The organism is Sphingobium sp. MI1205 (genome assembly GCF_001563285.1).
Lineage (GTDB): Bacteria > Pseudomonadota > Alphaproteobacteria > Sphingomonadales > Sphingomonadaceae > Sphingobium.
Genome location: NZ_CP005188.1, coordinates 2,302,167 through 2,356,570, shown reverse-complemented (window position 1 = coordinate 2,356,570; position 54,404 = coordinate 2,302,167). Strand labels below are relative to the sequence as shown.

At 63.5% G+C, this 54,404-nt stretch carries 62 protein-coding genes (2 of these 62 cut by a window edge); 44 read left to right on the top strand and 18 right to left on the bottom strand.

The genetic code is table 11. The annotated features are described in order from the left end of the window. The 4 genes from K663_RS11420 to K663_RS11405 all read left to right on the top strand — a co-directional run. On the top strand, positions 1-218 hold the 3' portion of the coding sequence (locus tag K663_RS11420; RefSeq protein WP_062117524.1) for a hypothetical protein. The gene continues 25 nt to the left of window position 1, outside the view; only the last 218 of its 243 coding nucleotides appear in the window; its start codon lies beyond the left edge, outside the window; its stop codon occupies positions 216-218. Between the two features lie 104 nt (positions 219-322). Further along, complete coding sequence (locus K663_RS11415; RefSeq protein WP_235589433.1) at positions 323-1,045, top strand: hypothetical protein; 723 nt, start codon at positions 323-325, stop codon at positions 1,043-1,045. A 64-nt stretch (positions 1,046-1,109) separates the two neighbouring features. Then, the gene (locus K663_RS11410) at positions 1,110-1,763 is read left to right on the top strand and encodes a glutathione S-transferase family protein (protein WP_062117519.1); all 654 of its coding nucleotides are present in this window, start codon (positions 1,110-1,112) and stop codon (positions 1,761-1,763) included. A 150-nt stretch (positions 1,764-1,913) separates the two neighbouring features. After that, positions 1,914-2,489: a hypothetical protein gene (locus tag K663_RS11405; protein ID WP_062117517.1), complete on the top strand. Its 576-nt coding sequence runs from the start codon at positions 1,914-1,916 to the stop codon at positions 2,487-2,489. Positions 2,490-2,627: 138 nt separating this feature from the next. Here K663_RS11405 and K663_RS11400 read toward each other — a convergent pair whose 3' ends face one another. Next, a complete protein-coding gene (locus K663_RS11400; protein ID WP_062117515.1) occupies positions 2,628-3,077 on the bottom strand; it encodes an acetyltransferase in 450 nt (149 codons plus the stop codon). A gap of 84 nt (positions 3,078-3,161) precedes the next feature. Here K663_RS11400 and K663_RS11395 point away from each other — a divergent pair, with 84 nt between their 5' ends. The 9 genes from K663_RS11395 to K663_RS11355 all read left to right on the top strand — a co-directional run bounded on the left by K663_RS11395 (position 3,162) and on the right by K663_RS11355 (position 9,353). Beyond that, positions 3,162-4,496 carry a DNA-packaging protein gene (locus tag K663_RS11395; RefSeq protein ID WP_062117512.1) on the top strand — a complete coding sequence of 445 codons (1,335 nt, stop codon included), beginning with the start codon at positions 3,162-3,164 and terminating at the stop codon, positions 4,494-4,496. A gap of 59 nt (positions 4,497-4,555) precedes the next feature. Next, positions 4,556-4,894: a hypothetical protein gene (locus K663_RS11390; RefSeq protein ID WP_062117509.1), complete on the top strand. Its 339-nt coding sequence runs from the start codon at positions 4,556-4,558 to the stop codon at positions 4,892-4,894. A 109-nt stretch (positions 4,895-5,003) separates the two neighbouring features. Further along, the gene (locus K663_RS11385) at positions 5,004-6,131 is read left to right on the top strand and encodes a phage portal protein (RefSeq protein ID WP_062117507.1); all 1,128 of its coding nucleotides are present in this window, start codon (positions 5,004-5,006) and stop codon (positions 6,129-6,131) included. A gap of 21 nt (positions 6,132-6,152) precedes the next feature. Continuing rightward, a complete protein-coding gene (locus K663_RS11380) occupies positions 6,153-6,473 on the top strand; it encodes a DUF6127 family protein (protein ID WP_062117503.1) in 321 nt (106 codons plus the stop codon). Between the two features lie 59 nt (positions 6,474-6,532). Continuing rightward, positions 6,533-6,883 (top strand): HK97 family phage prohead protease, encoded by a 351-nt coding sequence (locus tag K663_RS11375; protein ID WP_235589568.1) that lies wholly within the window; start codon positions 6,533-6,535, stop codon positions 6,881-6,883. 135 nt (positions 6,884-7,018) lie between these two features. Next, entirely contained in the window at positions 7,019-8,134 is a 1,116-nt protein-coding gene (locus K663_RS11370) for a phage major capsid protein (RefSeq protein WP_062117499.1), read from the top strand. A 96-nt stretch (positions 8,135-8,230) separates the two neighbouring features. After that, positions 8,231-8,767 carry a head-tail connector protein gene (locus tag K663_RS11365; RefSeq protein ID WP_083535885.1) on the top strand — a complete coding sequence of 179 codons (537 nt, stop codon included), beginning with the start codon at positions 8,231-8,233 and terminating at the stop codon, positions 8,765-8,767. Continuing rightward, a complete protein-coding gene (locus K663_RS11360) occupies positions 8,743-8,958 on the top strand; it encodes a hypothetical protein (protein ID WP_062117494.1) in 216 nt (71 codons plus the stop codon). Before K663_RS11365 ends, K663_RS11360 begins: the two co-directional genes overlap by 25 nt. Continuing rightward, on the top strand, positions 8,955-9,353 hold the full coding sequence (locus K663_RS11355) for a DUF3168 domain-containing protein (RefSeq protein ID WP_062117492.1): 399 nt from the start codon (positions 8,955-8,957) through the stop codon (positions 9,351-9,353). Before K663_RS11360 ends, K663_RS11355 begins: the two co-directional genes overlap by 4 nt. Positions 9,354-9,481: 128 nt before the next feature. On the opposite strand, the gene K663_RS11350 is transcribed toward K663_RS11355, so the two are convergent. Next, entirely contained in the window at positions 9,482-9,799 is a 318-nt protein-coding gene (locus K663_RS11350; RefSeq protein ID WP_062117490.1) for a hypothetical protein, read from the bottom strand. A 55-nt stretch (positions 9,800-9,854) separates the two neighbouring features. On the opposite strand from K663_RS11350, the gene K663_RS11345 reads away from it, so the two are divergent. The 11 genes from K663_RS11345 (at position 9,855) to K663_RS11295 (ending at position 19,774) form a co-directional block, all read left to right on the top strand. After that, positions 9,855-10,262: a phage tail tube protein gene (locus K663_RS11345; RefSeq protein WP_062117488.1), complete on the top strand. Its 408-nt coding sequence runs from the start codon at positions 9,855-9,857 to the stop codon at positions 10,260-10,262. Continuing rightward, entirely contained in the window at positions 10,259-10,570 is a 312-nt protein-coding gene (locus K663_RS11340; RefSeq protein ID WP_062117484.1) for a gene transfer agent family protein, read from the top strand. Before K663_RS11345 ends, K663_RS11340 begins: the two co-directional genes overlap by 4 nt. Next, positions 10,567-10,761, top strand: a complete 195-nt coding sequence (locus tag K663_RS11335; RefSeq protein ID WP_037467282.1) for a phage tail assembly chaperone — start codon at positions 10,567-10,569, stop codon at positions 10,759-10,761. Before K663_RS11340 ends, K663_RS11335 begins: the two co-directional genes overlap by 4 nt. Positions 10,762-10,797: 36 nt before the next feature. After that, entirely contained in the window at positions 10,798-11,349 is a 552-nt protein-coding gene (locus K663_RS11330) for a hypothetical protein (protein WP_062117482.1), read from the top strand. After that, a complete protein-coding gene (locus K663_RS11325) occupies positions 11,346-13,676 on the top strand; it encodes a DUF2460 domain-containing protein (RefSeq protein ID WP_062117479.1) in 2,331 nt (776 codons plus the stop codon). Before K663_RS11330 ends, K663_RS11325 begins: the two co-directional genes overlap by 4 nt. After that, on the top strand, positions 13,673-14,488 hold the full coding sequence (locus tag K663_RS11320; protein WP_062117476.1) for a DUF2163 domain-containing protein: 816 nt from the start codon (positions 13,673-13,675) through the stop codon (positions 14,486-14,488). The genes K663_RS11325 and K663_RS11320 overlap by 4 nt, the downstream gene beginning before the upstream one ends. An 8-nt stretch (positions 14,489-14,496) precedes the next feature. After that, positions 14,497-14,907: a peptidoglycan endopeptidase gene (locus tag K663_RS11315; protein WP_145902264.1), complete on the top strand. Its 411-nt coding sequence runs from the start codon at positions 14,497-14,499 to the stop codon at positions 14,905-14,907. Beyond that, positions 14,895-17,090 (top strand): phage tail protein, encoded by a 2,196-nt coding sequence (locus K663_RS11310; protein WP_062117470.1) that lies wholly within the window; start codon positions 14,895-14,897, stop codon positions 17,088-17,090. Before K663_RS11315 ends, K663_RS11310 begins: the two co-directional genes overlap by 13 nt. 30 nt (positions 17,091-17,120) lie before the next feature. Further along, the gene (locus K663_RS11305; protein ID WP_062117467.1) at positions 17,121-17,624 is read left to right on the top strand and encodes a DUF2793 domain-containing protein; all 504 of its coding nucleotides are present in this window, start codon (positions 17,121-17,123) and stop codon (positions 17,622-17,624) included. A gap of 177 nt (positions 17,625-17,801) precedes the next feature. After that, positions 17,802-18,890, top strand: coding sequence for an OmpA family protein (locus K663_RS11300; protein ID WP_062117464.1), 1,089 nt, complete (start codon positions 17,802-17,804; stop codon positions 18,888-18,890). 332 nt (positions 18,891-19,222) lie between these two features. After that, complete coding sequence (locus K663_RS11295) at positions 19,223-19,774, top strand: superoxide dismutase family protein (RefSeq protein WP_062117461.1); 552 nt, start codon at positions 19,223-19,225, stop codon at positions 19,772-19,774. 22 nt (positions 19,775-19,796) lie between these two features. Here the strand turns inward: K663_RS11295 and thpR are convergent, their stop codons facing one another. Then, the gene (thpR, locus tag K663_RS11290) at positions 19,797-20,342 is read right to left on the bottom strand and encodes an RNA 2',3'-cyclic phosphodiesterase (RefSeq protein WP_062120791.1); all 546 of its coding nucleotides are present in this window, start codon (positions 20,340-20,342) and stop codon (positions 19,797-19,799) included. Between the two features lie 118 nt (positions 20,343-20,460). Between thpR and K663_RS11285 the strand changes: the two genes are divergently transcribed. Continuing rightward, the gene (locus tag K663_RS11285) at positions 20,461-21,195 is read left to right on the top strand and encodes a Bax inhibitor-1/YccA family protein (protein WP_062117458.1); all 735 of its coding nucleotides are present in this window, start codon (positions 20,461-20,463) and stop codon (positions 21,193-21,195) included. 60 nt (positions 21,196-21,255) lie between these two features. Here K663_RS11285 and K663_RS11280 read toward each other — a convergent pair whose 3' ends face one another. The 3 genes from K663_RS11280 to K663_RS11270 all read right to left on the bottom strand — a co-directional run bounded on the left by K663_RS11280 (position 21,256) and on the right by K663_RS11270 (position 24,909). Further along, a complete protein-coding gene (locus tag K663_RS11280) occupies positions 21,256-21,885 on the bottom strand; it encodes a glutathione S-transferase family protein (RefSeq protein WP_062117454.1) in 630 nt (209 codons plus the stop codon). A 351-nt stretch (positions 21,886-22,236) separates the two neighbouring features. Then, entirely contained in the window at positions 22,237-24,555 is a 2,319-nt protein-coding gene (clpA, locus tag K663_RS11275; protein WP_062117452.1) for an ATP-dependent Clp protease ATP-binding subunit ClpA, read from the bottom strand. Positions 24,556-24,711: 156 nt separating this feature from the next. Further along, entirely contained in the window at positions 24,712-24,909 is a 198-nt protein-coding gene (locus K663_RS11270; RefSeq protein ID WP_062117449.1) for a DUF1192 domain-containing protein, read from the bottom strand. A gap of 101 nt (positions 24,910-25,010) precedes the next feature. On the opposite strand from K663_RS11270, the gene K663_RS11265 reads away from it, so the two are divergent. The 7 genes from K663_RS11265 (at position 25,011) to K663_RS11235 (ending at position 31,587) form a co-directional block, all read left to right on the top strand. Then, on the top strand, positions 25,011-26,015 hold the full coding sequence (locus tag K663_RS11265; RefSeq protein WP_062117447.1) for an NAD(P)H-quinone oxidoreductase: 1,005 nt from the start codon (positions 25,011-25,013) through the stop codon (positions 26,013-26,015). 100 nt (positions 26,016-26,115) lie between these two features. Next, entirely contained in the window at positions 26,116-26,976 is an 861-nt protein-coding gene (locus K663_RS11260) for a UDP-2,3-diacylglucosamine diphosphatase (RefSeq protein ID WP_062117444.1), read from the top strand. Then, complete coding sequence (locus tag K663_RS11255; RefSeq protein ID WP_062117441.1) at positions 26,976-28,004, top strand: glycosyltransferase family 4 protein; 1,029 nt, start codon at positions 26,976-26,978, stop codon at positions 28,002-28,004. The genes K663_RS11260 and K663_RS11255 overlap by 1 nt, the downstream gene beginning before the upstream one ends. Before the next feature lie 114 nt (positions 28,005-28,118). Then, positions 28,119-28,802, top strand: a complete 684-nt coding sequence (locus tag K663_RS11250) for a DUF1013 domain-containing protein (RefSeq protein WP_062117438.1) — start codon at positions 28,119-28,121, stop codon at positions 28,800-28,802. Between the two features lie 126 nt (positions 28,803-28,928). Beyond that, positions 28,929-30,635, top strand: coding sequence for a long-chain-fatty-acid--CoA ligase (locus K663_RS11245; protein ID WP_062117424.1), 1,707 nt, complete (start codon positions 28,929-28,931; stop codon positions 30,633-30,635). Positions 30,636-30,677: 42 nt separating this feature from the next. Further along, the gene (gene msrA / locus K663_RS11240; RefSeq protein ID WP_062117421.1) at positions 30,678-31,211 is read left to right on the top strand and encodes a peptide-methionine (S)-S-oxide reductase MsrA; all 534 of its coding nucleotides are present in this window, start codon (positions 30,678-30,680) and stop codon (positions 31,209-31,211) included. Positions 31,212-31,356: 145 nt separating this feature from the next. Continuing rightward, complete coding sequence (locus K663_RS11235) at positions 31,357-31,587, top strand: hypothetical protein (RefSeq protein ID WP_062117419.1); 231 nt, start codon at positions 31,357-31,359, stop codon at positions 31,585-31,587. A gap of 6 nt (positions 31,588-31,593) precedes the next feature. Here K663_RS11235 and K663_RS11230 read toward each other — a convergent pair whose 3' ends face one another. Further along, positions 31,594-32,553, bottom strand: coding sequence for an L-threonylcarbamoyladenylate synthase (locus tag K663_RS11230; protein ID WP_062117417.1), 960 nt, complete (start codon positions 32,551-32,553; stop codon positions 31,594-31,596). A 110-nt stretch (positions 32,554-32,663) separates the two neighbouring features. Here K663_RS11230 and K663_RS11225 point away from each other — a divergent pair, with 110 nt between their 5' ends. Further along, positions 32,664-33,482, top strand: a complete 819-nt coding sequence (locus K663_RS11225) for an ATP-binding protein (protein ID WP_062117415.1) — start codon at positions 32,664-32,666, stop codon at positions 33,480-33,482. Here the strand turns inward: K663_RS11225 and K663_RS11220 are convergent, their stop codons facing one another. Both K663_RS11220 and K663_RS24330 read right to left on the bottom strand, forming a co-directional pair. Next, positions 33,483-34,811 (bottom strand): PQQ-dependent sugar dehydrogenase, encoded by a 1,329-nt coding sequence (locus K663_RS11220; RefSeq protein ID WP_062117414.1) that lies wholly within the window; start codon positions 34,809-34,811, stop codon positions 33,483-33,485. 42 nt (positions 34,812-34,853) lie between these two features. After that, complete coding sequence (locus tag K663_RS24330; RefSeq protein ID WP_235589432.1) at positions 34,854-35,027, bottom strand: hypothetical protein; 174 nt, start codon at positions 35,025-35,027, stop codon at positions 34,854-34,856. 215 nt (positions 35,028-35,242) lie between these two features. Between K663_RS24330 and K663_RS11210 the strand changes: the two genes are divergently transcribed. Continuing rightward, on the top strand, positions 35,243-35,452 hold the full coding sequence (locus K663_RS11210) for a hypothetical protein (RefSeq protein WP_201026629.1): 210 nt from the start codon (positions 35,243-35,245) through the stop codon (positions 35,450-35,452). A 33-nt stretch (positions 35,453-35,485) separates the two neighbouring features. On the opposite strand, the gene argC is transcribed toward K663_RS11210, so the two are convergent. From argC to K663_RS11190, 4 genes are read right to left on the bottom strand one after another with little or no spacing between them, the layout of a single operon-like run. Next, on the bottom strand, positions 35,486-36,430 hold the full coding sequence (gene argC, locus K663_RS11205) for an N-acetyl-gamma-glutamyl-phosphate reductase (protein WP_062117409.1): 945 nt from the start codon (positions 36,428-36,430) through the stop codon (positions 35,486-35,488). Continuing rightward, a complete protein-coding gene (locus K663_RS11200; protein ID WP_062117407.1) occupies positions 36,427-37,335 on the bottom strand; it encodes a C40 family peptidase in 909 nt (302 codons plus the stop codon). Before K663_RS11200 ends, argC begins: the two co-directional genes overlap by 4 nt. Further along, on the bottom strand, positions 37,295-37,702 hold the full coding sequence (locus K663_RS11195) for a MarR family winged helix-turn-helix transcriptional regulator (protein ID WP_062117404.1): 408 nt from the start codon (positions 37,700-37,702) through the stop codon (positions 37,295-37,297). The genes K663_RS11200 and K663_RS11195 overlap by 41 nt, the downstream gene beginning before the upstream one ends. Before the next feature lie 55 nt (positions 37,703-37,757). Further along, the gene (locus K663_RS11190; RefSeq protein ID WP_062117402.1) at positions 37,758-39,161 is read right to left on the bottom strand and encodes a leucyl aminopeptidase family protein; all 1,404 of its coding nucleotides are present in this window, start codon (positions 39,159-39,161) and stop codon (positions 37,758-37,760) included. Positions 39,162-39,300: 139 nt separating this feature from the next. Between K663_RS11190 and K663_RS11185 the strand changes: the two genes are divergently transcribed. Both K663_RS11185 and K663_RS11180 read left to right on the top strand, forming a co-directional pair. Next, positions 39,301-39,501, top strand: a complete 201-nt coding sequence (locus K663_RS11185; RefSeq protein WP_062120785.1) for a hypothetical protein — start codon at positions 39,301-39,303, stop codon at positions 39,499-39,501. A 254-nt stretch (positions 39,502-39,755) separates the two neighbouring features. After that, positions 39,756-40,349, top strand: coding sequence for a DUF4163 domain-containing protein (locus K663_RS11180; protein WP_235589431.1), 594 nt, complete (start codon positions 39,756-39,758; stop codon positions 40,347-40,349). A 44-nt stretch (positions 40,350-40,393) separates the two neighbouring features. On the opposite strand, the gene rimO is transcribed toward K663_RS11180, so the two are convergent. From rimO to serS, 4 genes are all read right to left on the bottom strand, one after another. Beyond that, positions 40,394-41,776: a 30S ribosomal protein S12 methylthiotransferase RimO gene (gene rimO / locus K663_RS11175; RefSeq protein ID WP_201026628.1), complete on the bottom strand. Its 1,383-nt coding sequence runs from the start codon at positions 41,774-41,776 to the stop codon at positions 40,394-40,396. Positions 41,777-41,830: 54 nt separating this feature from the next. Further along, positions 41,831-42,874, bottom strand: coding sequence for a potassium channel family protein (locus K663_RS11170; RefSeq protein ID WP_062117396.1), 1,044 nt, complete (start codon positions 42,872-42,874; stop codon positions 41,831-41,833). Between the two features lie 19 nt (positions 42,875-42,893). Beyond that, entirely contained in the window at positions 42,894-43,658 is a 765-nt protein-coding gene (surE, locus tag K663_RS11165; protein WP_062117392.1) for a 5'/3'-nucleotidase SurE, read from the bottom strand. Between the two features lie 95 nt (positions 43,659-43,753). After that, positions 43,754-45,031: a serine--tRNA ligase gene (gene serS / locus K663_RS11160; protein WP_062117387.1), complete on the bottom strand. Its 1,278-nt coding sequence runs from the start codon at positions 45,029-45,031 to the stop codon at positions 43,754-43,756. 90 nt (positions 45,032-45,121) lie between these two features. Between serS and K663_RS11155 the strand changes: the two genes are divergently transcribed. The 4 genes from K663_RS11155 to K663_RS11140 all read left to right on the top strand — a co-directional run bounded on the left by K663_RS11155 (position 45,122) and on the right by K663_RS11140 (position 47,809). Beyond that, positions 45,122-45,562, top strand: a complete 441-nt coding sequence (locus tag K663_RS11155) for a host attachment family protein (RefSeq protein WP_062117384.1) — start codon at positions 45,122-45,124, stop codon at positions 45,560-45,562. 132 nt (positions 45,563-45,694) lie between these two features. After that, complete coding sequence (locus K663_RS11150; protein ID WP_235589430.1) at positions 45,695-46,345, top strand: hypothetical protein; 651 nt, start codon at positions 45,695-45,697, stop codon at positions 46,343-46,345. A 573-nt stretch (positions 46,346-46,918) separates the two neighbouring features. Further along, entirely contained in the window at positions 46,919-47,383 is a 465-nt protein-coding gene (gene dksA / locus K663_RS11145; RefSeq protein ID WP_062117381.1) for an RNA polymerase-binding protein DksA, read from the top strand. 63 nt (positions 47,384-47,446) lie between these two features. After that, on the top strand, positions 47,447-47,809 hold the full coding sequence (locus K663_RS11140) for a PilZ domain-containing protein (protein ID WP_062117378.1): 363 nt from the start codon (positions 47,447-47,449) through the stop codon (positions 47,807-47,809). Between the two features lie 108 nt (positions 47,810-47,917). Here K663_RS11140 and K663_RS11135 read toward each other — a convergent pair whose 3' ends face one another. Further along, a complete protein-coding gene (locus tag K663_RS11135) occupies positions 47,918-48,073 on the bottom strand; it encodes a YdcH family protein (RefSeq protein ID WP_081570468.1) in 156 nt (51 codons plus the stop codon). A 187-nt stretch (positions 48,074-48,260) separates the two neighbouring features. Between K663_RS11135 and K663_RS11130 the strand changes: the two genes are divergently transcribed. From K663_RS11130 to K663_RS11115, 4 genes are all read left to right on the top strand, one after another. After that, complete coding sequence (locus tag K663_RS11130; RefSeq protein ID WP_037463399.1) at positions 48,261-48,440, top strand: YdcH family protein; 180 nt, start codon at positions 48,261-48,263, stop codon at positions 48,438-48,440. A gap of 118 nt (positions 48,441-48,558) precedes the next feature. Further along, positions 48,559-49,038: a DUF1465 family protein gene (locus tag K663_RS11125; RefSeq protein ID WP_062117372.1), complete on the top strand. Its 480-nt coding sequence runs from the start codon at positions 48,559-48,561 to the stop codon at positions 49,036-49,038. Positions 49,039-49,152: 114 nt separating this feature from the next. After that, positions 49,153-51,159 carry an autotransporter assembly complex protein TamA gene (locus tag K663_RS11120; protein ID WP_443018927.1) on the top strand — a complete coding sequence of 669 codons (2,007 nt, stop codon included), beginning with the start codon at positions 49,153-49,155 and terminating at the stop codon, positions 51,157-51,159. Continuing rightward, a protein-coding gene (locus tag K663_RS11115; RefSeq protein ID WP_062117367.1) for a translocation/assembly module TamB domain-containing protein crosses the window boundary here: on the top strand, positions 51,159-54,404 show its 5' portion. 933 nt of this gene lie beyond the right edge of the window; 3,246 of the gene's 4,179 nt are visible here — the first part of the coding sequence; its start codon is at positions 51,159-51,161; the stop codon falls past the right edge of the window. Before K663_RS11120 ends, K663_RS11115 begins: the two co-directional genes overlap by 1 nt.

Here is a 54,404-nt window from a genome sequence, read left to right as displayed (position 1 = left end):
GCCCGTTTGAATTCAACACCGATCCCGCGACGTTCAAGGTAGGCGACACGGTCAGTTACCGCGTGACGGGGAGCTTGGAGGGCATGCCCTTTGTCGGCACGCTGCTGGAGGTGCATGAGGATCATGTCATATTGACGTCCGACCCCGACGATCAGGCAAGCCGGATGCGGGCGACGCGGGAAAGCCGCCCGGTCGTGCGCGAGGAAGATATATGCTGACGCGACGGCGTTGACGCGCGGGCGGCGTCTGGGCAAGACCCCATTTCCGCACCAGCAGCCCGGCCGATAATATCGTGACACTGACTTCCCCATCATGGTCCAGGGTGCGCGAGCGCGGTGGCGGCCTGCTGTTTGCGCTGGGGCTGAACGGTTTGCTGCTGCTGGCGTTGCTGACGCTGGCGCCGCAGCCTGAACCGCGGATCGAGGATCCTCGTCAGCCGGTGACTTTCGAAATGGCTGCTGCGCCTGAAGCCAAGGCGGAGAAGAGCGAGCAGCGGCAGGAGAAGCGGGCCGAGGCGGCGGAGGCGCGGAAACCCGCCGTCATCCAGCCGCCCAAGCCGGTAGAGGCCCCCACGGAAGAACGGCCGACGCAGTTGCCCTTCCTGCAACTCGACAGCGCGCAGATGGCGTCGGCGGACATCGGCAAGATGCCGCGCAAGGATGCGGGCGAGGGCGCTTCGGGCCAGGGGAATAGCCGCATGGCGGCCGGGCCGGGCGAGGGGCCGGGCGGAGTGCAACTGTTCGAGGCGGAATGGTATCGGCGGCCAAGCCATGCGGAACTGTCCACCTATCTGCCCGCGAGTGCTCCGGGCGACGGCTGGGGGCTGGTGGCGTGCAAGACGATCGAGAATTTCCGTGTCGAAAATTGCCAGGCGCTGGGCGAATCGCCGCAGGGGTCGGGCTTTGCGCGGGCGGTGCGGCTGGCCGCGTGGCAGTTCATGGTGCGGCCGCCGCGTGTGAACGGCAAGCCGATGATCGGTAGCTGGGTGCGCATCAGGATCGATTACAGCCGCAAGGTGGTGGATGGCGGCGCGGCTGGCATGTGATTTAGGTTGCATTTCGATACTTATTTGGCATGATCCGCCGGTTGACCGGTCCGGGAGGAATATCATGATCATCTATGGCGCGCGGCCATCGCCCTTTGTCCGCAAGGTTATCGTCTTCGCCGCGGAAAAGGGTCTGGCGGTAGAGGTGAAGCCGGGCGGGTTCGGGCAAGGCGGCGAGATTTTCGCGCAGGCATCCCCCTTTGGCAAGATACCGGCGTTTCAGGATGGCGATTTCCTGATCAGCGACAGTAGCGCGATCATAACCTATATGGACGCTATCCAGCCTGAGCCGAACCTGATCCCGCTGGAACCGAGAGCGCGGGCGCGGACGATATGGTATGAGGAATTTGGCGATACTATCATGCAGGCGGCGGGCGCGGCGATATTCTTCAATCGTGTAGTCGCGCCGGTGATGGGCATGCTGCAGGATCTGGCGGCGGCGGAAAAGGCGGAGGCGGAAAGTCTGCCGCGCGCGCTGGATTATCTTAAGAAGGTCTTGCCGGACAGCGGTTTTCTGGTGGAGGATCGGTTCACTTTAGCCGACATTGCGGTCGTGTGTCCGCTGATCAATGCCGGCTATTGCGATACGGTGCCAATCGCGGATCGATGGCCAAGGATCGGACAATGGATGGAGCGGATGCGCGCGCGCCCCAGCTTTGCCGCTGCCCTGGAGATCGAGATTCCCCAGATCGAGAAGATGAAAGCTAGGTTGAAATAACCTATTTGGAACATTCTGCTTGACATCGTCACGCTGTTCTGGCAGGAATGTCGATATTGGGAATTGTGAGTCGCCAGAGCGGTGACGGGGCAAGGGCTGGTCCGGATGGGCCGGCCCTTTTTGCTTGGGGATGAGCAGGGGGCAGCTGACATGGCAAAACAGGAGGAGGGAGCCGGGGCGAGGCGTTTTTCCGGGAAGGCGAGCGATGGCCCGGACCGCGTCCTGACTGTGCAGCGCAGCCAGCGCGGTGCGGCGGGAAGCGGAGCGCAGGTCCGGGCCGTGCGCAAGGATGGCTGGACGGAGGCGCGGCGCAAGAGCTTCATGGAAACGCTGGCCGCGACCTGCAATGTCAGCGAGGCGGCGCGGGTAGCGGGCAAGAACCTGTCGAGCGCCTATTATCAGAAGCGGCGAGATCCGGGCTTTGCGCGTGAATGGGCGCAGGCGCTGAGCATCGGCTATGCCGAGCTGGAAGCGCTGCTGCTGCGGCAGGCGCTGTTTGGCACGGAACAGGAAGAAGTGGTGCTGGACGCCGAGGGACAAGTGAAGAGCCGCAAGCTGAAGCGCGGGCATCCCAATGCCGTGGCCGTGCGATTGCTGGTGCAGCATCAGCGTGAGGCGGCGGGCCGGATCGCGGCGGATGCGGTCGACAGGCCCGATGGCGAGGATGCCGTCGATCGGTTGCGCAAGGCGCTGGAGGAGGTGCGGCGGAAGCGGGGGATTGACTAGGATTGTTGTTTCGCGTCGTCGCCCTGCGTCTGGCGGGTGGGTTCGTTGCGGGGCACACCCTCATCCAACTTCGCCTAGCCAGCAATGCTGGCCAGGCTCCGCCTGACGGGAGAAGGAGTCAGGGGTGACTGTGAACCTTCAGCCTCTTGTTTCCGGTGCGTAGCGCAGGTGGAGAAGGGGATAGGGGCGACCCTGCCCATCGCGGTCGGATCGGCCCGTGCGGGCGAAGCCCATGCGTTCGTAGAAGGTCAGCGCGCCTTCATTCTGTTCATTGACGTCCGTCGTCATGGCTGGGTTGAGGGTGAGGCCATGTTCGACGAGCGAGCGGCCGACGCCCTGGCCGTGCCAGTCAGGATCGATGAAGAGCGCATCCATATGCGCGCCATTCATCAGCATGAAGCCCACAGCGCAGTCATCGGCATCGGTGGCGAGCCATGCGGACGCCTGGGGCAGGAAGGCGGACACTTCCTCATCAATGACATGCCGGTCAGCGGGCTGAAGAAAGTGATGGGTCGCATCGACGGCGCGCCGCCAGATGTCGATGAGGCGGGCGCCATCGGCGGCGCGAGCGGGACGGATGGAGATCATGGGCACACATATAGGCAGTAAGCGGCGCAAACGAAGTGACTGTCGATTGACCGGAGGTTGAGGGCGGCGAGGGAGCAGGGCTGGATGGGGGGCATTTCGGATTTCGAGCGGCTGGCGGCGCTGCCCGATGAGGCGCGCGAGCGGGTGCTGGCGGGGCTGAACGGGGCGGCGGCGCAGGCTTTGGCGCATGATTGGGAATGGCTGGCGCGGCCAGAACAATTGGCGCCTGAGGGCGATTGGCGCATCTGGCTGATGATGGCGGGGCGCGGATTTGGCAAGACGCGGGCCGGGGCCGAGTGGGTGCGCGCCATTGCCGAACGGGACGGGCGGGCGCGGATCGCGCTGGTCGGCGCGACGCTGGGCGAGGCGCGCAGCGTGATGGTGGAGGGGCCATCGGGGCTGCTGGCGGTTGCGCCATGGTGGAACCGGCCAGCCTTTTCACCTGCACTGCGGCGGCTGATCTGGCCCAATGGCGCGATGGCGTTGCTGTTCGGCGCGGCGGATGCGGAATCGCTGCGTGGTCCGCAGTTCAGCCATGGCTGGGCGGATGAGATCGCCAAATGGCCGGGCGGCGAGGCGGCGTGGGACAATCTGATGATGGGGATGCGGCTGGGCGAGCGGCCGCGCGTGCTGGCGACGACGACGCCGCGACCGGTGCCGCTGGTGCGGAGATTGGTGGCGGGGAAGGACAATGGCGTCGTCGTCACGCGCGGGCGCACGGCGGACAATCTGGCGAACCTGGCGGACGGCTTCGTGGCGGCGATGGAGCAGAGCTATGGCGCGACGCGGCTGGGGCGGCAGGAATTGGAAGGCGAGCTGATCAACGACGTCGAGGGCGCGCTGTGGAGTCGCGACCTGCTGGAGCGGTGCCGGGTGGCGCATGTGCCGGAGCGGGAGGATGGCGGCGCGCTGCTGTCGCGCGTGGTGGTGGGGGTCGATCCGCCAGCGTCTGCGCATGGCGATGCGTGCGGGATCATCGTCGCGGGACTGGGCGGCGACGGGCGAGCCTATGTGATCGCCGACGCAAGCGTCGAGAAGGCGACGCCGGAGGGCTGGGCCCGCGCGGCGGCGCAGGCGGCGGCGCAGCATGGCGCGGACCGGGTGATTGCGGAGGCCAATAATGGCGGCGCGATGGTGGAAAGCGTGCTGCGCGCGGCGGAGGCGGCGCTGCCGGTGCGGCTGGTGCATGCAAGCCGGGGGAAGGCGGCGCGGGCCGAGCCAGTGGCGGCGCTGTATGAAGCCGGACGGGTGCGGCATCGCGGTGCGTTCTGGGCGCTGGAGGATGAGATGTGCGGGCTGGTTGCCGGGGGCGGCTATGTGGGGCCGGGCCGATCGCCGGATCGTGCCGACGCGCTGGTATGGGCGCTGACCGAACTGATGCTGGGGCGGCGAGGGCAGGCGCGGGTGCGCCCGGTGTGAGGAACCGCGCCGGCTTGCCCTGCGTACTATCACAGAGAATTTTTCGAGGAGTGAAGGTCATGAAACTGGCCAGGATCATGATGATAGCCGCTGGCGCTACACTGGTTGCGACGCCGGTGATGGCTGCGTCGCTCAGCAGCAAGGAGCGGGCGCGGGTGGCGCGTGCGGCGCCACGGGACAGGGATGATGTCCGCTGCTGCCTGTTGCAGGCGAAGAAGGGACGGGATCGCGGGACGGTGATCGGCGCGGCGGGCGGTGCCGGCGTGGGTGCGCTGGCTGGCGGAAACCTTGGCGAATCCCTGCTGGCCGGTGCGGCTGGCGCTGTGGCCGGGCGCGTGATCGGCAAGAGCGAGGGCACCAATGCGGCGTGCGACCGGGTGCTGGCGCGGAATCCTTGAATAGAGGAGGGGGGCATTCCCCTCTCCAGCTTTCGCTAGGCGGCGAGCCGTCAAGCTTCACCATCCTCTCCCCCACAAGGGAGAGGATTTTTGTTTTTCGGGGGCTTTCATGAAATTGTTCGGGGCGAAGGCGGCGCGATCTGGCGCGCGGCCGGTGTTGGCGCGTGCCTGGGGATCGGGCGCGGTGGCGCTGGGGGAATGGCCCGCATCCTACGAGGCGCAGGTGCGCAGCGGCGCGATCGGCAATCCGGTCGCGCAGCGGGCGTTGCGGCTGGTGTCGGAAGGCGCGGGCGCGACGACGCTGATGGTGCATGGGGTGGATGAGGCGGAACGTGGACCTGTTCTGTCCCTGCTGACCCGTCATTCGGCGGGGCAGGGATTGATCGAGACGCTGGCGAGCCATTTGCTGCTGCATGGCAATGGCTATGTTCAGATCATGGCCGGCGCGGAGGGCAAGCCTGCCGAGCTTTATGCGCTGCGTCCGGAACGGGTGAGCGTGGAGGCGGATGCGCGGGGGTGGCCCGCCGCCTATCTGTATCGTGTTGGCGACAGCGTGACGCGCCTGTTGCCCGAGGATGGCGCGGGGCGAACGTCGATCCTGCATCTGAAGGCGCTGCATCCGTTGGACGACCATTATGGGCTGGGCTGCGTGGGCGCGGCGGCGGGAGCGGTGGCGATCCACAATGCGGCGACGGTGTGGAACAAGGCGCTGCTGGACAATGCGGCGCGGCCTTCCGGGGCGATGGTATACGATCCGGGCGACGGGTCGGTGATGTCGCCGGAGCAGTTCGAGCGGGTCAAGCGCGAGATGGAGGTCGCCTTTTCCGGTGCGGCCAATGCGGGGCGGCCGATGCTGCTGGAAGGCGGGCTGGACTGGAAGGCGATGAGCCTGACGCCCGCCGAGATGGATTTCGTGGGCCTGAAGGCGGCGGCGGCGCGGGAGATCGCGCTGGCGTTCGGCGTGCCGCCGATGCTGATGGGTCTGCCGGGGGACAATGCCTACGCCAATTATCGCGAGGCGAACAAGGCGTTGTGGCGGCAGACGATCCTGCCGCTGGTCGCGAAGATCTGCTGCGGGCTGGCGCAGGGGTTGCAGGGGTGGTGGCCGGGCCTGTCGCTTTGCGCGGACCTGGATGCGGTGCCTGCGCTGGCGGACGAGCGGGCGATCCTGTGGGAGCGGGTGGCTTCGGCGGATTTCCTGTCGGCGGATGAGAAGAAGGCGATGTTGGGGATTTGATCGAACGCGGGGGCGGGTGTCATGAAATATGATGGCGAGATGCTGGCGCGGCTGGTGGCGCAGGCCGAAGGCGCGCCGGGGCAAATGGACATGGTGATGATCCGCGCGCTGATCGAGGAAGCGAGCGAGCTGGGCGCGGGGCGGGCGCTGGAGCGGCTGGGGCTGTCCGACCGCAGCGCGGAGGGGGACGTGCGGGAGTTGCGCGAGCTGCTGTCGGCCTGGCGCGACGCGAAGAAGGCGGCGCGCGGCGCGGTGGTCGGTTGGGCCGTGCGGATCGTGATGGCGCTGATCCTGCTGGGCATCGCGGTGAAGGCGGGACTGATCGGGATGGTGCGCGGGTGAGCGTGTCCGATTTGGGCGAAGGCGTGCGCTTCGCGGGCTATGCGGCGGTGTTCGACCGGATGGATCATGGCGGCGATGTGGTGCGTCCGGGGGCCTTTGCGGGCGTGGCGGCGGGGGTGCCGCTGCTGTGGCAGCATTCGCCCGGCGACGCGATAGGAACCGTCGAGCGGGTCGAGGAGGATGCGCGTGGATTGCGGGTGATTGGGCGCGTTTCGGGGCGGACGAGCGCCGGACGGGCGGCGGCCCGCGCGCTGAAGGACCGGACGGTGGACGGCCTGTCCTTTGGCTACCGGGTGCGTGAGGCGCGGGGGGCTTCTCCGCGCGAGCTGCTGTCGCTGGAGCTGGTGGAGGTGAGCGTGGTCACGCATCCGATGCAGCCATTGGCGCGGGTGATTGCGGTGGAGGGGTAGGGGGCTCTCCCCCCTCTTCCAACTTCGCCTAGCCAGCGGGCTGGCAAGGCTTCGTATCCTTCTCCCCCTAGGGGAGAAGGTTTGATTGGCGGTCCTGCGGGGCCGCCCTTTTTGTTTCTAAGCGAGGAGTGGTGAATGACGGACCAGTTGGAAGCGAGCTTTGATGCTGTGGTGCAGGGTGAGCGTATCGAGGCGCTCGAGGGCGAGATCGCGGCGCTGAAAGGCGTGTTGGTCCAGCAGCAGCGGCCTGCGCTGGATGGGGTGAAGGGTGGCGCGTTCGACCCCAAGAGGGCGGCCTTTGTCGACCGCTATTTGCGGCAAGGGCTTGAGGCGGGCGTGGAGCTGAAAAGCTTTTCGGGGGCCAGCGGCGGGGCAGGCGGCTATGCGGTGCCGCGTGAGATCGACCAGATTATCGACGCGACGCTGAAGAGCATTTCGCCGATCAGGTCCATCGCCAATGTCGTGCGGACGGGAACGGCTGGCTATCGCAAGCTGGTGACGTCGGGCGGCATCGTGTCCGGCTGGGCCAGCGAGACGGGTGCGCGGGCCGAGACGGCAACGCCCAGCTTCAACGAGATCGTGCCGCCTTCGGGTGAGCTATATGCCAATCCGGCGGCGAGCCAGGCGATGCTGGACGACGCGCAGTTCGATGTTGAAGGCTGGCTGGCCGGGGAGATCGCTCGCGAGTTCGCCGCAGCGGAGGGCGCGGCCTTCGTCAACGGCAATGGCACGGACAAGCCCAAGGGTTTCCTGACCTACACGACCACCAATGAAGCCGACAGCGTGCGCGCTTTCGGATCGTTGCAATATGTGGCGTCGGGCGCGTCGGCGGGCTTTGCGGCGACCAGCCCGCAGGACAAGCTGATCGACCTGGTGCAGAGCCTGCGCGCGCCATATCGTCAGGGGGCCGTGTTCGTCATGAATTCGGCGACACTGGCGGTTATCCGCAAGATGAAGACGACCGATGGGGCATTCATCTGGCAGCCTTCGCTGGCCGCCGGGCAGCCCGCGACGCTGCTGGGCTATCCGGTGATCGAGGCCGAGGATATGCCCGACATCGCGGCGGGATCGCTGTCCATCGCCTTTGGTAATTTCCAGGCGGGCTATGTGATTTCCGAACGCAGCGAGACGAGCATCCTGCGCGATCCATTCAGCAACAAGCCGTTCGTGCATTTCTATGCGGTCAAGCGGATCGGCGGCGCGGTCGCCAATTCCGAGGCGATCAAGCTGATGAAGTTTTCCGCTTCGTAACCGGCCCCTCAACCAACTTCGCCTGGCCAGCACGCTGGTGAGGCTTCGGACCCTTCTCCCCTGTGGGAGGAGGGTCTTTTTCTACGGGAGGGGCTGGTGCTGGTGCGGGACGAAGCGGGGACGCCGGGCGCGTCGCTGGAGGAATTAAAACAGTATCTGCGGATCAGCGGGAGCGCGGAGGATGGGCTGCTCGACAGGCTGCTCAAGAGCGCGACGGCACTGTGCGAGCAGTTTGTCGGGCAGTGGCTGATCATCGGCGAGGCACGGGAAACGGTGCGCGCGGATGGCAGCTGGCAGCGGCTGTCGGCTCGGCCGGTGGTGGTGATACTGGGTGGCGAGGCGGCCGGGCCGGATGGCGGCGTGGAGGCGTTGCCCGCCGATGCCTATGCGATCGACATCGACGCGGCGGGCGATGGATGGGTGCGGGCGCGGCCGATGGATGGGCGGCGGGTGCTCGCCGTGCGCTATCGGGCGGGCATGGCCGAGAATGCGGACGGGCTGCCTGACCCGATCCGCCATGGAATCGTGCGGCTGGCGGCGGAGAATTTCGCCGCGCGGGATGGCGAGGTAGCGACGCCGCCTGCCGTGGTGGGGGCGCTTTGGCGGCCATGGCGGCGGATGCGGCTGGCGTGAAGCTGGCGGCGCTGGTGCGGCTGGTGGAGGCGCGGGCGGAGCGGCGGCGGCGGGAAGTGGCTGACGCGATGCTGGCGGCTGGGGTGGAGGCGCAGGTCGAGGGGGAGGCGGTGCGGCTGTCGGGGCGGGGGCTGCTCCGGCGCTGGACCGGCGACCTTGCCCTGCGCGAAGCGGGGAGGGGCAGGGGATGAGTGCGGAAGTGACGGTACGGGCGGCGGTGATCGCGGCGCTGCGGGCAGACACCACGCTGATGAACGGACTGAATGGCCTGTTCGACGGGCAGCCGGTGCGGGCGAGCGTGCCTTATGCGGTGGTGGGCGAGTGCCTTGCGAGCGACTGGGGCGGGAAGGGGCTGGACGGACGCGAGTTGCGGCTGTCGATCAGTCTGCATGATGCGGGGGAGACGCCGGGGCGATTGGCGGTGCTGCTCGGTCGGATCGAGCCGGTGGTGCAGGCGGCGGACGGGGGCGAGGGCTGGCGCATCGTCGGCGCGCGGCTGATCCGGTCGCGGGTGATGAAGGCACGAGACAAGGACGGGTGGCAGGCGGTGGTGGATTACCGGATGCGGGTGGTGAGGGAAGGGTAGATTGCTGGCCCTTTGACAGGCTCAGGGCGAGCGGAGTCAAGGGCGAGCGCGATTAAGCGGTAAGCTTGGCTCGCCTATATCATGGTTGCGATCATGGCGTCCGCAGAGGCGGCCACGGTTCAGCCGCCTTATCTCGAATAATCCTCAAACTCGCTGGTGATCTTGTCGACATATTCGGCGATCTGGTCGTCCGCGTCGGCCTGGGCATCCTTTTCAGACATGCCGGTAGATTTGTTGTCAGCGACGACGGCCGCGTGGAACGCGGCTTCCTTCGCGCTGCACTTCGATTTCAACTCGGACTGGAACGCGGAGACCGAAAGCTTTTTGTCCAGCGCCGGGCTGACCTCTTTCGACAGGCATTCCGAAAAAGCCTTTCGCCCTGCACCGACGGCGTCGCCGCTTTGAGGGGCCGCAGCCAGCATCATCATGAGGGAAGCAACTAGCATTCCAACCTCTCCAGATCCCGATTCATACACGGTTTAACTTACAGGAGAATGCTCCATGAGCGTGGAAAAAGGAAGCGCATTTCTATTGAAAGTGGGCGATGGCGGGTCGCCGGTGGCCTATGCGACGGTCGCTGGCATGCGCACGACGCAGCTGTCGGTAAATGGCGAGGCGGTGAACGTCACGTCCAAGGATTCCGGGGGCTGGCGAGAACTGCTTTCGGGCGCGGGCGTGCGGTCGGTCAGCGTGTCGGCGGCGGGCATATTCACCGGGTCGGCGGCGGAGGTCAGCATCCGCAATCATGCGCTGGCCGGGACGATCGAGCAGTTCGAGTTGAGCTTTGAAAGCGGCGAGCGGATGCGCGGGCGCTTCCTGGTGACGCGGCTGGACTATGCCGGGGACTATAATGGCGAGCGCAACTATGCGCTGAGCCTGGAAAGCTCCGGTCCGGTGGTGTCCGAATGAGCGGGGCGAATGGTGCGAGGGGCGAGGCCGCGCTGGACGTGGGCGGCGAGACGCTGCGGTTGCGGCCAAGCTTTGCGGCGCTGGTCGCGGCTGAGGATGAGCTGGGGCCGCTGTTCGATCTGGTGGACCGGGCGGCGGACGGGAAATTGTCGCTGGCCGATATCGCCGCGCTGTTCTGGCACTGCCTGGTCGATCCGCCGAGCGGGCTGACGCGCGACGCGCTGGGCGAGGCGATCGTCGAAGCAGGGCTGGCGAAGCTGTCGCCGGTGCTGCGCGGCATACTCAAGCAGATATTGGGGGGACGATGAGCTTCTTCAAAGCGGCGGCGCGGCTGGCTGGCGTCGCGGGGTGGTTGCTGGGCTGGCGGCCGGACGAGTTCTGGCGATCGACGCCGGTCGAGCTGGAAGCGGTGCTGCGCGCCGCGCGTGGCGACGATGAACCGGACGCAGGGATGGATGCGGGGGAGCTGGAGCGGCTGCGGGCGGTGATGCCGGATTGAGGCCGGTGTGCTTTTTGTTGGCTGCGGGAGGGGCGGATGGACGAGGAAATCGAGACGCTGGTGGTGCGGGTTCGGGCCGATACGCAGGGCCTTTCGCGCGATGTGGAGGCGATGCGCGGAGAATTGGAAGGGCCGTTGGCTTCGGGGGCGGAGCGGGCGGGGCGACGGATCGAGCAGGGGCTGTTGCGGGCCGTTCGGAGCGGGCGGTTCGGCTTTGAGGAGTTGAAGCAGGTCGCCCTGTCCGTGCTGGAGGAGATTGCCGCGGGCGCTGTGCGGTCGGGCGCGAGCAGTGTCGGGGGCGTGGGTGGTTCCTTGCTGACGTTGGGGGCGGCGGCGCTGGGCCTGCCTGGGCGGGCGACGGGTGGGCCGGTCACGCCGGGACGCGCCTATGTCGTCGGTGAGCGGGGGCCGGAGCTGTTCGTGCCGACAGCGAGCGGCCAGGTGGTGGCCAATGGCGGCGGCGGGGCGCGGGATGTGCGGGTGAACATAGCCGTGCAGGGGCGCGGCGAGGGCTGGGACAATGCCCGGCTGCTGGCGCGGAGCGCGCGGCAGGTGGCGCGAGCGGTCAAGGGGGCGCTGAACGGATGAGTGGTCTGGGCTATTGGCTGGCGGACGCGCGGCGGGGGCAGGAGGCGCGGTTCATGAAGCGGTTTGCGCCGACGCATTGGACCGTCAATTTCCCCCGGCCGATGATGGCGAGCGTCGTGACGACTGCGCCGGACGCACTGCGGGTGGACGCGGTGTTTTACGGATCTGGCGATCTGGCGGGGCTGATCTGGGAAGCGGAGGATCTGTGGAGCCATAAGCTGCTCGCCTATGAGACGTCGCGGGATTTTCGGGGCTGCGTGCTCCGGTTTCGCTGGCGCAGCGGGGGCTTAAAGCCGCTGGACGAGGTGCATGGGCCGACGCTGACTATCGAGGGGCGGGATGCGGGGGGCAGTCCGCGATCCTGGTATGTGCGGTTGTGGAACTATGCCAGCGGGTCGGCGGAAGACGCTGAAATAACAATGGACTTTGCCGATCTGGCTGGCGGGTTCCTGCTGCCGGACCAGGCCGATACGGTATGGGCGGGTGATGTGGACCGGATGTTCATTTCGCTGGCGCCGCCGGGATATGATGCCGGTAGCACCCCGTTCGCGGCGGGGGTGGAGGGATGGGCCGAGCTGTCGAATATAAGATGCGACGGGGCGGGATCGGTATTGAGCGTCGGTGATGTGATGGTGCCGGAACATGGCCTGTCCATGGCGACGGGCTATGACGACTGTTTCAATCAGACGCCCGAGCGGGTCGTCGCCGCCATCCATGCGCTGGGCTATCGCGGCGACATCAATCATTATGTGGGCATGAGCCATTATTTCCGGCTCGGGCCGCTGGGTGGAGGCTTCTACATCAGTCTGGCGGGTGGTGTGCTGAATGCGCCTTGCGCCGCCTGGCATGACGACTTCGCGCGGCGGGCGAAGGCGCTGGGGCTGGGGGTGATCTGGTCGCTTTCCTATGAGCTGCTGGACGCGCATTGCTGGAACGACTGGAAACAACGGGCGGAAAATGGCGACCCGGCGCTGACAGGCTGGTCGCCGCCTTCCACCCTGCTGTCGCCCGCGCATGACGGGGCGATGAGCTATTTGCGGCTGGTGGCCGGGGCCTTTGTTTACATTGGTTTGGCGGCGGAGATTCCGATCAGGTTTCAGGTCGGCGAGCCATGGTGGTGGGTGATGCCCGCCGATGGGCGCATCTGCATCTATGACGACGCGGCGCGGACGGCCTTTGGCGGGAGTCCGGTGTCGATCCCGGATGTGCGGGGCGCGTTGAGCGGCGCGCAGACGGCGTTGCTGGACCAGGCGGGGGCGATGCTGGCGGCATCGACGGCGGCGCTGTGCGCCTGGGTGAAAGGCGTCGCGCCGGGGGCGGTGACGCATCTGCTCGCCTATCTGCCGACCGTGCTCGATCCGCTGGCCCCGGAGGCGAAGCGGGCGAACATGCCTGTGGGCTGGGCTTCGCCTGCGTTCGATGTGCTGCAACTGGAAGATTATGACTGGGTGACGGAGGGGCGGCCAAGCCGCACGGCGCGCGGCATCGAGCTGGCGACGACGCGGCTCGGCTATCCGGTCGAGGGGCAGCATTATTTTTCCGGCTTCGTGCTGATGGCGGAGCAGGCCGCACAGTGGGGGCGCATCGCTGACGCGGCAGAGGCTGCGGTGCAGAGGGGGACGGCGGCGACCTTCATCTGGGCGCTGCCGCAGGTGGCGCGGGATGGCTTCACCTGCTTCAGACTTCAGGGGGACGACGACATGCAAGCCTTTGACGATGTGGCTTTTCCGCTGGCCATCGGGCGGGAAGCGAGCCTTGCTCCCGCCTTTTCCACGCAGATTGTGGAGAGCCCCTCGGGCCATGAGCGGCGCAGCAGCGACTGGGCGGATGCGCGGCTCTCCTTCGATGCGGGGCCGGGGGTAAGATCGGAAGCGGACATCGGCGCGCTGATCGCCTTCTTTCGCGCGCGGCGGGGCGCGGCGCGGGGGTTCCGCTTTACCGATCCCTTTGACGATCGCAGTTGCGGCATGGGGGAGGTTCCCGGACCGCTGGACCAGCGGCTGGGGATTGGCGACGGCGTTCGGACGGAGTTCGGGCTGCAACGCTTTTACGGGCAAGGGGAGGACGCGCAGGTGCGGCGTATTACCCGGCCGGTGGCGGGGAGCATCCGCGTCGCGGTGGATGGCGTCGAGATGACCGAAGGGTGGAGCCACGCGGGGCTGGGCGTCATCGCCTTTGATGACGCGCCGGGGGCAGGCGCGGTGCTGACGGCGGGGTTCCGCTTCGATGTGCCGGTTCGGTTTGCGGAGGATCGGCTGGACATCAACCGCGCGACCTTCGCGGCGGGCGAAGCGCCTTCGGTCCCGTTGGTGGAGATACGGGAATGAGCGGGCTGGAGGCTTTGGAGCAGCCGCTGACGACGCTGGCATTCTGCTGGCGGCTGGAGCGGCGGGATGGCGTGACGATTGGGTTGACCAGCCATGATCGCGACCTGGAGATAGGGCAGGTCCGTTATCGCGCGGCTCCTGGCGTCATGCCGTCGGCCGTCCGCAGCGGGATCACGGCGGATGGGAGCGATACGGATCTGCAAGGCGCGCTGGTCGCCGACGCCATTAGCGCGACCGACCTGATGGCCGGGCGGTGGGACGGCGCGGCGCTGGAACTGCGGCTGACCGAGTGGGAAGCACCCGGCGAAATGTGGCTGCTGCTGGCGAAGGGCGAGATCGGCAGCGTAGCGCGGAAGGCGGGCGCTTTCACGGCGGAACTGGTGGGAGCGATGGCGGCGTTGAAAGCCCCGGTCGCGCCGTCCACTTCGCCCGATTGCCGCGCAAGGCTGGGCGACAGACAGTGCCGGGTCGATCTTGAGCCGAGGCGGCGGATCGTTGCGGTAACCAGCGTGGTGGGGGGCGAGGTCGGCGTCTCCGGGATGGCGGCGGGGGCTTATGCTTTTGGCACGCTGCGATGGATGACTGGTCCCAATACCGGGATGGCGCAGGCGGTGGTGGATAATGGCGAGACTATCGTCACGCTTGCCGACCCGCCTTCTTTTGCGGTGGCTGCGGGGACTTTGGCGCTGCTGACGGAAGGGTGCGACCGGCAGTTGGAGACGTGCCGGACGCGCTTTGCCAATGTCGTGAATTTCCGGGGCGAGCCTTATCTGCCGGGGACCGACCTGCTGACCCGCTATCCCGGCGCATGAGGGGCAAGATGGCGGACCGGATCGTCGCGGCGGCGCGCGATCTGGTGGGGGTGCGCTTTCGGTTGCAAGGGCGGTGTCGGGCAAGTGGGCTGGATTGCATTGGGCTGGCGGCGCTGGCGCTGGCGGAAGCGGGGCACCGATGCGCTCTGCCGAGAGGTTATGGGCTGCGGTCGGGCGATGAACTGATCGCACGCCGCTGGCTGGAGTTGGCGGGATTGCGGGCCGTGGAACAGGCGAGGCCGGGCGATATGGCGCTGGTGCGGCCGGGGCCGTTGCAACTGCATCTGATGATCGTGACGCCGGGCGGGCATGTGCATGCCCATGCGGGACTGGGGCGCGTGGTCGAGACGCCGGGGCAATCGCCCTGGCCGGTGATCGGCCATTGGCGGACGAGGGAGGACGAGACATGGCGACTTTAGTGCTGACCGCGCTGGGCACCGCGATCGGCGGGCCGCTGGGCGGGGCGATCGGCGGGCTGATCGGCGGGAGTTTCGATCAGGCCGTGCTGTTCAAGCCGAAGGGGCGCGAAGGGCGGCGGCTGACCGACCTGCAATTGCAGACATCGACCTATGGCGCGCAGATCCCGAAGCTGTTCGGCAGGATGCGCGCGGCGGGATCGGTCATCTGGGCGACGGACCTGAAGGAAAAGCGGAACAAGAGCGGCGGCGGCAAGGGGCGGCCGAGCGTCACGAGCTATAGTTATTCGGCAAGTTTCGCCGTCGCCTTGTCCGCGCGCAAGGTGCGGGCGGTGCGGCGGATCTGGGCCGATGGCAACCTGTTGCGCGGGACGGCGGGGGATTTCAAGACGGGGCTGAATGCGTTTCGGTTGCATTTGGGGGATGAGGATCAGGCTGCGGACCCGCTGATCGCTTCGGCGATGGGGGTTCAGTTGACGCCTGCGCATCGCGGGGTCGCCTATGCGGTGTTCGAGGATCTGCAACTTGCAGACTATGGCAACCGCATTCCGTCGCTGACGTTCGAGGTCGAGGCGGATGAGGGGGCGGTGACGATCGGGGCGGTGGCTTCGGATGTTAGCGGAGGCTTGCTTTACGCGGCGGTCCCCGGATCTGTCGATGGCTTTGCTGCGGGTGGAACGGATGTAAGCGACGCCATCGCACCGCTGGCTGAGGCGTGGGATCTTGCGTTCGTCGCTGACGGGGACGGGCTGCGGCTGACGGACACGAACATCGAGGGGACGCCGCCCGACATCGCCGCGGCCGTGCTGTGCAGGCGGATCAACGGGCGCGCCATCGATCCTGTCGAACAATCCAGCGATGGTGCGGAAACCGTGCCGCTGTCCCTGTCGCTGCGCCATTATGACCCGTCGCGCGATTATCAGGCTGGGGTCCAGCGCGTGAGCCGCCCCGGCGCGGGCCGCGTGGAGCAGGGCATCGACCTGCCCGTCACCATGTCCGGCAGCGCCGCACGGCAACTGGCGGCAAGGCGGCTGGGCCATGGCTGGGCCGGTCGTTCGACGATGACGCTGCGCTGTGGCTGGGACGCGCTGCGCCATGAGCCGGGGGAGATCGTGACGGCAGAAGGGCTGCCGGGGCTTTGGCGGATCGAAGAACGCGAATGGGAGGCGATGGCCGTGCGGCTGGCGCTGCGCCGGGTGCCGGGAGGGAGAGGCATGCTGCCGCTGGGCGCGTCTTCCGGTGCGATCGTGCGGCAGGCGGATGCGCCCCATGGGCCGACGACGTTGATGCTGATCGACCTGCCGCCGTTGCGGGAGGCGGCGGCCGTCGCGCCGTTGATCGTTGCGGCGGCGAGCGGTGGGGAGGGGTGGAGGAACGCCGCTCTGTTCGCGATGAGCGAGACGGGCGAGGCGGTTCCTGTGGGTTATGCCGCACCCCGCGCCGTGATGGGGCAGGCGGACGAGGCGCTGGGCGAAGGCAGTTGCACGCTGATCGACGCGGTCAACAGCCTGCAAGTGACCCTGATTGCCGATGACATGGAACTGGGCGATGCGGATGAAGCGGCCCTGGCGCAGGGGCGCAACCTTTGTCTTGTGGGCAGGGAGTTGCTGCAATTTTCCCGCGCGGTGCAGACTGGCGCGGCAAGCTATCGGCTTGAGGGGCTGCGGCGGGGGTTGTGTGGCACCGAATGGGCGATGACGGCGCATGCGGCTGGTGAACGGTTCCTGCTGATAGAGGAAGACCGGCTGGCTGAGCCCTATGCGGGGCAAGGGCGCAGTGAGATCGGGGGCATGCTGCGACTGGCGGCAATCGGCATTGGCGACGCAGAGCCGGCGGAGGCGATGCTGACCGTCAGCGGTGAGGCCGTGACGCCCGTTTCGCCGGTCCACCTTCGCGCCGTGCCCGATGGGACAGGCGGCTGGAACGTGAACTGGACGAGGCGGAGCCGGAACGGGTGGCGCTGGGCCAGCGGCGCTGATGTGCCGCTGGGCGAGGAAAGCGAGCGTTACGAACTGCGCGTGCTGAATGGCGGTAGCCTGCTTCGACGGGTCGAAACGCTATCCCCGGACTGGGCATATGACGCTGCGGCGGTAGCCGCCGATGGCGCGGGCGTCGTGACGATCGAAGTGCGGCAGATCGGCGCATTCGCCCTTGGGCGGCCTGCGCGGATCGCCCTGACCCTTTGATAGCCGAACAACTCGGAAAGGAAATTGGCCATGACCATGGATGCGACCCCTCGCTGGACGCTGCCGCAGCTTTTCGCCGGACAGGCGCAGAAGGAGGTTTTTCACAATGAGGCGTTGGTGCGGATCGACATGCTGCTGCACGGGCAGGCCGAGAGTGCGGACGAGGCTGCGCCGCCTTCATCGCCCATAGTGGGGCAGTGCTGGATCGTCGCGGCGGGAGCGACAGGCGACTGGGCAGGGCAGGATGGAGCCGTCGCCTGCTGGACAGAGGGCGGATGGCGCTTCGTCACGCCGCGCGCGGGGCTGGCGCTCTGGGTCGCGGACAGGGGATATTCAATGTCCCACAATGATGGCGCATGGCGAAATTCGCCGGTCCGCGCCGACGGCTTTCACGTTGATGGCGTGCGTGTCGTGGGTGCGCGGGAAGGCGCGATCCCGGCCCCTGCCGGGGGCAGTTCCATCGACAGTGAGGCAAGGGCTGCGATTGGTTCCATTCTATCCGCAATGCGGAGCCATGGTTTGATCGAACCATGACTTGCGGATGTCCGGTTATTACAATGCGTGGCCACAGAAATGCTTAATCTACGGGGTCATAGGTCCGTCATGATGTATTTGTGCAACAGTTTCACCAAATGTGGACTTGCCATGAAACTTTCTTGCCGATACATGGTTTCAGCAGTCCTTCGTGACACTTTTGAAAGGGGAATTCAGATGCGGAAGCTTGCCCTCGCGGCTGCTCTTGCGACCACCGCCATGGCCACACCGGCCTTGGCGCGTGATAACAGCTGGTACATTGGTATCGACTCTGGCGTCGTTCTTGTCGAAGACCAGGACATCACCTTCACCCCCGGCCGCGATCCCGCTACCGGCCTTCCTACCACCAGCAGCACTCTGACTGATGTGGATTACCACAAGGGTTGGGACGGCGACGCCGTCATTGGTTACGACTTCGGCGGCTTCCGTCTGGAAGCCGAAGCCGGCTACAAGCGCGCCGAGGTCGATCTCGACAAGAGCGGCTTCGGCGGTTCGGCATCGGCTCTGTCGTTCATGCTGAACGGCCTGCTTGACTTCGGTGCGGACGATGGCCTGCAGGGCTTCGTCGGCGGCGGTGTCGGCGTTTCGCGCGCCAAGCTGGCCAACGACCTGGTCAATGACACCGACACCGGCTTCGCCTGGCAGGCTCTTGCTGGCGTTCGCTACCCGCTGACCAACAACCTCGACGTGTCGTTGAAGTATCGCTTCTTCAACCAGGACGACATCAACCTCGTCCCGGCATACACCACCTCTGTTGGCGTTGCTGGCGGTGACGTCGAAACCAAGCTGCGCACGCACAGCCTGCTGCTGGGTCTGACCTACAACTTCGGTGGTGAACCGGCTGCTCCGCCGCCGCCCCCGCCGCCGCCCCCGCCGCCGCCCCCGCCCCCGCCGCCGCCTCCGCCGGTTGCTGAGTGCAGCCCTGGGCCGTACATCGTGTTCTTCGAATGGGACAAGTCGGACGTCACGCCTGACGCCGCCACCATTCTGGACAACGCGGTTTCTGCCTACAGCAACTGCGGCAGCGCCCAAGTCATGCTGGCAGGCTATGCGGACCGTTCGGGTTCGGCCTCGTACAACGTCGGCCTGTCGCAGCGCCGTGCTGACGCAGTCAAGGCCTACATGGCGTCGAAGGGTATCCCTGACGGCGTGATGACGACCCAGGCGTTCGGTGAATCGAACCCCCGCGTCGAAACCGCCGACGGTGTTCGCGAACTGCAGAACCGTCGCGTGGAAATCACCTACGGTCCGGGTTCGGGTCAGTAATCAGATTTCCATCCTCACGGGTGGGAACAAGGTCGAGGGGCTGGTCGAAAGACCGGCCCCTTTTCCTTTGCCGCTATGGGGATGGGGCAGCTTTTCTCTCGGGGTGTGCTAGCGCATGATCCGATCATGCTGAACCGGATCATGCTCCATATATCTTCGGTTTTCGCGTTTCCGGGGCCAGCAGCTGATGGCACCAGCTTCGAAAATGCTCCAGCCGGTCGGCGAATGAGCCGGGCAAAGCATCAAGCTCGCTTGGCAATGGCAATTATATCCGCAACAAACCGCTTTTCATCGCGTTCGTTACCCATGCTTTGCCGGGAGTTGAATTGATCATGAAAAATGTCCCCTTCATCTTTGCATTGTCGATGGCGGTCGGCCTTTCCGCTTGTGCAAGTGCGGATAGCGGCGCCGTAAATAGCGGATCTGGCGCTACGGCTAGCGCGCGGGCCGCCCTGCTGGCGGCGGATGGATCATCCCGTGGTGAAGCGACGGTCACTGAAATGGCCGACGGCCTGCATGTGGCGGTGCGGGCGACCGGCGTGTCTCCTGGCGTCCATGCGGTTCATGTGCATATGACCGGGACTTGCACGCCCCCCGATTTCACCAGCGCTGGCGGTCATTGGAATCCAACGGGGCGGCAGCATGGCAAGGACAATCCGGCTGGCATGCACATGGGCGACATGCCCAACATGACCGCTGGGGCGGATGGTACAGGCGCGATGGAATATGTCATTCCGGGCGGTACGCTGCGCGCGGGTGCCCATCCCTTGTTGGATGCAGATGGGGCTGCGGTCGTGATTCATGCGCAGGCGGATGACAACAAGAGCGACCCTGCCGGGAATGCGGGTGGCCGCATCGCATGCGGGATATTGTCGGCGGGCTGATCGTCTTCGCTTCTGCGGGTGCCTAAAGCCGCTGCGGGTCTGCCGGGTAGAGAGCGGCAACATCATAACGCGCTCCCGCCTGCGTTAGATGGCTTTCGAAGAGAATGAAGCTGTCGACCAGGAAGGGAGGGCTGGAGAGCGCGGCGTTGTGGGACAGGAAGCTGTCAATAACGCCGCCGGATCGGCTGAATCGGGCGAGCGTGATGTGGGGCAGATAGGCACGTTGATCCGCCGGAAATCCGACATCGACGCAGGCGCGGTCGATCTTGCGGTGGAGTTGGGTGAGGACATCGCGCGGTTGCACGCCGGCCCACAGGGCGTCGATCCGTCCCCTCCGGTCGAATTGGCCGACACCTGACAGCGAGATCGGGAACGGGGCGAAGCGGATCGTCGCCAGCGCGGCGGCCAGATCGTCAGCCCGACGCGGGTCGGCTTCACCCACAAAGCGCAGCGTGAGGTGCAGCTGATCATTGTCTTGCCACCGTGCGCCCGGAACGCCACCCATGACCGACAAAAGCCTGGCCCGAATGTCCGCAGGCGGACGGATAGCTATGAAGAGACGGTGCATATTGGCGATATAGGAATGCCAGTGCCATTGACTATGGCGGGTGGTCACTTGAATTGATCGCAAGATAGGGCGATAATAGGCGAACCGGTGGATATGTGCCGGCGAAGGAGATTATCTCATGGCCAATTGGTCTGATCCCCGCTCGGGCGTAGCCGGCTTCGGCGGGACGACGGTAGCGCGTGGTGAGGCGTTCGACGCCGGTCTGCGCAGCTATATGCTGTCGGTTTACAATTATATGGCGAGCGGCGTGCTTCTGACCGGCATCGTCGCGATGCTGTTTGCCTCCAGTGGGCTGGCCGCTCAAATATTGATGGGGCCCGGCATCCTGAAATATGTCATCATGTTCTCGCCGCTGGCCTTTGTCATGGTGCTGAGCTTTGGCATCAACCGGCTGTCTACGGTGACTGCGCAGGCGCTTTATTGGGCTTACGCGGCGGTGATGGGGCTTTCGCTCTCATCCATCCTGCTGGTTTATACCGGGACGTCTGTCGCGCAGACCTTCTTTGCAACGGCGGCGGCCTTCGCTGGCCTCAGCCTGTGGGGATACACCACGAAGAAGGATCTGTCGGGCTTTGGCACGTTCCTGATCATGGGTGTAGTTGGCCTGCTGGTGGCCTCGCTCATCAACCTGTTCATGCGTTCCAGCGCCATGGATATGGTGATCAGCTTCATCGGCGTATTGCTGTTCGCGGGCTTGACCGCCTATGACACGCAGAAGATCAAGAGCATCTATGTCCATGTCGCGGGCACGGAGATGGTTGGCAAGTCGGTGGTGATGGGGGCGCTGAACCTCTATCTCGACTTCATCAACATGTTCCTGTTCCTGCTGCGCTTCATGGGCAATCGCGACTGAGCGCGACAGCATAGCGACCTTTGGAAAAGGCCCGGCGAACCAATCCGCCGGGCCTTTTGTTTATTCGGACTTCTCCATCTGGGCGATCAGCGCGCCATCCAGTTCCTTTTGCCGTTTGTAGGCCGGGCGTTCGCGCAGGCGGCTGGCATATGCCTCGAAAGCCGGTCGCGATGGCATGGTGCCGAAGGCCAGGCCCCAATCCACCTGGGCGCCCACATACACATCGGCCGCCGTGAACTGATCGCCGCAAATCCATGCCGGTACTGAAACCGCGCGTTCCAGTGCATCGACGGTATGATCGAATGTCCCATAGCCCGCCATGCGGTCGCGCCCCTCGGGCACGACGAAACCGAGCGCCCTGTTGGTGACGGCTGCTTCCACCGGGCCCGCGGCGAAAAAGAGCCAGCGGTAGTAATCGGCTCTTTTGGCGGGAGGTGGTGCAAGTCCGGCCTCCGGAAAAGCGTCCGCCAGATAGGCGCAGATGGCCGCCGCTTCGGTAACAACCGCGCCACGATGGACGATAGCAGGAACCTTGCCCATCGGATTGATTGCCAGATAGTCGGCGGATTTCATGCCGTCGCTGTAATCCAGCACTACCGTTTCATAGGGCTGACCGACTTCCTCCAGCATCCAGCGGGCGATCTGTCCGCGCGACATGGGGTTGGTGTAAAGAGAGATGTCTGCTGGCATGAGGAGGCTCCTTCGACGGGGGCGGGTGATGTGATCCTGCTGCCGATAATAGGGTGAGGTCAAGGCGGCTGCTGGGGCCGGTTATTCGCGGGAGGCGCGGCGATGCTGACGGATCGTCTTTGCCGTCGCTTCCTCCAGCTCAGTGGGGGGGTAAGTTTATTCGCGCAAAGGACGCAGATTTGGCGGCATTTCTGCTCTGCGCCTCTGGGCGAGCCGCTAAAGGATGATCGGTTGGCCTGTAATTGCCGTATTCTACGGCGGCCGGGATAATCATTGGGTCAGGCGATTTGGCAATGAAAAGGGCGGCCCGTGAGAGCCGCCCTTCCTCGTTTCACGATCGGTTTGCGAGGGCTATTTCGCTGATTCTGCGGGCTTCGCCTTGCCACCCTTCTTGCCCTTCTTCGGGGCTGCGGGGGTGATTTCGAAGGCGAGGGCCTCGTCCTTCAGCCGGACATGGACTTCGCCGCCATGCACCAGCTTGCCGAACAGCAGTTCCTCGGCCAGCGGTTGCTTGATCTTTTCCTGCATCAGGCGGCCCATCGGGCGCGCGCCATACAGCTTGTCATAGCCCTTCTTGGTCAGCCAGGTCTTGGCCTCGTCGTCCAGGGTGATGTGGACGTCGCGGTCGGCCAGCTGCAATTCGAGCTGGAGCACGAACTTGTCGATAACCCGCGCCACGATTTCCGGCGGGAGGTAGCCGAACGGAACGATGGCGTCGAGACGGTTGCGGAATTCGGGGGTGAAGAGCTTCTTCACCGCATCCTCCTGCGCATCCTCTCGGGTGATTTCGCCAAAGCCGATGCTTTCCTTCGCCATGTCCGACGCACCGGCATTGGTGGTCATGATGAGGATGGTGTTGCGGAAATCCACCGTCTTGCCGTGGTGGTCGGTCAGGCGGCCATTGTCCATCACCTGCAACAGGATGTTGAACAGGTCAGGATGCGCCTTCTCGATCTCGTCCAGCAGCAGCACGCTGTGCGGATTCTGATCGACGGCGTCGGTCAGCAGGCCGCCCTGGTCATAGCCGACATAGCCCGGAGGCGCGCCGATCAGTCGGCTGACGGAGTGCCGTTCCATATATTCCGACATGTCGAACCGCTGGAGCGGAATGCCGAGCAGATGGGCAAGCTGCCGCGCAACCTCCGTCTTGCCGACGCCGGTGGGGCCGGAGAAGAGATAGTTGCCGATCGGCTTGTCGGGATCGCGCAGCCCCGCCCGCGACAGCTTGATCGCGGAGGACAGCACCTCGATTGCCCGGTCCTGACCGAAAACGACGCGCTTCAGGTCGGTATCGAGCGAACCCAGCACCGATTTGTCGTCGGCCGAAACGGTCTTGGGAGGGATGCGCGCCATCGTAGCGATGACCTGCTCGATCTCCTTGGGGGTGATCGTCTTCTTCCGCTTTGACGGGACAACCAGCATCTGCATCGCGCCGACTTCGTCAATCACGTCAATCGCCTTGTCAGGCAGCTTGCGGTCATTGATGTACCGCGCCGACAGCTCCACCGCCGCCTTGATCGCGTCGGGGGTGTATTTGACATGGTGATGCTCCTCGAACGCGCTCCGAAGGCCCGCGAGGATCTTGATCGTATCCTCAACCGTTGGTTCGTTGACGTCGATCTTCTGGAACCGGCGCAGCAGGGCGCGGTCCTTCTCGAAATGATTGCGGAATTCCTTGTAGGTGGTCGAACCGATGCAACGGATTGTGCCGCCCGACAGCGCGGGCTTCAGCAAGTTCGATGCATCCATCGCACCGCCGCTGGTTGCGCCTGCGCCGATTACCGTATGGATCTCGTCGATGAAGAGGACCGCGTGCGGCATTTTCTCCAGCTCGGTAACGACCGCTTTCAGGCGTTCCTCAAAATCGCCGCGATAACGGGTGCCAGCCAGCAGCGCGCCCATGTCGAGCGAATAGATCACCGCTTCCTTGAGAACATCGGGAACCTCGCCCTCGACGATCTTGCGCGCAAGGCCCTCCGCGATGGCGGTCTTGCCCACGCCCGGATCGCCCACATAGAGCGGGTTGTTCTTCGAACGGCGGCACAGGATCTGGATCGTCCGGTCGACTTCGGAAGCGCGACCGATCAGCGGGTCAACCTTGCCCCGCGCCGCCTTCTCATTGAGGTTGACGGTGAACTGCTCCAAGGCACTGTCCTTTTTGCCCTTGCTGTCCGGCGTCTTCTTTTCCTCTTCCTGCGCGCCCTTGGTTTCGCGGGTTTCGGGCGCCGCAGTGCCCTTGCCCACGCCGTGGCTGATATAGCTTACCGCATCGAGGCGGCTCATATCCTGCTGCTGGAGGAAATAGACGGCATAGCTCTCACGCTCAGAGAAAAGCGCGACGAGGACATTGGCTCCCGTCACTTCGTCCTTGCCAGAGGACTGGACATGCAGGATCGCGCGCTGAACGACGCGCTGGAAGCCGCTGGTGGGGGAGGGGTCGCTTGAACCCTCCACCTTCAGGCTGTCGAGTTCGCTGTCGAGATATTGGGTAACGGCATCGCCGAGTTCGCCCAGCTCCACGCCGCAGGCCTGCATCACCTTCGACGCATGTTCGTCATCGATCAGCGCGAGAAGCAGATGTTCCAGCGTCGCATATTCGTGACGACGCTCGGACGCATGGGTCAGCGCGTTGTGCAGGGTGGTTTCAAGGGCGGGTGCAAAAGATGGCATGTCTGTACTACTCCTGGCCCCAAAGAGGGACGGTGTTGACCCATATGTCGGCATTGCTCGACGGTTGATCAAGGAGGGCCCCTCGATCGCCGGAATTGCCAGACTGCCCGTGCCCGGAGAAGCCCTTGTCAGGGCCGCAGAGGGCGAGGCGCAGGTTCATCGCTTGAATAACGCCTCGGCACTTGCTTTATGGTTAACGGTGCTTTCAATCTTTGATCGGGTTCGGGCGATTTCGCCCTCCAGCGCCTTGATCCGCGCTTCCAGATCGGCAAGGGACAGCGGACCCAAATCCTGTCGAAGCAGTTGGGCCAGCGGATCATCAACCTTGCGAGGCAGATCGTTGTCCATGTCCATGAATGCCAATGTTGACCGCGAAGGCTGGTCTGTCAATAAGGCCCTTGAGCCGCAGGTCGATTTTGGGTGCGGCGCAACATCGTTGCTGGGGGACAGCCATCATGGCGGTTGATAACGCATTGCCCGAAGAGATGACGGCGATAGCCATCCCCGTTCCCGGCGGTCCTGAAGCGTTGGTGTCCGAACGGAGGGCGGTGCCGATGCCTGGTGCGGACGAAGTCCTGATCCGTGTGGCGGCGGCTGGCGTGAACCGGCCCGATGTGATGCAGCGGCAGGGTAAATATCCGCCTCCTCCGGGAGCCTCCGACATACCGGGGCTGGAAGTTTCGGGGACGGTCGTGGCAGCGGGCGGCGGCGCCGAGCGGCTGATCGGGCAGCGCGTGTGCGCGTTGCTGGCCGGCGGGGGCTATGCTCAATATGCGGTGGCCCCGGCGGGGCAGTGCCTGCCCGTGCCGGGCGATTATGACCTGGTGGAGGCCGCCGCTCTCCCCGAGACGCTCTTTACCGTGTGGACCAACCTGTTCGAACGCGCCTATGTCGTCGGCGGCGAAACCGTGTTGGTCCATGGCGGCACGAGCGGCATCGGCACCATGGCGATTTCGCTGTGCCGCCTGTTCGATATCCGCATCATCGTCACCTGTGGCAGCGACGCTAAATGCGAACAGGCAAAGGCATGGGGCGCGCACCACGCCGTCAATTATCGCGAGCAGGATTTCGTCGAGGAAGTGAACCGCATTACCGGCGGTCAGGGCGTGCAGGCGGTGCTGGACATGGTGGGCGGCGATTATGTGCCGCGCAACCTTCAATGCCTGGGCGACGATGGCCGCCATGTGTCGATCGCCGTGCTGGGCGGGGCAAAGGCCAGCGTCTTTCTGCCTGCGGTCATGACGAAACGGCTGACGCTGACCGGATCGACATTGCGGCCCCGTTCGTCCGCATTCAAAAGTCTGGTGGCCGAAGAGCTGGCGCGTGAGGTCTGGAGCTTTGTCGAGGAAGGTAAATTACGGCCCGCGATGGATCAGCGCTTTCCTCTCGTCGAAGCGGCAAAAGCGCATGCGCGAATGGACGCGGGCGAGCATTTCGGGAAGATCGTGCTGGTCGCCTGATCGTGCTCCAGCGTAGCATTTCAGTCATATTCGGCGCGGAGTTGTAACATTGCGCCGCTAAGGATTCGGTCCCGAGGATAATAGCTCCAGGGGCTGCATCATGAATGCCATCACGCGCTTGCCTTTTCTGGCAGACATGGAAGAGGGCGCGCATTGTCTTGAGACTCCGGAGCGACCCGCTAAGCGCCGTCGCTACCGCACGATCTGGATATCGGATATTCACCTCGGCACGCGCGGGTGCAACGCGAAGATGCTGATCGATTTTCTAGACAGCGTCGATAGCGAGACCATGTATCTGGTCGGCGACATCATCGACGGCTGGCGGCTCAAGAAGCGTTTCTATTGGCCTGCTGCGCATAATGACGTGGTGTGGCGCATAATGAAGCGCGCCAAGCGCGGCACGCGCGTCGTCTATATCCCCGGCAATCATGACGAAATGTTCCGTCAGTTCACGGGCCTCAATTTTGGCGGCGTGGAGATCCGGCGCAAGGCGATCCATGAGACCGCCGACGGGCGCAAGCTCCTCATCCTGCATGGCGACGAGTTTGACACCATCATGCTTGCCCATCGCTGGCTCGCCTTCGTCGGCGACGCCGCCTACAGCATGCTGATGCGGCTCAACTTCGTGGTGAACGCCGTGCGGCAGCGCATGGGGCTGCCCTATTGGTCGCTCAGCAAGATGGCCAAGCACAAGGTGAAGAACGCCGTCGAGTTCATTTCCCGTTTTGAGGAGGTGGTTTCCCATGAAGCCGGAGTCCGCGGCGTCGATGGCGTCGTGTGCGGCCATATCCACAATGCCGAGATGCGCGAAATAGACGGAATCCAATATTATAATGATGGTGACTGGGTGGAGGGCTGCACGGCGCTGGTCGAACATTTCGACGGCCGCATGGAGGTGCTGCACTGGGCCGATGAGGTCGCGGCGCGGGGTGCTGGCGAGCAGGAGCGGTTGGCGGCGTGATGCGGATCGTCATCGTAACCGACGCCTGGCTGCCGCAGGTCAATGGCGTCGTGCGGACGCTCCAGACCATTCAGACGGAACTGGAGGCGAGGGGGCATTTGGTCAAGGTGATCTCCCCCGATCTCTACGGTTCCATTCCCTGTCCGACCTATCCGGAAATCCGGCTCGCCTTCGTCAGGTCGAGCGTGGTGGGGCAAGCGATTGCCGCGTTTCAGCCTGACGCCGTCCATCTGGCCACCGAAGGGCCGCTCTGTCTTGCCGCGCGGCGCTGGTGCCTGCGTGGGGGTGTGCCGTTCACGACGGCCTATCACACGCATTTCCCCGACTATGTCGCTCGCCGAACGGGGCTGCCCGCCCGCTGGTTCTGGTCGTATATCCGCTGGTTTCACGGACCCGCGCAAGCGGTGCTGGTTTCGACCAAGTCAGTCCGGCAGCAGCTTCGCGCCCACGGCCTGGCGCAGGTGCGCCCATGGGGAAGGGGCGTCGATCTTGCCGCCTTTACGCCGGATGCTGCCCCGCCATCGCTGTTCGCTGGATTGACCCATCCGATCCAGCTTTATGTGGGCCGTGTCGCGATCGAGAAGAATCTCGAGGCTTTTCTTGCCAGCGGTCATCCCGGCAGCAAGGTTGTCGTAGGCGATGGTCCCGCCCGGGCGCATCTGGAACATGCCTATCCCGGCGCGCATTTCATGGGCGCGCTGTTCGGTGAAGAACTGGCGGGCGCTTATGCTGGAGCGGACGTCTTTGTCTTTCCCAGCCGAACCGACACTTTCGGCCTGGTGATGATTGAAGCGTTGGCTTGTGGTACACCCGTTGCCGCCTATCCGGTGACCGGGCCGATCGACATCGTGACGCCTGAATGTGGCGCCTTGTCCGAACGGCTGGACGATGCGATCGCCGCTGCCCTGCTCCGCGACCGCGCGGCATGCGCGGCGCATGGCGGCAGCTTCAGCTGGCAACGGAGCGCGGATGAATTTCTGACAGCGCTTCATTGCATCGACCCTGCCGTCATGGACAGTGCGGCCTGACGCTTTTCCTTGCTCCACGGGGCTTCATGCACTATCTCGGATCGGGCGTGGCCGCCCTGCTTGGGCGGCCCTTGTCATTTTTAGTGCCGGAGAATCCCCGTGTCCCAGCCTCTCATGCCCCATGCGACCGCCAGCTGGCTGGTCGACAATACCGCGCTGAGCTTTGATCAGATTGCGGAGTTTTGCGGGCTGCACATCCTGGAAGTGCAGGCGATCGCCGACGACACCGCCGGTATCAAATATACGGGCCGCGACCCCGTCCGCGCGCATGAAATCACTATGGAGGAAATCCACAAGGGTGAAGCGAACCCGGACTATCGTCTTAAGATGCTGAAAGGCCCCGAGCCTGTCCGCCGTACCAAGGGACCGCGCTATACGCCGGTTTCCAAGCGTCAGGACAAGCCCGACGGCATCGCATGGATCCTGCGCAACCATCCCGAAATTTCGGACGGCGCTATCGGCAAGCTGATCGGCACCACCCGCACCACTATCGCCGCGATCCGCGACCGCACGCATTGGAACATCTCCAACATCGTGCCCAAGGATCCGGTGACGCTGGGCCTGTGTTCGCAGCGTGAACTGGACGCGCTGGTGACGAAGGCCGCGAAGAAGGCCGGCATCGAAGCGCCGACCGATTCCCGACTGGACGGTGACCGTGAGGCACTTATCGAAGAGCTGCGCCGCGAACGTGACGACGCCGCCCGCCGGGCCGAGGAAGCGTTGAAGAGCGAATCCGAACTGATTTCCGGCGCCGCCACCATCCTGGATCCGTTCAGCAATAACCAGGGTCAGGTTTGATCCTTTTAGAGGTCATCCTGACATCAAGGCTGTCCGGTAACAGGCGGCCTTGGTGTCAGGACGCGCTGCGCCGCCTTGCCTGCTTTACGCTTGCGTAAAGCAACTGCCTCACTTACACCTTGTGCGATGGAGAGCAGCGATAAGGTCTGGCAGGACCGCTATAATCATCCCGTTCCTTGGGATCAGTCCTTTCCTCCCATGTCGATGGTGGACATGGTCGTGGACAGCGCTACGGCCAAGCCCGACGCGGTGATGATCGATTTCATGGGTCGCAAGACGACCTATGGCGACATGCTCCATACCGTCCGCCGCATCGCCAAGGGGTTGCAGGATATGGGCGTGCGGAAGGGCGACCGCGTAGGTCTCTACCTTCCCAACGTGCCCCATTATGTCGCAGTCTATTATGGGGCGATGATGGCCGGGGCGACCGTCGTTAACTTCTCTCCCCTTTACACCGCCGCTGAGCTGGAACATCAGGTCGAGGACAGCGGTACGAAGATCCTCTTCACATTGTCCGCCGCCGCGCTGCTGCCCACGGCGCAGGAGGTGCTGAACAACAGCAGTCTTGAACGGCTGATCGTGGGATGCGTGGCAGAGGCGTTGCCGTCCGCCAAATCCGTACTCTTTCGCATATTCAAGCGTAGCGAAACCGCGCCTGTGCCGCATGACCCGCGCGTTACCAACTATTCCGACCTGCTGCGCCACGGAGAGAATCCGGCTCCCGTCGATATTGATCCGGTCAATGATGTCGCCCTGCTGCAATATACTGGCGGGACGACGGGCCGTCCGAAGGGCGCGATGCTGACGCATCAGAACCTGACCGCCAATGCGCGCCAGATACGCCTGATCGATCCGCATCCCGAACTGGTTGATCGCATTATCGCGGTGCTGCCTTTCTTCCACGTATTCGCCAACACCTGCGTGCTCAATCGGACGGTGTTGAATGGTGGGGAGATGGTGATGCTGCCGCGCTTTGAAGCCGTACAGGTGCTGGCCGCGATCCAGCGGACCAGCCCCACCTCAATGCCGGGCGTGCCAACCATGTATCAGGCGCTGCTGGATCATCCGGCGACGCCAAATATCGACTTTTCCTCGCTGCGCCTGTGCATCTCCGGTGGCGCGCCGCTGCCGCTCGAACTCAAGCATCGGTTCGAGGCCGCGACCGGCTCAAAGCTGTGCGAGGGCTATGGTCTTACCGAAAGCAGCCCGGTCGTCTGCTCCAATCCCTATGAGGGCCTTAACAAGGCCGGCACGGTAGGCCAGCCCGTCCCTGGTACGCATGTGAAGCTGGTCGATCGCGAGGATCCGACCCGCCCTCCGCCGCCCGGAGAGCCGGGTGAGCTGGTTTTTTCAGGCCCGCAGATCATGAAAGGCTATTGGCAGAGGCCCGACGCGGACAAAGAGGTGTTCGTCGATGGCTGGCTGCGCACCGGCGACGTTGGGCTGATCGACGAGGACGGCTATGTGAAGATCGTCGATCGCTTGAAGGACATGATCGCGGTGGGCGGCTTCAAGGTTTTCCCGAGCCAAGTGGAGGAAGTCCTCTACCACCATCCCGCCGTCAAGGAAGCGCTCGTCATCGGCATTCCCGACGCTTATCGTGGCGAATGTCCCAAGGCTTTCGTCACGCTTCAGGAAGGGACGGAGATTGACGGTGATGGGCTAAAGGCGTGGCTTAATCCGCAGTTGGGCAAGCATGAGAAAGTCTGCGAGGTGGAGGTTCGACTGAACCTGCCCAAGACGCTTGTCGGCAAGCTGTCACGCAAGGAACTGGTTGCCGAAGAACGCGCCAAGGCCGAACGAGCAGCCGGACAGGCTGGAACCGCTGCCTGATCGCACCTATGTTCTGGCGCCAGGCAGGATAAGGACAGGCAAATGGCGCAAGACATCGCGACGCTGGCAGGCGGCTGCTTCTGGTGTACCGAAGCGGTGTACCAAAATCTGAAGGGCGTCCAGGCGGTCGAAAGCGGCTATATTGGCGGGCAGCAACCCAATCCGACCTATGAGCAGGTATGCTCTGGAGGGACAGGCCATGCTGAGGCGATCCGTATCACTTTTGACCCGGAAGTGATTTCCTATGGCGATCTGCTCGACATCTTTTTCGCGACGCATGATCCCACGACGCTGAACCGGCAGGGCAATGATGTGGGCACCCAATATCGCTCGGCCATCTTTCCCCATTCGCCTGAGCAGGAGGCGGAGGCAAGAGCCGCGATCGCGCGCGCGCAGCCCGATCATGGCGGCCGGATCGTCACGACCATCGAAGCCGACGCGCCCTGGTATCCGGCCGAGGATTATCACCAGAAATATTGGGAGCGCGTAGGAGATCGGAACCCCTATTGCATGGCGGTCATTCCGCCCAAGCTCGCCAAGCTGCGCAAGGGGTTTGCCGAGCGGATCGAGGGCTGAACGGGGCGTGTAGACCGCCGCAAGGGGTTGGCTGCATCTCCCTTTCCGCTTAGGCTTGGGGTTAATCCCGGCTGTTCCATCCTGCATCAAGTGTTTCAGGGGGCTTCGAGTGCGCGTAATTTATTCATTGGCCGGGGCCGGAGCGATGCTGATGCTGCCGGGCTGCATTGCGAAGACGGCGCTGGACGTCGCCACCATGCCGGTGCGCGCCGGAGCGCAGGCTGCTGATTGGGCAACCACCAGTCAGGACGAAGCTGACCGTAATTATGGCCGTCGTATGCGCGAGCAGGAGGCCCGCGAGAGCCGGGAGCGCAAAAAGGCGGAAGAACAGCGGCGGCGCGAATGCCGCCGCGCCGGTTATCGGGATTGCGACTGACCTGCTTTAGGCTGCCGCCCTTCGCAGCCGGTCGTTGATTGCAATCCCGATCCCTGTATCGGGTATCGGCGCAACCGCGATCTGCGTCGCCGCGCTTGCGTCAGCGATATGCAGGGCGGCGAATAGATTGGCGGCTGCTTCCTGAACATCGGCATCCGGGCTGAGGTTGATATTGCAGGGCATCAATCCAAAACCGATCAGATATTCGTCCTTTTCAGCCTTTAGCGCGTTGAGCCGAACGGGCTTCGACGGCGCATAATGGCTCTCCAGTTGTCCGGGCGCTTCGATCTTGTCGTCGGCATGTCCGCTGGTCACCACGGCGAGCCCCGTCGCCTGTTCCAGCATCTGTGCCGTGATCGGCCCGGGCCGCAGTAGCCTTATTCGGTCCGACTCCGGCGCGACAATCGTGGATTCCAGCCCTTCGCTGGTCGGCCCTTCATCCAGGATCAGCCGCACCTTGCCGTTCAGGCTGGCGAGAACATGTTCGGCCCGCGTCGGGCTGATCGCGCCGCTGCGATTTGCAGAGGGTGCAGCGAGCGGGCGTCCGCTTTCCCGTATCAGTGCGCGCATTGCGGGGTGGGCAGGCAGTCGGAGCGCAACCGTCGGCAGCCCCGCCGTCACCAGCGGCGATAACCCACTTGTTTCCCGCACGGGCAATACCATTGTTAGCGCACCCGGCCAGAAGCGCGCGGCGAGCTTTTCCGCCACGGGCGAAAAGATCGCAAACTGCTCCGCCATTTCCTTGTCCGCGACATGGACGATCAGCGGGTTGAAGCTTGGTCGCCCCTTGGCGCTGTAGATTGCCGCTACGGCGCTGGAATCCGTCGCATCGGCGGCGAGGCCATAGACGGTTTCCGTCGGGACTGCGACCGGCTCGCCCGCCCGAATCAGCAGCGCGGCTTCACGTAGAGCCTCCCTGCCATAAGGACAGATCCGGGTGGAAAAGGCAGGATTTGGGATGGTCACGGCCCCAGCGGTATAAGCTCGACCGTAGGAGAGTAAAAGGCCATTACTACAGCAGAATGACAGGAACTCGACCGCTTGCCGGGGCTGGGCGGGGGGGCTAAGCCCAGCCCATGAACAACAATCTCCTGAGCCGTATTGCCGAAGCGCTTGAGCGGATCGCGCCGCCGCCCGTCAGTTCGGCCGACCTCGCCGCCGCCCCAGCCTATGTATGGGATGGCGTGGCGATCCAGGCGGTTGAAGCATTTGCGCCGGTTGATTACGACCTGCTGACCGGTATCGACGCGCAGAAGGAAACGCTCCTGGAAAACACGCGCCGCCACGCCGCTGGTCATGCCGCGCATGACGTCCTCCTTTGGGGCGCACGGGGCACTGGCAAGTCGGCGGTTGTCGCCGCTGTTGTCGATCGGCTTCAGCGCGAGGGCGAGGATGTCGCCTTGTTGCAATGTGCGATCGATGAACTGGGCAGCCTGCCGCGCCTGTTTTCATTGCTGCGTGCCACGCAGCGTCCGTTCATTCTGTTCCTCGATGATCTTGGCTTCGACGAAAATGGCGTGGGCGACGCGCGGGCGCTGCGCTCGCTTTTACAGGGGGGTACAGCAGCGCGCCCTGCCAATGTCCGCCTTTATGTGACATCCAATCGCCGCCACATCGTTCCGCGCCATCTTTCCGAACAGGATGATCCCGTCAATCCGCGCGACGTCATCGACGACAAGATGGCGTTGTCCGATCGCTTTGGCCTCAGCCTGGGCTTCCATGCGATGGACCAGAATGCCTATGTCGATATCGTGAGCGGCTATGCGGCGAGCCTTGGCCTGACCTTCGATCCGCTTGAGGCTATCCAGTGGGCGACCCAGCGCGGCAGCCGGTCCGGCCGTGTCGCCTGGCAATATGTGGTGGAATTGGCGGGACGCAACGGCATCGCCATCTGATCAGCGCGCGGCGGTAACTCGCCAGATAATGCCGCCAACGTCGTCGCTGACCAACAGCGCGCCCTTGGCATCGGCAGCGACATCGACCGGTCGGCCGCGCGCATTTCCATCCGCGTCGAGGAAGCCTGTCAGCACATCGACGGGTTTCGCCTTGCTGACCTCGCCATTGGCGGCGAAGGGCACGAACACCACCTTGTACCCTGCGGCGGGTTTACGGTTCCAGCTGCCGTGCAGCCCTACAAAAGCGCCGTTTGCGAACGATCCGCCAATCTTCACCTTGTCGGCAAATGTCAGACCAAGAGGTGCGACGTGATTGCCCAGCGCATAGTCGGGCCGCTTGGTATATTCGCGCAACTCGGGCCGCTGCGGCTGCACGCGCCGATCCTCATAGCCGCCCCAATAATTCCATGGCCAGCCGTAGAAGCCCCCAAATTCCAACCGCGTCAGATAGTCGGGTACAAGATCGCTGCCCAGCATGTCGCGTTCATTGACGACACCCCATAGCGCCCCGCTATTGGGTTCAAATGCCAGGCCCACCGGATTGCGGAGTCCGGAAGCGTAGATGCGATAGCCGCCGGTCTTGGGATTGACCTCTAGCACGGCGGCGCGGTTGGCTTCGCTGTCCAGCCCGTTTTCACCGATATTGCTGTTGGATCCCACGCCGACATATAGCAGCCCTTCCGGGCTGGCGGTGAGGCTCCTGGTCCAGTGCATATTGGGGGAGGCGGCCGGCAGGTTCAGTATCTTGCGCCCCTTTCCGGTAATGCGCGTGTCGCCCGGTTTATAAGGGAAAGCCATCAGCGCATCGGTATTAGCGACGTACAAAGTGTCGCCGACGAGCGCCATGCCATAGGGGGAATGCAGGCCCGTCAGGAAAGCCGTCTTCGTTTCTGCGCGGCCATCGCCATCGGCGTCGCGCAGCAGCGTGATCCGGTTGGCCGAAGGCACGCCTGCGCCGGCTTTGTCCATCAGATAGGTCATGACTCGATCGACGATGCCGCCGCTGGGGCGGGGCGGGCTGTTGGTTTCGGCGACCAGAACGTCACCATTGGACAGCGTCAGCATGGACCGGGGATGCGCCAGTCCTTCGGCAAAGCGCGCGACGGCCAGGCCTTGCGCCGCCGTTGGCTTCTGATCGGCGGTCCAGGCCTTCACCTCGGCCACGTTGATGGTCGGGATCAGCTCACTGCGCGGCGCGGTGAAAACCGGTTCCTTGCCGGTGTCCGCGCCCGCGGCCAGTCGCGCCTTATCCCCTTGCGCCAGATAGATAATGACGCCCGTAGCGATGAGCAGGATGATAAGGGTGATGGCGATCAGATGCTTCTTCATGCGCCCTTGTCTATGCTGCGATCAATCGCGCGGCAAGGCGTCCTATTGCCCGCGTTCACGCAGCCACAGCAGCAACGCGATCACCCCGCCCAGCGCCGCTCCGGCCAGCAGCCCCGCGCTGGGCTGACCCAGCATGCCGCCCACTATTGCGCCCGCCAGGATAAGGAACGCAATGATGGCGCCAGCGCCGGTCGGATTCTTCTTGCCGTTGGTCATCCCGCGAGCCCTTGCCACGGCAAGGACGACAAGGCCAGCGCCTTCGCTCCATGCGCCATTCCGGGACGCGGGTTGTGCCATCGCTGGACGGGTGTGCCGCATCGGGACTTGGATAATGGGTTGTTCACCCTCGAATACCGCCGCCTTCGGACGAAGCGCGAAACTGGCACGAGGATTGAACCGAAAGGAGCATCGGGTTTGAATTGGGGGTCGTCATGCAGTTGCCATATCTTTCGGATCGGCGGAGCTATGATGACGCGTCCGAACTCATGGCGGCTTTCGGTGACAATGCGGGCTATGAGGCGGCAGCGCGCGCCGACCGCAGCCGGGACCTGGGCAACCACATCCATTTCTGCCACTGGCGCCAGATCGAGCGGCTGATCGTGCTGCTGACTCATGACACGCCGCTAGGGACGGTTCACTGAGCCAATACGCAACCGATCGACAACTCGGTCGGGTTAGAGCCGCAGGCCCGTAGTCTCCGGCAGTCCGGCCAGGATGTTGAGGTTCTGCACTGCCGCGCCTGCCGCGCCCTTGCCGAGATTGTCGAGCGCCGCCACCAGCCGCACCTGACCTGCCGCCTCATTGCCGAACACGAACAGTGCGAGCCGGTCGGTCGCGCCCACATGTTCAAGCGCAAGCTGGTTGGTCGTGGCGCTTTCCTCCAGCGACGCGACGCTCACCAGGGGAGATTCGGCATAAGCCTTCGCCAAGGCTGCATGAATGTCCGTCACTTTGGGGGCGGCCGCCATGGCGTGTAACTGCAGGGGCACCTCGACGATCATGCCGCGATAGGCATTGGCCACCGCGGGTGCGAAAATCGGCGCGTGAGCGAGGCCGGAATAACGCTGCATCTCCGGGATATGCTTGTGCGCCAGGCCGAGGCCGTAAGGGCGGAAAGCGCTCGGCGCACCCTGCGGCGCTTCAAACTCCGCGATCATCGCCTTGCCGCCGCCCGAATAGCCGGACGCGCCCGAAACGGAGACCGGCCAGTCAACAGGGAGCAGCCCCGCAAGTACCAGTGGCCGAACCAGAGCAAGGAAGCCGGTTGGCCAGCAGCCCGGATTGGAAACGAACCGTGCATTCGCCAGCTTTTCCCGGTGGCCCGGTTCCAGTTCGGCGAAACCATAGGTCCAGCCTTCTGCCACGCGATGCGCGGTGGACGCGTCGATTACACGCGTATGCTTGTTGCCGATCAACGCCACGGCTTCCCGTGCGGCATCGTCCGGCAGGCACAGAATGACGATGTCGGCGGCGTTCAGCGCTTCCCGGCGCGCATCCGCATCCTTCCGCTTGTCGTCATCCAGTGTGATGAAGGACAGTTCAGGCCGTCCCGCCAGCCGCTCGACGATCTCAAGGCCGGTGGTGCCTACGCCGCCATCGACAAAAATCTTATGGGTCACGCGCCGATCCTCCGCCGCGAAATGATAGGTTGCGCGTGATCGCTGGCTAAACGCGCCACGACATCGGCCAGGGGTTCGATCACTACCGCCATCCAGTGGGCGTTGGCATGCAGCAGGTTTTCGCCATCCGTCATGATGCCGACATGACCGGGAAAGAAGATGAAGTCGCCGCGCTTCGCCGCTTCGTCCGAAGGAAGGGAGCTGCCGATTGCATCGCGTTGGAGGTCGGTGTCCCTGGGCGCCTTGATCCCGCATTGGCCCAACGCTACCTGCACAAGCCCCGAACAGTCGATGCCGCGATGGCCACGTCCGCCCCAGACATAGGGCTGTCCAAGATAGCGCAGCGCTACCGCGACCCAATCTGTCTCCAGCGCATCGACGCTCACGGCGTGCCGCTCATGCACATAGCCTTCGGCGCAGGCGATGAAGCAATCCTGGGCTTCTCCCCGGAACAAGGCGCCCCCCGGCCAGTAGTCGCGTACCGGCGATTTGATGTCTGACGCGCTGAACAGGGGTGCGGTCCCCGCGAACACGCGATGATTCGTTTCCTCGTGGATGTCGAGCGCATCGCGCCGCACGTAGCCGACATAGCCGTCATGCCCGCAGAAGCCCCAGGCCCAGTCGGTGGTTACGTCCAGCGCATGGAAGCTTTCGCCCCGCAGCAATTCGCTGACTGCGGTTGCGGTAATGGATGGCGCGGAAAGCAGCGGAGCGCCGGCGGCGACGCAGGTTAATTCGATCGCCCGAGCGTAATGCGCCGAAAACAGCACACCCGCCAGCGACAGATCCGCCAAGTCACCGCGCGCCGCGTGAACGCGGCTGTCGAGCTTTACAGAGCGTCCATCCAGTTTGAACCGGATGCGTTCAGGTGGTGTGTTCCGCAGAGGAGAGGTCATGGCGTTCATCGCGGCCGGTTCCTGCGATGAAATGGTGAAAGGCGTCAAGGAATTCCGCCCCCTTGGGGGTCCGTGTGATGAAAATATTACGCCGATCGGCGGCATCCCGCTCGCGACGGAGATATCCCAGCGCTGATAGCTTGTTGAGCGCGCGCGTAATGACCGGCTTGGAAACGTGCAGCGCTTCGGCGAGTCCCCTGACTGTGTGAGGCCCTGACATGATGTAGACAGTCATCATCAGCGCCATCTGGCGATTGGTAAGATCGGGCCTGCCGGATCGCACATAATCGACCAGCGTGCGCATCCATTGGCCAAGCGGCTTCAGACCCGGGCGGTTCAGCTCAGTCGTCTGATCCTGTGCAGGGGAGACATCCATGCCCGGGTAACGCACAATGGCCAATCCGGTTGCGTAACGGCCTCACCTCACGGGATCATTTCTGCGCTGAATTCCCATAGCGTTGTTGAAGCAGATGGAAAACCGCCCGCAATCCCAGCGCTTCGCCGCCCTTGGGCCTGCCAGGTCGGGGGGCAGGGCGCCAGGCGAAAGTGTCCAGATGCATCCATTTTGCCTGGTCGGGGACGAAGCGCTTGAGGAAGAGGGCTGCGGTAATGGCGCCGGCAAAGCCACCTTCGCCTGCATTGTTGATGTCGGCGATGTCTGACTTGAGCATTTCAGCATAGCCGTCCCAGAGCGGCAGCCGCCAAGTCGGATCGTCTACCTCACCGCCAGCGGCGTCCATGTCGGCGGCCAGCCCTTCATCATTCGTGAAAAGGGCGGGGAGATCGGGGCCCACCGCGACGCGTGCCGCGCCGGTAAGCGTTGCATAATCAATGACCAGTTCCGGCTCGCCCTCTCCAGCCAAGGCCAGAGCATCGGCCAGCACCAGCCGCCCTTCCGCGTCGGTGTTGCCGATCTCTACCGTCAACCCCTTGCGGCTGCGCAGGATGTCGCCCGGCCGGAATGCATTGCCGCCCACCGCATTTTCCGCCGCCGGAATCAACAGGTGCAGCCGCACGGGCAGGCGCGCGCCCATGATCAGTCTGGCAAGCGCCAATGCGTGCGCCGCCCCGCCCATGTCCTTCTTCATAAGGCGCATGGCCGAGGAAGGCTTGATATCCAGCCCGCCGCTGTCGAAGCAGATGCCTTTGCCGATAATGGCGATGCGGGGGTGCGCGGGATCGCCCCAATGCAGTTCGATAAGGCGGGGTGCGAACGCCTTGTCGGCCGCGCGGCCGACAGCATGGATCATCGGAAAACCCTGTTCGAGCGGATCGCCCTTGATGACGCTGAAGCGCGCGCCGAAATTCTCGGCTATCTTCGCCGTTTCAGCTTCGAGTTGCGCTGGACCCATGTCCCCCGCCGGTATGTTGACAAGATCCCGCACCAGCGCGACGGCTTCTGCCAGCCGGACTGCCGGATCGATCTGGGCAATCTCTTCCGTCAGCAGCACGCGCGGGCCGGTTGAATTTTCATCGCGGCGATAGCGGTCGAAGCGATATTGCGCGGTCAGCCATCCCAGCATCGCTGGCCCGGCTTTGGCGTCTGCGAGCCGATACTGCCCTTCCGGAAGAACCTCCGCTAGTTTGGCGAGGCACCAACTGCTCAGTTTCGAACGGTTGGCGACACCCGCTACGACCGACCACTCGGCAGAACCATCGCCCGGAATAATTGCATGCTCGTAGCCCTTTCCCGCAAATTTCTGCGCGGAGGTGATCTCGCGCACCCGCTCTGGTTGGGCGTTGAGCCAGGGTTCGAAGCTCTCCGCATCGACGAGATGGATCATATGCGCGGGCTGATTGTTGTCCGCTTTGAGCAGGTTTGAATAATCGGTCATGCCTGGAGTCTGGACAAGGAAGCGACGGTTTGAAAGCCCCATTTTTCGCCGCGTTGTCGTCTCACTTTAACCACGCAGCATTTGCGTGGCGCAGGCAACGGGCCTAGATTGATGCAAAGCCAAGAAGGAGAGCGACATGATGATGCATGGCGATGATGCGCGGCTTCAGGCGCTGCGGGAGCGTGCTTACCAGTTGGCCGAAACCGGGCGGTACGATGGCGCTCATGCGGTCGAACAGGCGCTGGTCGCGGAAGGCTGGGCCAATGCCGCCGCCGCATTGCGGAGCGGATATACCCGCAAGGCGATCAGCGAGCGTTGTCTGGCAGCCAAGCCGCATTGATGCTGCGTCATATTAAGGGGAAGGCAGGGCCGCTCCTTGGGCTGACCCTGCTTTTCTGCGCCTGTTCACCCTTGGCGCAGGATCAGGTGGGAGCAAGCTCAAACGACAGCGGAAATGATACAGCGACGGCAACGTTCGTGAGTCGTATGGCGGGTGCGGAACAGTCGGCGGCGCCATCCGCGAAGCCATTTCAACAATCCGAAAAGACGGATCTGCTCGAATTCCTATACGCTTGGCCCACGCAAGCCGCCGCGGTGCCAGACATCGTAGCCAAGTTTCGCAAGGATATGAACACCGGCAAGGCCGACGCGTTGAAAATGGCCGCAGATGATCGCAAGTCAGCCCAGCAGTCCGGCTATCCCTTCCATGCCCATAGTCTTGAAACGCGCTGGACCGTCGCTGCGGACACGCCGCGGTTCCTGTCTTTGCAGTCGAGCCGTTACACCTACACCGGCGGCGCGCATGGCATGACCGGCTATGATACGCTGCTCTGGGACAAGGCGCGCAATCGCGAGACGAGCATGCGAGCCGTGATGACGTCCCCGTCCGCTTTCGCGGCAGCGATACGCGATCCTTTTTGTTCCGGCCTTGACCAAGCCCGAGCGAAAAAGCGCGGTGGGCCTATAATGCGTGGCGATGACCCCTTCACCGAATGCGTCGATCCGATGAAGGAAACATTGGTGCCTGTTTCCAAGGACGGCGAACTGATCGACGCCATCAAAGTCGTGATTGGCCCTTATAGCGCCGGACCCTATTCAGAAGGCACCTACGAAGTCCATCTGCCAGTGGATGCTGCGATGCGCAAAGTCATCAAGACCGAATATCAGGATGCCTTCGTCACCAGATAGATCGATTCGCTGGACCTCTGCAAGGCTGCCGCCTTCGGCGGCCTTTATGCGACGGGCACCCCGTAAAGATCGTGCTCGTCGGCATCTTCGATCCTTACATCGAAGACGTCGCCCGCTTTCCGGCCCTCGCCGACATCGCGAAGGAAGACATTGCCGTCGATCTCCGGCGCATCCGCCTGGCTCCGCGCGGTTGCGCCGATCGATCCATCTTCGTCCGGTTCGCCGACCTCATCCAGAATGACGGGCAGCACCCGCCCGACTTTCGCGGCCAGCTTCGCGGCGCTGATCGCGGCGGTCTTTTCCATGATCCGCTGGTAACGCTCTTCCTTCACCGCTTCTGGAACCGCGCCGGGCAGATCATTGGCAGCGGCGCCCTCGACCGGTTCGAAGCGGAAAGCGCCTACGCGGTCCAATTGCGCCTCATCCAGCCAGTCGAGTAGATATTGGAAGTCCGCTTCCGTCTCGCCGGGGAAGCCGACGACGAAAGATGACCGGATCGAGATGTCGGGGCAAATGCCTCGCCACTTGCGGATACGGTCCAGCACCTTGGCCTCGTTCGCCGGGCGTTTCATGGCTTTCAGCACGTTGGGGGATGCATGCTGAAACGGAATGTCGAGATAGGGGGTCAGCAGCCCCTCGGCCATCAGCGGGATCACATGATCCACATGGGGGTAGGGGTAGACATAGTGCAGGCGCACCCAAGGCGCATGACCTTCGGCCGTGCGCAATTGACCAAGTTCACGGGCTAGGTCGGTCATGTGCGCGCGGACTTCGCGGCCCTTCCAATTGCGCGGCTCGTGCCGGGTATCGACGCCATAGGCCGATGTGTCCTGGCTGATGACCAGCAGTTCCTTCGTCCCGGCATGTACCAGTTTTTCCGCTTCACGCAGCACCGCGTCCACGCGCCGCGAAACCAGGTCGCCACGGATCGAAGGGATGATGCAGAAGGAACAGCGATGGTTGCAGCCTTCCGAGATCTTCAGATAGCTGTAATGCCGGGGTGTCAGCTTCAGGCCGCCTTCGGGCACCAGATCGACAAAGGCATTGGGCACGGGCGGTGAAGCCTCATGCACGGCGTTGACCACCTGTTCATATTGATGCGCGCCAGTGACCGCCAGCACCTGGGGGAATTTCTGGCGGATCAACTCCGCCTCATTGCCCATGCAGCCGGTAACGATGACGCGGCCATTTTCGGCAATCGCCTCGCCGATCGCCTCAAGCGATTCTGCCTTAGCCGAATCGAGGAAACCGCAGGTGTTGACCAGCACGACGTCAGCCCCCGCATAATCGGCGGACATCTGATATCCGTCAGACCGCAGCTTGGTAAGGATGCGCTCGCTATCGACCAGTGCCTTGGGACAGCCCAGAGACACCATGCCGACCTTCGGCGGTTCGGGAATTTTGGTTGCCATGATCGGCGCGCACATAGGGATTTTCGTGCCAAATGTCACGCGGCACTGATAGGGTCAGCTTAAATCGGGCTATTCGCCGACTGCATCCCCTTGAACGATCTCGATGATAAGGTCGCCCGGTTCCAGTTTGCGGGCGCCTTCTTCCCAGAAGCCGACCATATGTGCGGCCCGATGGATGCGCAGGCCCAACCCAGTCGTGATGGCGGATAGAGGCTTGCCGATTTCTTCCGGCAGCACCTTTCGCTCGTTCAGCTTCACTCGCCCGCCTGACGCAGCCAGGTCTGCCATATAATCGGCAATGTGAGGCCCGCTCGTGCTGCCTGCCAGCAGCAGCCCGGCAAAGCTGACCGGATTGATCACGGTTGTCGCCCCCGCCTGCCGTGCAGGGAGTTCGTTATCCTCATTGCGCACGACGATGCTGATCGGCAGGCGCGGCGCGAGGTGCCGTGCTGTAAGCGTGATCAGGATGGAGGTGTCGTCGCGTCCCGCCGACACTATCATGGTGCGCGCGCGGTCGATCGCGACATCCTTCAATGTCCTGTCGCGCGTCGAATCGCCGCACATGACATTGCAGCCAAGATCCTCGGCCTCCATCAGCGGCTTTTCCTGGGGATCGATCACGACAATCTCGCGCGGATCGACGCCACGTGCGAGCAGTTCGCGCACTGCCTCACCGCCACTCGTACCAAACCCGGTGACGACGATATGATTATGCAGATCAGCCTGAATACGCGCCATGCGCCACCTGTAGAAAATATTGCGGAGGAAAAGATTATAGGCCGTGCCGAGGAAGATCAGCCAGACGAAGAGCCGTATCGGAGTCACCAGCAGAGCTTCGAACAGGCGTGCTTCCGGGCTGACCGGCACGATGTCGCCATAGCCTACCGTGGTTACCGTGACGGTCGTGAAATAGAGAACGTCGATGAAGCTGATCTGGTTATCCAGGTTGTCCTTTAGCCCGTCTCTCCCAAGCCAGTGCAGCGCCAGAACCACCGCGATCAGCCCGAAGACCAGCGCCACCCGCCACGCGAGGTCTGCCCATATCGGTATCGCCGATCGCCGCCGCAAAAAGCCTGTCTGAGCCATTGGAAGGCGGGCGGGATTGATCCTCATCGCGCGCGCCGCCGTCCCGTCACTGCTCAAACAGTCGGGCCGTGGCGGCCATCGCGCTATCCTGCGTCAGATCGTAATGGAGCGGTGTCACCGTCACATATCCCTCCGCGATCGCTGCCAGGTCGCTGCCCTCGGGCACGGCTGAACTGCTTCCCAGGCCGAACCAGTAATAGTGATATCCACGCGGATCGGTCCCTTCCACGATACGTGTCCGATCAATGTCGTGAAATCCCTGCCGCGCAACGCGGATGCCCTTCACTGCTTGAGGATCGATAGCCGGGAAGTTCACGTTGAACAGCAGGCGCGGGCTTGCTGGCATGGCGATCAGTGGCCGCAGCACCTTTTCTCCCCAAGCGCGGGCCGTGGCGAACGGGACAGCGTCGCCCATCCCCTCGCGTGGGTAAACCTGGCTCAGGGCTATCGACTTGATGCCTGAGATGGCCCCTTCCATCGCGGCGGAGACGGTGCCGGAATATGTCACATCCTCGGCCAGGTTAGCCCCACGGTTGACGCCGGAAAGAACCAGATCCGGCCTGGCGTCCTTCATCAGCTGTCCGATCGCCATCATCACGGCGTCAGTCGGCGTTCCAGTGACGCTATAATGCCGCTCGCCAAGTTGGTGAATGCGCAGAGGGCGCGTCAGCGTCAGGCTGTGGCCGGCGCCCGACTGCTCCTCCGACGGAGCCAAGATCCAGATATCGTCGGACAGCGTCCGCGCAATTTCCTCCAGCACCTTCAGGCCGGGCGCATGCACGCCGTCATCATTGGTGAGCAGAATACGCATAGACACTCTCTAACATCCGTTCGCATCGAGCGAAGCCGAAAAGCCGATGCGCCCCGATCTTCGACTTCGTCCGAAACGAACGGGGCAGGCAGTGCTCAGCGGGGAATGAGCCGCGTAGTCCCGCCCATATAGGGCAGCAACACTTCCGGCACGATCACGCTGCCATCCTCCTGCTGGTAATTTTCGAGTACCGCGACCAGCGTGCGGCCGACCGCCAGCCCCGATCCGTTCAGCGTGTGCAGGAAGCGTGTCTGCTTTTCGCCTTCGGGCTTGTAGCGCGCGTTCATCCGACGCGCCTGGAAGTCACCGCAGTTGGAGACCGAGCTGATTTCCCGATAGGTCTGCTGGCTGGGCAGCCAGACTTCCAGGTCATAAGTCTTGGCGGCGGAAAAGCCCATGTCGCCGGTGCACAGCAGCATTTTGCGATAGGGCAGGCTCAGTGCCTGGAGGACGCCTTCGGCCGCTGCGGACATACGTTCATGCTCCGCATCCGATTCCTCGGGCTTGCAGATCGCGACCAGTTCCACCTTTTCGAACTGATGCTGGCGGATGAAGCCGCGCGTGTCGCGCCCTGCGGATCCTGCTTCCGAACGGAAACAGGGGGTCAAGGCCGTGAACCGCAGCGGCAAGCTATCGGCTGCCACGATCTGTTCGCGCACCAGATTGGTAAGGCTCACCTCGGCCGTGGGGATAAGCCAGCGCCCGTCTGTCGTACGGAACAGATCCTCGGCGAACTTGGGAAGCTGCCCGGTGCCGAACAGCGCCTCGTCCCGCACCAGCAGCGGGGGATTCACTTCCTCATAGCCATTTTCGCCGGACTGACGATCCAGCATATATTGCGCCAGTGCCCGGTGCAGCCGCGCCATCTGACCGCGCAGAGCCGCAAAGCGCGCCCCCGACAACGCGGCGGCGGCTTCGAAATCCAGCCCCAGTGCGGGGCCGAAGTCGGCATGATCCTGCGGTGCGAAGGTGAATTGCCGTGGCTGGCCCCAGCGCGCAACCTCCACATTGGCCGCCTCGTCTTCGCCTTCCGGTACATCAGCGGCGGGCAGGTTGGGGATGGCCGCCAGCATCGCGTGCAGGCGTTCGCCCACATCCCGGTCTTCATTCTCCAGCGCGGGCATGCTTTCCTTGAGCGCAGCGACCTCGGCCTTCAGTGCCTCGGCTTTCTCCATGTCCTTTGCCGCCATCGCTGCGCCGATCGCCTTGCTCGCCTCGTTGCGCCGAGCCTGGCCCTGCTGCAGTTCCGTCTTGAGGGCGCGGCTGCGTTCGTCGAGCGCCAATATCTCGGCGCTCAGCGGGGAAAGACTGCGGCGGGCGAGACCTGCGTCGAAAGCTGCGGGATTTTCGCGGATGAAGCGGATGTCATGCATGCGTCTGCCCTATGCCGTTACGCGCCAAGCCGCGCAACCCTGCGCGCTTCCAGCCGTTGGTCATGTGAATGACAAGGAAAGGAGCCGATAATGTGGATTGATCACGGCGCGATGGTGTTGGTCGCCGATGGGCGCAAGATGCTCGTGTTCAGGAACAAAGGCGATCGCACGAATCCAAATCTGGAAGCCGAAACGGTGAAGGTGCAGGATAATCCCTATGACAGGGATCAGGCGTCTGACGCGCCGGGTCGGGCATTCAATTCAGTGGGCAGCCGACGTAGCGCCATGGAGCAAACCGACTTTCATGAGTTGGAGGAGACTCGCTTCGCGGCGGAAGCCGCCGATCTGCTCAAACGGGGCGCCCTTTCCAACGATTATGAAAAGCTGATCGTCGTCGCGCCGCCCACGGCCCTGGGCGAAATGCGCAAGCGCTATCACAAGGAAGTGCAGAGCCGCCTGGTGGGAGAGATCGCCAAGGATTTGGCCAATCATCCAGTGCCCGAGATTGAGCGGATCATCGCCCAGAGTTGAATATCGATCTAACGGAGACGGCAAAGAAAAGGGCGGTCCATCAAGGCCGCCCTTTCTGCTTGCCATGCGCGCTTGTCAGGACGTCAGGCGGCTTTCTTTCGCTCGGCAAACCGCCGCCTTGCGAACAACGCGATGGCGCCAGCACCGAATAGCAGGACCATCGGCGGCGCAGGCACTTCGGTGCCCCCGGTGCTGGTCGATCCCCCGGAACTGCTTGAAGAGGTGGAAGACGAACTGCTCGAAGATGAGCTTGATGAGGAAGATGAGGAGGATGACGACGAGCTGGAGCTCGAAGTGGAAGACGACGAACTGCTCGTCACGTTACCGCTGGACGTGGACACATTCCCGCTCGATGTAGACACGTTACCGCTGGAGGTGGACACGCCACCTGTCGATGTCGAAACCCCGCCCGTGGAAGTCGAAACGCCACCGGTGGAGGTTGAAACACCGCCGGTAGAGGTCGAAACGCCCCCCGTGGTCGAACTGGTCGAACTGCTGATCCCGCCGGTTGAACTGCTGGTCGAGGATATCACCACCGATCCGCCGCTGCTTCCGCCGCCGCTGCCGCCGAAGAACCCGCCGATGAACCCGCCGCCGCCGAAACCGCCACCGCCAGCCATCACAACCGGCGCCGCGCCGCCGCCCGACATGACCGGCATTTCACCCGCCACCATCGGCGGAGGCAGGGGGATTGGCGCGCCCTGCGTGGTCACCGTGACGGTTTGCGGGGCGCAGGACGTGACCGTCTTGACGACCTTGCGCTTCACGGCGCGGACGGGATAGCGCTTGCGTGGCGCCGCCTTCACGCTCTTGGAGCTGTGGACCACCGCGGGCCGGGGGGTTTCCGCGACATGCACCGCGCCCCCACCTATGATCGCACCACCGCAGGTGCAGGCGCATAATTTGGCCAATGCCATCCGTACCGACATAGGGATCCACTCTTGTTCATCGTCAAGCTGTTCTGGTCATGTCTGTTGCCATCAATGACCGAAGAGCTTTTGCCTTCATATAACAACGCAAAAGAACAGGTTAACTTCAACGCTGTTAACCGTGAATATGGTCGATAAGTGGATGAGTTATATAACGAAAGGCCAACTTTTATGGTTAACGTCTCATTATGAAACGCTGATCGTTGCTTGCGAGTATTTGTACTGTCCAAGGGTGGGTGATCGATGAGGGGCAGGAGGCCTTTGCCGAACGCCCGTTTTTCGCCGACCCGCTGGTCATGGCGGTAGCGACCGTTCAGTGGAATGCGTGCTTGTGTCGTCTCTCACCGCTCGTTATTAGGCGCCGTCAATCATAAGTCATGGGTGACCGGTACTTTTTCCGCCGGCGCCTCTCGAGTCGGAGAGCCAGATGGCATCGGTCCTGAATTCCGATAAAGACGGCCAAAATCCGCCGAAATCGGCTGTAATACTTCCCCCCGACTATCGCCCTTCGCCTGATGAAGAGTTCATGAATCCCATGCAGCTCGAATATTTCCGGCGGCGGCTATGGGACTGGAAGAAACAGATCCTGACAGAGGCGGAAGGCACACTTGCCGTTTTGCAGAATGAACCGCTCCGCGAACCCGATCTGAATGATCGAGCGTCAAGCGAGACGGATTGGTCCATCGAACTGCGCACCCGCGATCGCCAACGCAAGCTGATCTCCAAGATCGACGCCGCGTTGCGCCGTATTGACGAGGGCGAATATGGATATTGCGAAGTGACCGGCGAACCGATCTCGCTCGGACGCCTGGAGGCGCGGCCAATCGCAACCATGACGGTCGAGGCGCAGGAGCGGCATGAGCGTCAGGAAAAGGTTTCGCGCGACGATTAACGCTTTGTCCACCGCTCGCTGGCAAGATCCCGGAAAATAGCGGGTTATTGCAAGGGATTGGACATGGATAGCGATCAGGGAATGGCGGAACGAGGTCCGGCTCGGTCGGGTCCGCGTGACAGCCTGTTCCTGCTCACCAATTTGAAATCGAGCGAGGGGACGCCGCTTGGTCGTGCGCGCGTGCGCAACCTTTCCGCGACCGGTCTGATGGCCGATTGCGAACGGCCAGTGCCCGCGGGCGCGGTCATCATGCTGGAGCTACGCGGCGTGGGCCGTGTCAACGGCAAGGTGGTTTGGTCTCGCGAGGATAAGATCGGCGTCGCCTTCGACGAAGAAATCGACCCGCAACTCGCTCGCAAACCGGTATCTGCCGGGGCGCGCGAACGCGCACCCACCTATCTTCGTCTGCATCAAATCGGTCGGTAAAAAATGGAGCGCAGCTTTATGGGGTAGCGCGCTCGTCTCCTTCATTTTCCTGTAGGGGAAGGGCGGGCGGCCTTGCATGGCTACGCCGCGCCCTCTCTCAATGTCGGATCAGTTCCGCGACATTTCCTCTTTCAGCCGCAATTTTTGCTTCTTGAGCGAGGCGACCAGGATAGCGTCCGGCATCGGCCGACTCGACTCCGCCTTAATTCGAGCCTCAAGCCCTGCATGCTTGGCCGAAAGAGCTGAAATGTGGCTATTTTCCATGACATTCTCCTGATGAGGGTGATGGACGAATGAATAGATCATAATTCAATCGCTCTGTCTTTCCGCGAATCGGGCTTTGCGATAGGCCGCCTGCAAATTTGCGATGGTCCGATCGGGCATGCCGGGCTATCAGGGGCCGTCCGCAAAAGGCTGAGAAAGTGGGTAGTGGGTGAGCCGGGAAGACATCATGCGACGGCTGGAACTGCTGCGAGTCGAGCATCGCGATCTCGATGACGCCATAGCCGCGCTTGTCGAAAGTGGAGGCCGCGACCAGATGCAGGTTGCACGCCTCAAGAAGCGCAAGCTGCGTCTGCGTGACGAAATCGCTTTGCTTGAGGATGCACTTGTCCCCGACATCATCGCTTGAAGGTGATCGACCGATTGTTGGTTAACTTCGGTCCGACCGGCCCTGAATGAGACAATCTCACCGGAAACGCATGCGCCGGGACTGACAAGCGTGCGCTTTTATGTCAGTGATTCGCCCTATGTCTCGTGCCGTCACTCTTGACCGTGGCCTGCATCGACGTCTGGTCGATGGCCTTTATCTGGAAGCCATGGTCATGGCGGACGAAGCCCGCGCCTATTTCGATCTGCGCGACACGGATGAGCCGGAATTGGAAGATCCCCTCCGCCGGGTTTCCTTTGCATGCGAATCGCTCAAGGTCACGACACGGCTGATGCACATAATCGCCTGGTTGCTGAGTCAGCGGGCATGGCAGCGCGGCGAGATCGCAGATGCGGAGTTGGCGGACGAAAAATACCGGCTTGGCCGCGCGACCAATACTGATCCCGAGATCGTGGCGTCTTTCCCTTTTGCAGCACGCGCACTCATCGAGGCGAGCCAGGACCTCTATGATAGGGTTGCGCGCCTGCAGGATCGAATGGATCGGATGGCCGGTTCGCGTGGCCAGCGGGAAAGCAGCCCGGCTCGCGCATTGATGGACCGGCTGAACACAGCCTTTTGAAATCTGTGCAAGACCTGGCGCGATCATTGCCATACAGGCTGGCGCTTCTTTTCCGATTTGGGCTAGACCGTTGATATGAACACGGGCTTGCGGACCTGGCGCCGCGTATCAGCCATGTCGCAAGCCACCCGGCTTCTTGCCCTGCCTCTCTTGCTGGCGGCCCAGACCGCTTATGCTCAAACCGCTGCATCGCCGGGGAGTGCCGCCGATCCCGAGATGCAACTCGACCCAATGCCGGACCTGGGTGTGGATTGGCCGGATATGGAACAGTCCGATACCGTCGCGCCCCTCCCGCAGGATCCGGCAGATGTCGTCGATATGACGCAGCCGCTGGAAGAGGAAGTCGCTGACCCCAGTGTGGAAGAAGCGGATCAAGTCACGGAGTTCGCAGATTCCGGCGAAGAGCGGCGATACTCGGTGCAGTTGAACGATATCGACCAGATTGCGGATGCGCAGTTCGAGACCCGCTTCAAGGAATTGTCGGTCCTGCGAGAGGGCGAAGGGAAGCCGGCCAACCTCGCGCAGATAAACCGGCGCATTAAGGAAGACAGCGAACTGCTCGACCGTCTGCTGCGCGCCAAGGGCTATTACGCCGCCCGCATCCGCAGTTCCGTTTCTCCGCCGTCGCCGGGCGGAGACAGGCTAGGCGTGCGTTTCGACATCGTGCCAGGTGTACGTTACCTGCTCTCCTCCGTCGATCTTCCGGGGCTATCTGCGGCAGGAGAACGCGAGCCCAAGCTGCGCGAGGCCTTTCCGGTCCACTCTGGCGATCCTGTCGATGCCGACGCCATTCTCGCGGGACAGGAATCCCTGTCGCTCGCTCTGCTCGAAAGCGGTTTCCCCTTCGCGCAGGTCGGCGAGCCGGAGGTCCGTATCGACCATGAAGAGCGAAAGGGCGACCTCGACATCGTTGTGACGCCGGGTGCCTACCGGACGTTCGGATCGATCATCCTGAATGACGAAAAGCTATTCAGCGCCCGGCATGTGGCGCGGATCGCCCGCTTTGACCGAAACGACCCCTATATGGCGTCGGATGTCGAGGATCTGCGGAGTGCAATCGTCGCAACGGGACTTGTATCATCGGTCACCTTGACGCCCAAGGACGCTGGTGACGGCGAACATGTAGATCTGGCGGTAGATGTCCACCCAGCACCGCTTCGTACGATCGCCGGGGAACTGGGCTATGGCACGGGCGAAGGCTATCGCGCCGCCGTCAGTTGGCAGCATCGCAATCTGTTCCCGCCCGAAGGCGCGGTTACATTGCGCGGGGTGCTGGGCACGCAGGAGCAGACAGCGTCATTCACTTACCGACGCAACAATTTCCGCAAGCGAGACCATGTGCTGACCGGACTTTTTTCGGTCAGTAACATCAGGCGCGATGCCTATGACGCCCGGACGATAACGCTGTCCGGCGCCCTGGAGCGGCAAAGCAATATCCTGTTTCAGAAAAAATGGGTTTGGCGGGTCGGCACTGAATTGATCGCGTCGGACGAAAGCGATGCGTTCAGCGGAGGCAGCAGGCGCACCTTCCTGATCGCAGCAGTGCCGCTCAGCCTGACCTATGACGGCAGCGACGATCTTTTGAACCCGACCAGCGGGTTCCGGCTCGGTGGTCGCCTGAGCCCCGAACTTTCTTTCCAGAACAGGACATTTGGTTATTCCCGCGTCCAGTTGGACGGTAGTATTTATCAGCCCGTCGGCGATCGCATCGTGCTCGCTGCACGGGCGCGGTTCGGGACGATCCTGGGTTCGACAGTCGATCAGATCGCGCCGTCCCGCCGTTTCTATGCGGGTGGCGGTGCTTCGGTCAGGGGCTATGGCTATCAGGCGATTGGCCCACGCGATGTCGACAATGATCCAATCGGTGGTAAGAGCCTTGCTGAATTCTCGCTGGAATCGCGCGTACGGTTCGGCAATTTCGGCGTCGTGCCCTTCATTGATGCAGGCAATATTTCCACCAGCTTCCTACCGCGGTTTCGTGACCTGCGTATCGGTGCTGGCCTGGGCGTGCGCTATTACAGCAGCTTTGGACCTATCCGCGTGGATGTGGGCACGCCGTTGAATCCGCAGAAGGGCGATCCGCGGATAGCCGTTTATGTTTCGTTGGGGCAGGCTTTCTGATGGGGGAGGATCGGCCCCAGGATAAACCAGGGTGGCGCCGCCGCGCATGGGATGCGGGGTGGCAGCGCTGGCTGACCGGACTTCTCGCGCTGTTGTTGATTGTCGCTGCAGGGGCGGTCGTCTGGCTCGATACATCGGCAGGACACCGGTTCCTGGCCTCGCGTATTGCCGGCATCAATCCGCCGTCCGGCCTTCGCATCCGTGTCGATCGCATTGAGGGCAGCATATATCGCCGGGCGGTGCTGCATGGCGTCACGCTGTCTGATCCCAAGGGACCGTTTCTGGCGGCGCCGCGCGTGGAACTGGACTGGTGGCCGCTGGCGTGGCTTTCCAATCGGCTCGACATCGACCGGCTGGCTATTCCCGTTGCCAGGCTCCACAAATTGCCGCGGCTTAATCCGGCCAGGCAGGAAGGGCCGATCCTCCCCGGATTCGACATTCGGCTGATGGAGTTTTCCGTTGGCCGCCTCCTGATCGACAAAGAGGTGAGCGGGCGGGCGCAGACCGCGACAATTTCCGGCGATGCGGATATTCGCGGGGGGCGCGCGGTCATAGACCTTTCGGCGCGCGCGCTGGACGGAGAGGATGCTCTCAATATTGCGCTCGACAGCCGACCCGATGATGACCGCTTCGACCTCGACGTCACCCTTAACGCACCGCGAGGCGGCGTCCTGGCGGCGATGACCGGATTGCGACAGGACGGCAATGTGCGCGTCAGGGGCAAGGGCAGTTGGACCCGCTGGGACGGCCGCCTTGCAGCCACGCTGGATGGCTCCCCGGCGGTCGATATGTCGTTGGCGGCACGAAGCGGCATGTACGCTGCTACCGGGTCCGTCGAGGCTTCGGCGATTGCCGGGCAAGGACTGCTACAGCGGCTCTCTGTGCCACGCATCGCCATAAAGGCGCGCGGGTCGTTGAAGGACAGGGTGGTCGATGGCAGGCTGTCGCTGCGCTCGGCAGCTATCGTTATGCATGCAGATGGCGCTATCGATCTGCGCAACAATGCGCTCGACAATATATTGCTCGATGTGAAGCTCACGCGGCCGCAAGCGCTGTTGAAGTCGATGCGCGGGCGAGATGTAGTCGCGAAGGTGCGGCTCGACGGACCATTTTCCGCGTTCGGCTATGAATATCAACTAAGCGCCAGGCAGCTCGCCTTTGACCGCACGGTCATCAGCGATGTGCGCGCTGATGGCAAAGGGCGCCAGGCGAAGAATGGCGCTACGCTGATCCCTGTTCGCCTGCGCGCGCGGCGGCTGGATGGGCAGGGTGAGCTGGTCGAGGGGATCGTCCGCAACTTTGTGTTGGACGGCATGTTGCAGTTGAAGGGGCAGCAGATCGTCAGCAATCCGATGACGATCCGGTCCGACAAGCTGAATGGCAAGTTGCTGATGCTCGCCGACCTCAAGACCGGCCGATATGATTTTGGACTGGATGGGCAGATACGCGGCCTGTTCATTCGCGGTCTCGGCATTGTCGATCTCACGTCAAAGCTGCGGGCAGTGCCGGGGCCAAGGGGCGCATTCAGCCTGAGTGGGAACGCGATGGCCAGGATGCGCCGGTTGGATAACAGCTTCCTGCAAGGGCTGGGCGGAGGTCTTCCGGTCCTCAAAAGCGGGCTGTCGCTGGGGCCTGACAGTCGGCTGACGTTCACGGGGCTGCGCCTTGAGGCGCCGCTGCTCAGCGTCTCTGCAAATGGATATCGCCGCCGCGACCGAACTTTCCATTTCGAAGGAAGCGGTACGCATGATCGATACGGCCCCCTGCGGCTCATACTGGATGGCAGGATCGAGCGGCCGACGGTGGATCTGCTGCTGAACCGCCCACTGGACGCGCTGGGGGTTACCGACATGCGGGTCCAGCTCGACCCCAATAGCGCGGGTTATAGCTTCACGGCGCAGGGAGGATCGACGCTGGGGGCCTTTACGGGCAATGGCGCGATACTGCTTCCCCCCGGTGGACAAGCGGTGGTGAGGGTAGCCCAACTTGCCGTTTCCGGGGTGATAGCAAGCGGGGATTTGCGTCCGGTCACCGGTGGTCTTGACGGGCAGCTGGCTGTGGCTGGCCCGGTGAAAGGCAGCATCGCCTTTGCGCCGGTGAACGCTACGCAGCAACTGGTCCTCAAGCTGGATGCGACCGACGCCAGCTTTACAGGCCCCACAGTCATCGTGGTGCGCCGCGGGAAGCTGGATGCAACCGTTCTGCTCGATCCGGCAGGTACTTCGATCAAGGCCATCGTGCAGGCGCGCGGCTTGCGCGTGGGCGGCCTGCTGGTGGGCCGACTGGCTGCGAATGCCAATCTTGTGGGCGGGCGAGGTTCGGTGAAAGCCAGTGCGTCGGGGCAGCGAGGGCGCCTGTTCGACCTGCAGGGGGATGCCGAGGTTGAACCGGATCGGATCCGGGTCGCAGCGCGCGGCACGATCGACAAGCGCCCGATTCGCCTGACCCGCATGGCGGTCTTTACGCGCAGCGATGATGGGTGGCGGCTGTCGCCCGCGACGATTGCCTATGCCGGGGGATCGCTGCAAATCGGCGGGGAATTGAGTGGCATAACGACGAGCATCGAAGGGCGCATGCAGAAGCTGCCTCTTTCGCTACTGGATATTGCGTATGACAATCTGGGTCTAGGCGGCACGGCCACCGGGTCGCTCAGCTATGTTCACACGCGCGGCGCGATGCCTGTCGGAAAGGCGGAGCTGCGGGTGCGCGGCCTATCCCGATCCGGATTGTCGCTCAGTTCCCGGCCGGTCGATGCGGGGGTTAACGCGATCCTGACGCACGATCGGCTGGCGTCACGCATGCTGTTCGCCGCCGGCGGGCAGACTATCGGCCGGGCTCAGATTTTGCTGACGCCGCTTGGCACCCAAGGCAGCCTGGTCGAGCGGCTGAACCGGGCGCCGCTATTCGGGCAACTGCGTTATAGGGGCACTGCAGACACGCTGTGGCGCCTCACTGGGGTTGAGATCATCGATATTTCTGGCCCGGTGAGCGTTTCTGCGGACGCACGCGGAACGCTGGGCAACCCCGTTATTGCAGGGTCGCTCGCAACCGATAGCGCCGCCATAAACAGCGCCGTTACCGGTATGCGGCTGCATAATGTCAAGGCGCGGGGCCGGTTTTCGGGCGCACAACTTGTCATGTCGAGCTTTTCCGCCAACGCCCAGAATGGCGGCACTGTGACGGGTGCGGGCAGCTTCACTTTCGCCGGCATTGCTGGCGTGGCGATGGACTTACGGTTGCAGGCG

Coding starts and splice junctions, on each gene's coding strand:
- K663_RS11140 (WP_062117378.1), top strand. CDS start 47,447: ATGGATAGCGATCAGGGAATGGCGGAACGAGGTCCGGCTCGGTCGGGT.
- K663_RS11295 (WP_062117461.1), top strand. CDS start 19,223: ATGAAAAATGTCCCCTTCATCTTTGCATTGTCGATGGCGGTCGGCCTT.
- K663_RS11405 (WP_062117517.1), top strand. CDS start 1,914: ATGGCAAAACAGGAGGAGGGAGCCGGGGCGAGGCGTTTTTCCGGGAAG.
- K663_RS11360 (WP_062117494.1), top strand. CDS start 8,743: ATGGCGGCGGATGCGGCTGGCGTGAAGCTGGCGGCGCTGGTGCGGCTG.
- surE (WP_062117392.1), bottom strand. CDS start 43,658: ATGCGTATTCTGCTCACCAATGATGACGGCGTGCATGCGCCCGGCCTG.
- msrA (WP_062117421.1), top strand. CDS start 30,678: ATGGCGCAAGACATCGCGACGCTGGCAGGCGGCTGCTTCTGGTGTACC.
- K663_RS11135 (WP_081570468.1), bottom strand. CDS start 48,073: ATGGAAAATAGCCACATTTCAGCTCTTTCGGCCAAGCATGCAGGGCTT.
- K663_RS11315 (WP_145902264.1), top strand. CDS start 14,497: ATGGCGGACCGGATCGTCGCGGCGGCGCGCGATCTGGTGGGGGTGCGC.
- K663_RS11400 (WP_062117515.1), bottom strand. CDS start 3,077: ATGATCTCCATCCGTCCCGCTCGCGCCGCCGATGGCGCCCGCCTCATC.
- K663_RS11195 (WP_062117404.1), bottom strand. CDS start 37,702: ATGGATGTCTCCCCTGCACAGGATCAGACGACTGAGCTGAACCGCCCG.
- K663_RS11305 (WP_062117467.1), top strand. CDS start 17,121: ATGACCATGGATGCGACCCCTCGCTGGACGCTGCCGCAGCTTTTCGCC.
- K663_RS11325 (WP_062117479.1), top strand. CDS start 11,346: ATGAGTGGTCTGGGCTATTGGCTGGCGGACGCGCGGCGGGGGCAGGAG.
- K663_RS11155 (WP_062117384.1), top strand. CDS start 45,122: ATGTGGATTGATCACGGCGCGATGGTGTTGGTCGCCGATGGGCGCAAG.
- K663_RS11120 (WP_443018927.1), top strand. CDS start 49,153: ATGTCGCAAGCCACCCGGCTTCTTGCCCTGCCTCTCTTGCTGGCGGCC.
- K663_RS11150 (WP_235589430.1), top strand. CDS start 45,695: ATGGCGCCAGCACCGAATAGCAGGACCATCGGCGGCGCAGGCACTTCG.
- K663_RS11235 (WP_062117419.1), top strand. CDS start 31,357: ATGCTGATGCTGCCGGGCTGCATTGCGAAGACGGCGCTGGACGTCGCC.
- K663_RS11225 (WP_062117415.1), top strand. CDS start 32,664: ATGAACAACAATCTCCTGAGCCGTATTGCCGAAGCGCTTGAGCGGATC.
- K663_RS11300 (WP_062117464.1), top strand. CDS start 17,802: ATGCGGAAGCTTGCCCTCGCGGCTGCTCTTGCGACCACCGCCATGGCC.
- K663_RS11260 (WP_062117444.1), top strand. CDS start 26,116: ATGAATGCCATCACGCGCTTGCCTTTTCTGGCAGACATGGAAGAGGGC.
- K663_RS11395 (WP_062117512.1), top strand. CDS start 3,162: ATGGGGGGCATTTCGGATTTCGAGCGGCTGGCGGCGCTGCCCGATGAG.
- K663_RS11375 (WP_235589568.1), top strand. CDS start 6,533: ATGGATCATGGCGGCGATGTGGTGCGTCCGGGGGCCTTTGCGGGCGTG.
- K663_RS11170 (WP_062117396.1), bottom strand. CDS start 42,874: ATGAGGATCAATCCCGCCCGCCTTCCAATGGCTCAGACAGGCTTTTTG.
- K663_RS11390 (WP_062117509.1), top strand. CDS start 4,556: ATGAAACTGGCCAGGATCATGATGATAGCCGCTGGCGCTACACTGGTT.
- clpA (WP_062117452.1), bottom strand. CDS start 24,555: ATGCCATCTTTTGCACCCGCCCTTGAAACCACCCTGCACAACGCGCTG.
- rimO (WP_201026628.1), bottom strand. CDS start 41,776: ATGTGCGCGCCGATCATGGCAACCAAAATTCCCGAACCGCCGAAGGTC.
- K663_RS11220 (WP_062117414.1), bottom strand. CDS start 34,811: ATGAAGAAGCATCTGATCGCCATCACCCTTATCATCCTGCTCATCGCT.
- K663_RS11185 (WP_062120785.1), top strand. CDS start 39,301: ATGATGCATGGCGATGATGCGCGGCTTCAGGCGCTGCGGGAGCGTGCT.
- K663_RS11255 (WP_062117441.1), top strand. CDS start 26,976: ATGCGGATCGTCATCGTAACCGACGCCTGGCTGCCGCAGGTCAATGGC.
- serS (WP_062117387.1), bottom strand. CDS start 45,031: ATGCATGACATCCGCTTCATCCGCGAAAATCCCGCAGCTTTCGACGCA.
- K663_RS11310 (WP_062117470.1), top strand. CDS start 14,895: ATGGCGACTTTAGTGCTGACCGCGCTGGGCACCGCGATCGGCGGGCCG.
- thpR (WP_062120791.1), bottom strand. CDS start 20,342: ATGCACCGTCTCTTCATAGCTATCCGTCCGCCTGCGGACATTCGGGCC.
- K663_RS11355 (WP_062117492.1), top strand. CDS start 8,955: ATGAGTGCGGAAGTGACGGTACGGGCGGCGGTGATCGCGGCGCTGCGG.
- K663_RS11410 (WP_062117519.1), top strand. CDS start 1,110: ATGATCATCTATGGCGCGCGGCCATCGCCCTTTGTCCGCAAGGTTATC.
- K663_RS11265 (WP_062117447.1), top strand. CDS start 25,011: ATGGCGGTTGATAACGCATTGCCCGAAGAGATGACGGCGATAGCCATC.
- K663_RS11370 (WP_062117499.1), top strand. CDS start 7,019: ATGACGGACCAGTTGGAAGCGAGCTTTGATGCTGTGGTGCAGGGTGAG.
- K663_RS11350 (WP_062117490.1), bottom strand. CDS start 9,799: ATGCTAGTTGCTTCCCTCATGATGATGCTGGCTGCGGCCCCTCAAAGC.
- K663_RS11335 (WP_037467282.1), top strand. CDS start 10,567: ATGAGCTTCTTCAAAGCGGCGGCGCGGCTGGCTGGCGTCGCGGGGTGG.
- K663_RS11320 (WP_062117476.1), top strand. CDS start 13,673: ATGAGCGGGCTGGAGGCTTTGGAGCAGCCGCTGACGACGCTGGCATTC.
- K663_RS11190 (WP_062117402.1), bottom strand. CDS start 39,161: ATGACCGATTATTCAAACCTGCTCAAAGCGGACAACAATCAGCCCGCG.
- K663_RS11125 (WP_062117372.1), top strand. CDS start 48,559: ATGTCTCGTGCCGTCACTCTTGACCGTGGCCTGCATCGACGTCTGGTC.
- K663_RS11345 (WP_062117488.1), top strand. CDS start 9,855: ATGAGCGTGGAAAAAGGAAGCGCATTTCTATTGAAAGTGGGCGATGGC.
- K663_RS11340 (WP_062117484.1), top strand. CDS start 10,259: ATGAGCGGGGCGAATGGTGCGAGGGGCGAGGCCGCGCTGGACGTGGGC.
- K663_RS11245 (WP_062117424.1), top strand. CDS start 28,929: ATGGAGAGCAGCGATAAGGTCTGGCAGGACCGCTATAATCATCCCGTT.
- dksA (WP_062117381.1), top strand. CDS start 46,919: ATGGCATCGGTCCTGAATTCCGATAAAGACGGCCAAAATCCGCCGAAA.
- K663_RS11280 (WP_062117454.1), bottom strand. CDS start 21,885: ATGCCAGCAGACATCTCTCTTTACACCAACCCCATGTCGCGCGGACAG.
- K663_RS11270 (WP_062117449.1), bottom strand. CDS start 24,909: ATGGACATGGACAACGATCTGCCTCGCAAGGTTGATGATCCGCTGGCC.
- K663_RS11285 (WP_062117458.1), top strand. CDS start 20,461: ATGGCCAATTGGTCTGATCCCCGCTCGGGCGTAGCCGGCTTCGGCGGG.
- K663_RS11200 (WP_062117407.1), bottom strand. CDS start 37,335: ATGAACGCCATGACCTCTCCTCTGCGGAACACACCACCTGAACGCATC.
- K663_RS11380 (WP_062117503.1), top strand. CDS start 6,153: ATGAAATATGATGGCGAGATGCTGGCGCGGCTGGTGGCGCAGGCCGAA.
- K663_RS11210 (WP_201026629.1), top strand. CDS start 35,243: ATGCAGTTGCCATATCTTTCGGATCGGCGGAGCTATGATGACGCGTCC.
- K663_RS11330 (WP_062117482.1), top strand. CDS start 10,798: ATGGACGAGGAAATCGAGACGCTGGTGGTGCGGGTTCGGGCCGATACG.
- K663_RS11250 (WP_062117438.1), top strand. CDS start 28,119: ATGCCCCATGCGACCGCCAGCTGGCTGGTCGACAATACCGCGCTGAGC.
- K663_RS24330 (WP_235589432.1), bottom strand. CDS start 35,027: ATGACCAACGGCAAGAAGAATCCGACCGGCGCTGGCGCCATCATTGCG.
- K663_RS11130 (WP_037463399.1), top strand. CDS start 48,261: ATGCGACGGCTGGAACTGCTGCGAGTCGAGCATCGCGATCTCGATGAC.
- K663_RS11385 (WP_062117507.1), top strand. CDS start 5,004: ATGAAATTGTTCGGGGCGAAGGCGGCGCGATCTGGCGCGCGGCCGGTG.